The organism is Cohnella rhizosphaerae, assembly GCF_029525575.1.
Lineage (GTDB): Bacteria > Bacillota > Bacilli > Paenibacillales > Paenibacillaceae > Cohnella > Cohnella rhizosphaerae.
This window is the reverse complement of record NZ_JAPDIA010000008.1, coordinates 2,074,389-2,132,059: the sequence shown is the minus strand read 5'-3', so window position 1 is coordinate 2,132,059 and position 57,671 is coordinate 2,074,389. Positions and strand designations below refer to the sequence as shown.

The following is a 57,671-nucleotide window of genomic DNA, read 5'->3' as shown; positions in this document are numbered from 1 at the left end:
GAAATAGACGTGTGCAGGCTCGGAAAACAATTGTCCAGACCGGACAGGCGGCGATACTGCGTCTCGAAGCTCGGAAAAACGTCGAGCATCAGAAAACGAACGTCCGTTGCGGCGGACCACGCCTCGCGGACGGGCACGAACAGATAAAACGGAACCGCGATCAAGTAATTCAGCAGGAGAGCCGCGCAAAGGGCGTAGTAGAGCCTGTCGTTGCCGGCTCTGGCGTAAACGATCAACGAAGCGACCATAAAGCCTTGAAAAACGACGAGGTAGAAAAACGCGCAAACGAACGTGAGCGCGGGGGACTCCAGCGCCCGCTGCAACGCGCCTTGCCAGCTGCCTTCCCAGCCTGCAAGGGTACGGGTAAGGTCGGCGGGAACGGGCAGAGCCGCTTCCAGACGCAGCTCGAACTTGTTCAGTCCCATGATCAGGAGCAAACACATAAAAAAACATCAAGTGCCTGGGAGAGCGATACAGCTTCCGGACGAAAACGGCCGCGGAGGCGAAAGGCTGCCTTGCCGTGCCGTATCCGACGAGGAGCGCCACCGTCACGGCCGTAAGCGCAGATATGATTTTCATGCTGCCGAATACGATCAATGCGTTCGCTCCTTGCCGCTAGAAATGACTGTATCAGTATATCACAATTCCCATTTTTCTAACGGCCGCAGACGGCATTATTTTGCATCGCTCAAAATCTTACAACCGCCTTGTATTCGATCCGGAACCTGCGTTCACGCCGAGCATGCCCCCGAAGGCGCCCGCCAGCGCGGCGACCAAGCCGAGCAGCCCCATGCGGGAGTCGAAGCCGATGTCCTGGGACAAAAATCCGATAATGACGACCGCAAGCGCATATAACAAGCCGGTGACTGCGCCGATGTACCAGCCGCGTTTGCCCGATCGTTTGGCAGAAGTGAATCCGCCGGCCAGGCTCGCCGCCCCGTGAACGCCGAATACCCAGGACAGAAGCTTCGTCTCCGGCATGGAAGAGCTGTAGAGCAGGATCGAGAGCGCGAGCGTGCCCAGACCCAGCCAAATAAAAGCCCAGACGAAGCCTGCGACCAGCGGGGATGCGATGCGAATGCCGGATACGCGTACGGGATTCATACCGATGCACTCCTTTGAAATCAACCGATTTGTACCATTGTATGGGCTTGTACCCGCCGCTAGTACTCGCAAATGCCGATAATTTCCGAGTCCCCGTCCCGTATCGCGTGCAGGATGCGCGGTGAGACTACAACCGCAGGCCCGGCTCCGATATCCGGCAAGGGAGGAACAGCACTTGGAACTGACGGCGATCACGATTCGGACGCTGCTGATGTACTTATTCGTCTTCCTGATCCTGCGGCTGATGGGCAAACGCGAGATCGGAAAGCTCTCCGTGTTCGATCTCGTCATCTCGATCATGATCGCCGAGATCGCCGTCATCGCGATCGAAGCGCCGAGCCGGCCGCTTCTGTACGCCGCCGCGCCGATGGCCGTGCTCGTCGCCGTGCAATTGATCGTTTCCACGCTGACGTTGAAAAACCGCAGGCTTCGCCTATGGTTCGAAGGCAAGCCGAGCGTCATCATAAGCAAAGGGAACCTGAACTGGAAAGAAATGAAAAAGCAGCGTTACAGCCTTGACGATCTGATGATGCAGCTTCGGGAAAACAGGATCGACCACGTTGCCGACGTCGAGCTCGCGGTGCTCGAATCGTCAGGCAAACTGTCCGTCATCATGTCGGATAAACATAAACGCGAGTCGCCGCTGTCCGCGGAAGAAACGAAGCCGAAAATCCAATACGGTTTGCTTCCGCTCCCGCTGATTATGGACGGCCTCGTGCAAGACGACAGCCTCGAGCGGATCGGCAAAAACCGGTTCTGGCTAAGGCAAGAGCTGCGGCGGGAAGGCGTCAAAACGTTTAAGCAGGTGGCGTTCTGCACGCTGGACCATAAGGGGAGGCTATATATTAACCGAAGGACCTAGCGCGCGCTTTTATTTAAATAGACGGCCGAGGATCGGAATTCTGGCCGCGTCGTGCCTGTCCACGAGCTTCATGGCCATCAGCAGCAGCAAATAAACGACGAGCGACAGAAGACCTGCCGCGATCAGGTCCAGCCAGACGCCGGGCAGCCTGCCCGCATTCCAGATCCAGAGCGCGACCGCGCCCATGATCGTCATGGCCGCGCCGATCTTGAGGAAGTCGCCGGGCAGCAGACGGACGCCCGTCAAACGGACGACGCTGATCCAATGCAGCAGCGTGACCAGCGCCATGTTGGCGCCGATGGCGATGACGGCCCCCCCGAATGCCGAGCTCCGGCTTGGAAGCGAGCAGTACGATCAGGAGGAGCTTGACCAGCGCTCCCGCGAACGTGTTCGCCAGCGCCGTGCCCGGACGGTCCAGCGCCTGAAGCGCTGCCTGCAGCGGCGCCTGCATGTACAAAAAGACGGCTGCGGGCGCCAGCAGGCTGAGCAAGGCTCCTGGCTCCGGGTCTCCGTAAATGAGCCCGCAGATCGGTCGGCCGAACAACGCCATCAGTATGATGAAGGGGGGCGCCGGTGACGATGGCCAGCCGCATCGATTGGTGCAGGCGCTTCTGGATGGCGGGACGGTCGCCTCTGGCGGCCGCCTCCGACAGCGATGGTACGAGCGACGTCGCAAGCGAGAAGGTGAGGGAGCCGGGCAGCAGCAGAAGCGGTATGACCATGCCCTGCAGAATGCCGTACTGCGCGGTAGCCGCCGCCGTGGCGAGTCCTGCCGCGATGAGCGCGCGCGCCGTCAGGATCGATTCGAACAGATAGGACAAGGAGCCGATCAGCCTGCTGCCCGTGACGGGTACCGCGATTCGCAGCAGGGCGCGCGTTCGGCTTTCCTCGGCGGCGGCCGGCTGCGCGAGCTTGGCGATCGCTTCGGGCGCGGCTTTATCGGATGGAGAACCATCGGCTCTGCCGCGTCCCCGGGTTTCTCCCCGCAGATGCAGCCATAGCGCCGCAAGGCCTGCGAGCTCGCCCGCGCCCGTACCGATCATCGCGCCGGCCGCGGCCGCCTCCAGTCCCCATGGCAGAAACATAAAAGCGAGCGTCAGCGAGAGCGCGATCCGGACGATCGTCTCTACCGTCTGCGAGACCGCCGTCGGCAGCATATCCTGTTTGCCCTGGAAGTAGCCCCGCCAGATGGCGGACACGGCGACGAGCGGAATGACCGGGATAATCGCCAAAAACGCGGTGTGAACCCGGGGGTCGGTCATCAGGCTGGACGATATCCAGTCCGAGAGCGCAAAGCATAATCCGCATACGGTCAAGCTGGCCGACAGCGCGAGGGTCAGCGCCGTTCGCCGGATGCGGACGGCCTCCTCCGCGTCGCCGCGGGAGTCGGCGGCGGCCACGAGCTTCGCCACCGCCAGCGGCAGCCCGCCGGTGATAATCGTGAGTACGACGATAAAAAAAAGGGAAAACAAGCTGGACGAGTCCTACGCCTTCGGCCCCGATCAGGCGCGGCAGCGCGATCCGGGGCACGAAGCCGAGCAATCGGTTGAGGAGACCGGCGGCGAGCAGGATCATGGCTCCCTGGATAAAGGTTTGTTTGCGCGGCGACAAGGTTCATCCCATCCTTCGCTCTTCGGTTCGTCTACCTTACCAGCCTATGCGGGGGCTGTCCGCAATCATGACAAGCCTGTCGGGCGATGCGGCAGGAATTCGGCGCGAGACGGCGAAAGGTTTATTTACAGTTGACAGTTGCGCTAGGATGGAAAGCGGTGTAAAGAGAAAAGAAGACGGCAGACGGCAATGCAGCGGGCGCGAAGCGGGAAGGGAGAACGCCGATGACGGACGATATGCGCTTGGACGGCATGGACGAGGCCGAGTTGAACCGTACGATCAGGGAGCTCTGCGAGAGCAAGGCCGAGGAGTTTCGGATGATCGGCTACGAGCAGGCGACGGGGCCCGAGATCTGGGAGTGCGTAAGCGACAAATACCACAAAAAAGGGAACGCCGGCGCTTCATGCGATCGTCAACGACATCCTGTCGCTGAAGGTGACGAACTTTATGAACTATATTACGCTGAGCATCTATCGCGGAGAAAAAAGACGATAGATTCGGCAGACGGTTCGGGCGGCGTTCCAACGACCGGATACGCGCCAGGAGGCTCCCTTCGCGGGAGCCTTTTTCGCGCGGAACAGGGCTTTTCGACAAATTGACTTCGCTTTGAGCGCGTAGGTATAATAGGAACATTGAGAATCGAAAGGGGTCGGCAATACCATATGAACCGGATGCTCGCTTTCGTGCTCGTGGTTCTCGTTTCGTTCGGCGTTATCGCGGCTACCAGCCCGTATTTGCTGGACAAGACGAAGCTTGGGCTCGATCTGCAAGGCGGATTTGAGATTTTGTACGAAGCATCCCCCGCTCGCTGGAACGGGCGAAGTGACGAAGGATTCGCTGAACAAGACGGCCGAGAGCATCAAGAAGCGGATCGACGCGCGCGGCGTCGGCGAATCCGAAGTGACGCCGGAGGGCAAGAACCGGATCCGCGTCAAGATCGCCGGCGTCGCCGACGAGACGGAAGTCCGCAAGATGCTGCAAAAGCCGGCGGTTCTTACGTTCCGCAGCGCAGAAGGATGCGCCGCGGACGCAGGCTATTGCAAGGTAGAGCTGCAGGGGGACGACTTTAAAGAGGGCGCGGCGAAGGTCGAATACAATCAGCTGCGCGAACCGCTCGTCGCCATTCAGGTCAAAGACAAAAAAGAAATTCGAAGATATCTCGAGCAGGCTCCTGGGCAAAAAGCTCGCGATCTACCTGGACGAGGATCTGTTGTCCGATCCGACCGTTCAGGGCGTCTTCACCGACGGCACGGCCACCATCTCCGGCCAGCCGACGCCGGCCGACGCCAAGGCGCTGGCCGATACGATCAATCTCGGCGCGCTGCCGCTGAAGCTGACGGAGAAGTATACGCAAAGCGTAGGCGCGACGCTCGGCAAAAAGTCGCTTGAAGAGACGCTGCTCGCGGGCATCATCGCGTCCGTCGCCATTTTCGTATTTATGGTCGTGTTCTACCGGTTGCCGGGCGTTATCGCAGGCTTCTGTCTGCTCGTGTTCGTCTGGCTGCTGATCGCCGTCTTCTGGCTCATGGGCGCGACGCTGACGCTGCCCGGCATCGCCGCCTTCGTGCTCGGCATCGGCATCGCGGTCGACTCGAATATCATTACGGCCGAACGGATCAAGGACGAGATCCGCACGGGCAAGAGCATCGCGTCGTCGCTGCGGTCGGGCAACAAGAACAGCTTCCGCACGATCATCGACGCGCATATCACGAACATCATCGCCGGCGCCGTGCTTTACTTTATCGGCCAAGGCTCGGTCAAGGGCTTCGCGGTCGTGCTGCTCGCGTCGATCATCTGCAACATCGCGACCAACATCTTCCTGCCCCGCTACCTGATGCACCTGCTCGTGAAGAGCGGCAAGTTCAATAAGGTCGGCTACTATGGCGTAAAGGAGAGTGAAATCCGTGCGCTATAAGTTTCACGACATCGACTGGATTAAATGGAGCAAGCCGTTCTTCATCGCTTCGCTCGTCATCGTGCTGATCGGCATTTTGTCGCTCTCCATCCGGGGCTTGAACTACGGCATCGACTTTCAATCGGGCACGTCCGTGGACATCGCCATCACCAAGACGGTGAACGGCGACGAGGTCAAGACGTTCCTCGAGAAGGAAGAGCTCGGCGAGTATCACCTGACGACCGCGGCCGAGCGGCTCTCGATCCGGTTCAAGGCCGCGCTTACGGAAGACCAGCAGAGCAAGCTCGAATCGGACTTCAAGTCCAAGTTCGACGACAAGGCGTCGTTCGAGAAAAACATCGTCGACGTCGAGATCGCCAAGGAGCAGCAGACGAACGCCCTGCGCGGCATTCTGATCGCTTCGATCGGCATCATCATCTATATCGCGATCCGCTTCGAATGGCGGTACGCGATCTCGTCGGTCATCGCGCTGCTGTACGACGCGTTTATCGTCATTACGCTGTTCTCGATTTTCCATCTCGAAGTCAACCTGCCGTTTATCGTTGCCGTACTGACCATCATCGGCTATTCGATCAACGATACCGTCGTCATCTTCGACCGGATCCGGGAGAATATGCGCTTCGCAAAGGTGAAGTCCGAAGCCGATCTCGCCAAGGTCGTCAACGACAGCATCACCCAGACGCTGACCCGTTCGATCAATACGGTTATCACCGTCGCATTCGCCGCCGTCTGCCTATTCATTTTCGGCAGCGAATCGATTAAAATGTTCTCGCTCGCGATGATCTTCGGATTGATCAGCGGCGCCTATTCCTCCATCTTCATCGCCAGCCCGCTCTGGTTCTGGATGAAACGAAAAGCGAAGCCTGCCAAGCCCGTCAAGGCGCAGCCGGCGCCTTGACGGAATAAGGAATAGAGGTGTATCGATAAGATGACTCAAAAAAGGACCGGCAAAACGCTGCACGGCATCAAGGTATCCCTGCTCGGGTTGCTCGTACTGTCGGTCTTCAAGGGTCTCGCGGGTTGGTTCACGGGCAGTAAGGCGCTGATGGCGGACGCCTGCCATTCGGCGGCCGACTTCGCCGCCGCCGTCAATTCTTATCTGCGGCACCGCAGGGCCATCTCGCCTCGCGGCGCCGCCGAGCGGCAGCGCGAAGCGGTGGCGGCCGTCGTGTTCGCGGCGCTGCTGCTGCTCGCCGGCCTCGAGATGGCGATCTCCTCGCTGCGCGCGATCGCGTGGGGCGAGGATCGCGCGCCCGGCTGGGGCGCCGTCATCGTCATCGCGGCCGGCATGATCGCCCGCGAAGCGCTGATTCTGTACCGCCGCAGCTACGAGCACCGCATGGGGCTGCGTCCCGAAGCGTCCCGCACGGACCGTTCGGACGTGTTCGCGTCGCTGACCGCGCTGGTCGGCACGGCGGGCGCGATGACCGGACAGCTGCTGGACTTGCCCGTCCTGTACGTGCTCGATCCCGCCGCAGGACTCGTGATCGGCGTGTTCGTGCTCCGGATGGGCTACCGGCAGGCGGCTTCCGCCATCGGCGCGGTCGAACGCAGGCCAATGGACGAAGTGGACGCGCAGACCTTGCTTGAAGTGGTGCAGCGGGTCGACGGCGTCGTCGCCGTCGACGAGCTCAGAGCGAAGGAACACGGCCATTATGTGATCATAGACGTCCTTATCAGAGTGAATCCGCGCATATCGGTGCTGGACGGACACGACGTCGCCCAGCGCGTGCGAAGGCAGCTGACCAAGCGCTTCTTGCACGTATCGGACGCGAGCGTACGCGTCGAGCCGTACGATCCGGGTTATCCTTACAAATCGAATCACCAGGAAGAAGAAATGCCGACTTTAATTCAATAAATCGCTGTGGACTCCGCCGCACCAGGCGGAGTCCACAGTGCTGTAAGGCAGAAAGGAGCGGTTTAAAAGGTGAAATCCACCTATCGCTGGGTATTGGCGGAAGAAGACGGCGACGCGGCGGCGGCGCTCGGGGCGCAGTTGGGTTTGGCGCCGCTGGTCAGCCGCTTGCTCGTCTCGCGGGGGGTATCGGAATCCGGAAGACGCGGAGCGATTTTTGTATCCCGGGCTCCGCGATCTGCACGATCCCTACTTGCTGCTCGGCATGGACCGGGCAGTGGCACGGATCCGGCAGGCGATCGACGGCAGTGAACGCATACGCGTATACGGGGACTACGACGCCGACGGCGTCACCTCGACCGCGCTTATGCACAGGCTGCTCAGCCGGCTTGGCGCGGACTTCGATACATACATTCCGCATCGGAGCAAGGAAGGCTACGGGCTGAATCTGCCTGCGATCGACAAAGCGGCGGAAGCGGGCGTCAAGCTCATCGTCACGGTCGACAACGGCATCAGCGCCATCGAGCAGATCGCTTATGCGGCGACGCTCGGCATCGACGTCGTCGTGACCGATCACCATGAGCCGCCTGCCGTCCTGCCGAACGCGGCGGTCGCCATCGTCAATCCGAAGCAGCCCGGCTGCCCGTATCCGTTCAAGGAGCTCACCGGCTCGGCGGTCGCGTTCAAGCTGGCCCACGCGATGCTCGGCGAGCCTGACCTCGCGTTCGCCGACGTCGCCGCGATCGGCGTCGTCGCGGATTTGATGCCGCTGACGGGCGAAAACCGCGCGATCGTGAAGCTCGGGCTCGAGGAGATGAACGCGCGTCCGTCGCCCGGCATCAAGGCGCTGGCGCAAATCTCCGGCGCCGAGCCGGGACGGCTCACGAGCGGACGCGTCGCGTTCGGACTCGCGCCGCGGCTGAACGCGGGGGGCCGGCTGGCCGAAGCGGATACCGCGCTGCGCCTGCTCATCACCGCCGATCAGCGCGAAGCCGAGCTGCTGGCGGCGGAGCTGGACATGCTGAACCAGGAACGACAGCAGCTGGTGGAGGACACGCTGATTCAGGCCGACGCCGCATGGCAGGCGATCGCGGCCGCTCACGGCGGTACCGGACCCGCTGTCATCGTCGTCGCGGGGGGAGGGCTGGAACGCGGGCATCGCGGGTCTCGTCGCTTCGAAGCTCGTCGAGCGCTATTACAAGCCGACCGTCGTCCTGGCGGCGGACGCCGCCACGGGCCTGTGCAAAGGCTCGGCGCGCTCGATCGAAGGCTTCGACCTGCATGCGGCGCTAACGGCTTGCGCAGAGGAGCTCGAGCACTTCGGCGGCCACAAGGCGGCCGCCGGCATGACGATGCGCACCGAGCGCGTCGCCGCGCTGGGCGAGAAGCTGTCCGCGCTCGCGGATAGCTGGCTGACGGCAGACGATTGGGTCCCGCGCAAGAAGGCGGATCTCGTCTGCAGAGCTTCCGAGCTGACGCTCGAGGCCGCCGATCAGCTGCGCGCGCTCGAGCCGTGCGGCATCGGCAATCCCGCTCCCCGCTTCGTGCTGCGCGGCGCGGAGGTGATCGACGCCAAGGCGATGGGCAAAGACAGCCGGCATTTGCGGGTGGTGCTGGGCCAGGGCGGCCGCAAGCTGGAGGCCGTTTGCTTCGGCAGAGGCGCGGATTGCGGCGCCATGCTGGGCAGCGGCTCGGCCAATGTGCTGGGCGAGCTGTCGGTGAACGAGTGGAACGGGAGCAAACGCGTGCAGCTCATGCTGCAGGACTGGCAGCCGGCCGCGCTGCCCGTGCATGACCGGCGCCACGAGGCCGATTGGCGAAGCGCCTTGCGGACGCTGACGGCAGCGACCGGGGCCGCGAGCCTGCTCGCCGTCGCGGCGAGCGAGACGGCCTTGGCCGAGCTGCAAGCCGCCACCGGCGACGGGGCGGAGCTTATCGTCGCATCGTATGCTGAAGCGGCCGCGGCGGCGACGGGCGCGAAGACGCTGCGGCTCGCGCTGATCGACCTGCCCGAGGCGGGCGACGCCCTGGAGGGACTGCGCGGACTGCTTGCCGGCTGCGTCGTGGAGGAGATCCATCTTCTCTCGTCCGGCCGCGCTTCGTCCGGCTCGCGCAGCCGTCCGCAGGAGGGCGTGCGCATGCCGGGCCGGGAGCAGTTCGGCGAGGTGTACGGTCTGATGCGGCGCAAGGGGAGCTGGATCGAGACGCCCGACGGATTTTTGCGTCAGGTGGCGCAGCGGACTGGCCGGACGCTCGCCGATATCGTCATGATGCAGGACGTGTTCGAGGAACTCGGCTTCTTGCGGCGGAGCCGGGCGTCGGTCGAGATCGTCGCCCAGCCGCCGAAGCGCCAGCTGGAGGAGTCCGCCAGATACCGCAAGGCGCTGCTCCGCGCGGAGGCCGAGGCGCTGGCCGCGATGTCGCCCGCCGACTTGCGGAATTGGCTGCGCGCGCTCGCGGAAGGTAACGATGGCAAGCGGCTTCGATCAAGTGTATAATGCAAGCTGGCGAACTTGTTTTGAAGGAGCGAATGAGAATGGATTTTAAGCCATATATCCGCGTTATTCCCGATTTTCCCGTACCCGGGATCCGATTCAAGGATATAACGACCTTGCTTAACAACGGCGAGGTGTACCGCGCGGCGATCGACGAGCTCAAGGAGCGCGTGAAGGACTGGGAGATCGACATCGTGGCCGGCCCCGAGGCGCGCGGCTTCGTCATCGGCGCGCCGCTCGCGCTGGCGCTCGGCGTCGGCTTCGTGCCGATCCGCAAGTCGGGCAAGCTGCCCGGCGAGACGGTTGAGGCCGGCTACGATCTCGAATACGGCAAGGACACGCTGGCCGTGCATAAGGATGCGATCAAGCCTGGACAGCGCGTGCTGATCGCTGACGATCTGCTCGCCACGGGCGGGACGATCGCGACGACGATCAAGCTCGTCGAACAGCTTGGCGGCGAGATCGTCGGCGCTTCCTTCCTGATCGAGCTGAGCTATCTCGACGGACGGGACAAGCTGAAGGGCGCGCGCGTCGAATCGCTGGTCCAGTACTAACCGAATATCGCGGCGAATCGCGGCGCAGCTGCCGAGGCCGGACGTTCCGATAGCCGGAGCGTCCGGCTTTTGTTTCGACGGAGCTCCCTGAAGGACGTTCGCCGCGCTTCATTTTCAGCCGATCTTCAGCAGCGGTTCAGAGGCGCCTCAGCGCCCCCCGAGCATAATGGGAATATATGAATAGCGGGCCACGCAGAGGAGCGACAGCGCGATGAATCAAATTAAAGGCATCCGTATTCTCGCCGTAGACGACGAACCGAACATTTTGCAATTTTTGGAGCTGGGCCTGATCAACGAAGGCTTTGAAGTGCAGACCGCGCCAGACGGCATGACGGCGATCAACTTGGCCAAAAGCTTCAAGCCCCATGTCGCCATTTTGGACGTGATGATGCCCGGGATGGACGGTTTCGAGGCGTGCAAGCTGCTGAAGAAAACCGAAAACGTGGCGGTTATTATGCTGACGGCCAGGGACGAGGTGGACGATCGGGTCAAAGGGCTTTTGCTCGGCGCGGACGACTACATGGCCAAGCCGTTCAGCTTCGAGGAGCTATTGGCCCGCATTCATGCGCGGGTGCGCAACCAATTTCCCCTACTGTCCGGCCAGGCCGTGTTCGGTCCCATCAGCATCGACGACCGGCGCAAGGAGATCAGCCTGAGCGGGCGGGTGCTGGAGCTGTCGCCTACCGAATACGAACTGCTTAAATATATGGTCATCAACCACGGCATCGTGCTCAGCAAAGCGCTGATTCTCGACAAGGTATGGGGCTACGACTTCGGCGGCGACGAAAATATCGTGGAAGTGTACATTCGCTCGCTGCGCGAGAAGCTCGGCGACAAGGAGCACCAGCTGATCCGCACGCTGCGCGGCGCGGGCTACAGGATCGATCTGCCATGAGGCGGACGTCCGGCGGCGTCCCGCGCCCCCCAGCTGAAGGGCTCGCTTCGCCTCCAGCTGCTGTCGCGTTCGCTGCTCGTCCTGGCGGTGCTGCTGGTGCTCATCGGTTTGTTTCAATTCGTGCTCATGCGAAAGTTCACCTACGAGAACAAAGCCTCCGCGCTTCGAAGCCAGATCTTGTCGCTGCCGCCCGACATCTGGCGGGACCGTCAAGGTCATGGCGGCGGAGGCGCCGACCGCGCCATGAAGTCCGGGTTCGGCTTCGGCGCCGCCAAGCCGCCGGATAACGACGATAAGGACGCCGACGTCAGTAGGGACGGGGACGAAGGATTGACGGACGCCGTGAGCGAGATGCGAGGCCGTTACTACGTTCCGGATGCCACCGTCGTCTTGATCGGGACCGACCTGAGCTTCACGACGCTGTCCGAATGGACGGATCAGGCAGAACCGCCCCGGCTTTCCGACGAGGCGTACCGGGCGGCCATGAACGGCGAAGAAGGCGCCTCCGCGGGCGCGGACTACCGGATCGCGAAGGATGCCGAAGGCAACGAGCAGCTCGTGGTGCTTCGTTCGCTCGGCAAGGAAGGCCAAGGCTCCGGCGTCATCCAGATCAGCACGGGCACGAGAGAGCTCAAGGAGACGCTGAAAGGTCAACTGCTCCTGTTCGGCGGACTGTCGCTGCTGGCGCTGATCGCCGGGCTGCTCGCGTTGCTGCCCGTGCTTCGGCGCACGTTAACGCCGCTGTCCGACCTGGTCGACAGGGTCGAACGGATCGATGCCGGCAACCTGGACGAACCATTCCCCGCGATCGCGAAGCCGGTGGAGATCGGACGTTTGTCGGCATCCTTCAACGGGATGCTGGCGCGGCTAAACGATGCGTTCGAGACCGAGAAGGAAGCGAAGGAGCACATGCGACAGTTCGTGGCGGATGCCTCGCATGAGCTGCGGACCCCGCTGACCTCGATTCATGGCTTCCTGGAAGTGCTGCTGCGCGGCGCATCCGGCAATCCCGAGCAGCTCGAGCGCGCGCTTCGCAGCATGCACGGCGAGTCGGAGCGGCTTCGCAAGCTGGTCGGTGATCTGCTGACGCTGGCGAAGCTCGATCAGCGGAACGGCGTTCATGCCGTCCGCGGCGATCTGAGCGATACGCTTCGCGAGATGGAGCCGCAGCTGCGGATGCTGGCCGGGTCCCGCGAGGTGGCGTTCGCGCTGCCGGAAGGCATGTATGGCCTGTACGACCCGGACAAAATCAAGCAGGTCGTGCTCAATCTGTTTCACAATGCGGTTCAGCATACGGATGCGGAAGAAGGCGCGATCGCGATAGCGATCCGTCGCGCAGGCGGTTGGCTGCAGCTCGACGTCAAGGACAACGGCTCGGGCATCGATGCCGACCACCTGCCTTACGTATTCGATCGATTCTATCGAAGCGATTCGTCTCGTACGCGCAAATACGGGGGGGGCCGGATTAGGCTTGTCGATATCCAAGTCCATCGTCGACGCGCTCGGCGGCCGCATTCGGGCGTCGAGCGAACCGGGGGGAAGGAACCCTGTTCTCGATTGTATTGCCTGCGCCTGAACCGCTGGGGGACGTTCATGACTGACGCAGCGATCCGACCAGCGCGGCGATCTCCCCGATCGGCCGCCTGAACTCGGCTGCGCCGAGCTCGTAGGCGGCCTTCGGCATGCCGTAGACGACCGATGTCTGTTCGTCCTGGACGATCGTCCGCGCGCCTGCCTGCCGCATGGCGAGCAGGCCGCGCGCGCCGTCCTGTCCCATGCCGGTCAGCAAAATGCCGATCGATTCGGGTCCGGCGCACGCGGCGACGGAGCCGAACAGGATGTCGACGGACGGGATATGCCCGCTGACCTTCTCGCCCTTGCTGCAGTCTGCTTTGAGCCGGCCGCCGCTGCGGACGACCTTCAAGTGCCGATCGCCCGGCGCGACCAGCACGATCCCGCTTTTGATCTCGTCGCCCGTCTCCGCTTCGCGCGCTTCGAATCGGGTCGCCTGATTGAGCCTTTCGGCGAACATGCGGGAGAAGACGGGCGGAATGTGCTGCACGATCACGATGCCCGGCACGTTCGGCGGCAGCATCTGAAGCAGATAATAGATCGCCTCGGTGCCGCCGGTCGAAGCGCCGATCGCGATCAGTCCCGTCTGCCCGCCCGCTGCGGAAGCGGGCGGCGCCGCATACTGCCGCGCCAGCCGGGCGACGTTCCGGATGAACGATGCGACATGCTCCGGCGTCGGCGCCGCCGGCTTCAGCAGGAACGCCTTGGCGCCGGAGCGCAAAGCGCCTGCTTCGGCCTCTGGACGCGAGCTGATCGCGATCGCGGGGGATCGGATAACTCGGCAGCAGTTGCCCCAAAAAGGTAATTCCGTTCATTCGCGGCAGTTCGATATCGCATACCATAATGTGCGGGCGGTACTGCATCAAATGTTTTCGCGCCTCGAACGGATCGCCCGCGGGCGGCACCAGCTCGATATCGCCGAGGCTGCGGAGCCCCCTTGAGAGCGCTTCTCTGAACGAGGGCGAGTCGTCGACCAGCAGCACCCTGATTTTATCGATGGCGGTCATGGCTTTTCCTCCGTGTATCTTCTGATTCCGGCTTGCGGTATACGGACGGACTGACATAGGAGAAGCCGAGATCCTTGCGTCCGATCCCTTCGGAATGACCGATGAACAAATAGCCGCCCGGCGCCAGCGTCTCCCAAAATTTACGAAGCAGCTGGTTCCGGGCGCGCTCGTCGAAGTATATCATTACGTTGCGGCAAAAAATAATGTGAAAGGGACGGCTGAAAGGAAAACGCTGTTCCATCAGATTAAAGCGGCGGAACAGCACCTGAGCCCTCAGACTGTCCTGCACCCGTACCGTGTTGTCCGGCAACCGACGAAAATAAAGCCGCTTCCAGCTTTCCGGCAGCGGCCTCACGGCGTCCTGCGAGTATACGCCGAGAGCTGCCGTCTCGAGCGTGCGCGCCGAAATATCCGTCGCCAGCACGCGGCTGTCCCATTCGCCGGCCTGCGGGCCTAGAAAGTCCTGCAGCAGCATGGCGAGCGTATAGGGCTCCTCGCCGGTCGAACAGCCTGCGCTCCAAACGCGCAGATCGCGGTCGGCGATGCGCGGCATCCAGTAGGGCAGCGCGACGTCCCGCATAAAATCGAAGTGCGGCGTCTCCCGCATAAAAAACGTATGATTCGTGGATATATGATCGATCAGTTGGGACAGAAGGCGGCCCGAGCGATCGGCCGCCAACCGGGAGATATATTGATCGAAGCCGGCGGCGCCGTGCTGCTCGAGCAGACGGCCGAGCCGACTGACGAGCAGCGCCTTTTTCTCCCGCCTCAAATAGATACCCGCATGAAGACGAATCGTTTCGGCCAGCTTGTCGAATTCCTCATCCTGAATATGGTTGTCCATGCTCAATACTTGCCGAACTCCTTGTCGCTCAAGGAGAAGCTGTCCATGCCGGCAGCCACTTCGGCGAAGGCGTCGTCGGGCGAACGATAGCCAGGCTGCGGGCGCGCATCCGTTCGGGTCGCAGGCGACGCCGCGCTATAGCCGTCGGAGGCGCCATAGCCGTGCCGGCTGCGAATTCTGAATCGCGACACTTGCCCCCGCAGCATGTCGGCTTGTCCGGTCAGCTCCTCGCTCGCAGCCGCGCTCTCCTCCGACGTCGACGAGTTCGTCTGAATGACCTGGGACACCTGCAGCAAACCTTGATTGATTTGCGTAATGCCCGCCGCCTGCTCGCCGGATGCCTTGGAGATGCCTTCGACGAGCTGGGCGACCCGGTCTACGTCGCCGAGCATTTTCTCCAGCGCGTCCGCCGTATCGCCGGCGATTTTCATGCCGTTCTCGACATTGCGGATCGAGCCTTCGATCATGGCGGTCGTTTCCTTGGCCGCGCCTGCCGAGCGGGCCGCGAGATTGCGTACTTCCTCGGCGACGACGGCGAAGCCCTTGCCGTGCTGGCCTGCCCGCGCCGCTTCGACGGCGGCGTTCAGCGCCAGGATGTTCGTTTGGAACGCGATCTCGTCGATGACCTTGATAATTTTCGAGATGCTGCCCGAAGCTTCGTTGATATCGTCCATCGCGCGCAGCATCTCCCGCATACGGCCGTTGCCGTGGGCCGCGTTGCTGCGCGTCTGCTCGGCCAGATTGCTGGCAAGCACCGAATTGTCCGCGTTAAGTCTCGTTTGGCTCGAGATCTCTTCGAGCGATACGGTGAGCTGCTCGACGGAGCTCGCCTGCTCCGTCGAGCCCTGCGACAGCAGCAGGCTCGATTCGGACATCTGGCGGGCCCCCCGCGGCGACCTGATCGGAGGCGGCCTGAATGTTGGACACGACCTCGTTCAGATTGTCGTTCATCCGCCTGAATGCGGCGGCGAGCTGTCCGGTCTCGTCCTTGGACGACACGTCGATCTGCCGAGTCAGATCGCCGCTCGCGATCCGCTCGGCCGCATCGACCATTTTGCGGATCGGCTTGCCGATCATCGAGGAAATGAACAGGCCGAGCACGATTGCGACCGCCATGGCGACGACGACGACGAGCACCATCGTCGTAATCGTCGAACGGGTCGACGCGCTGTACGCGTCGGATTGCGCGACGCCCTCGTCCCGTCCGGCCTGAAACAGGCTTTTGATCTCGCCGTCCGTCTTCTGGGCCAAGCTTGCCGATTCGCCGAGCAACTTGATCGCGCCGGCGATGTCGTCTTTGGCTGCGAGCTCGACGATCCGGTCGCGCATTCCGTTGTACTGCTCGAGCGTGGACTTGAAGGCGTCATACCGTTCCTTCAAGGAAGCGGACGACAGACTTTTTTTGGAATCGCATGAACGATTCGTCCATGCTGGCGTCCAGCTCGCCGATCGTCTGCTTGAGCTGCGTGCGCTCGGCGTCGTCTTCCGTAATCAGCATGCTGCGCATCGTCGCGCGAATGTTGTGATAGTTCATGCCGGCTTCGCCCAGATCGCCGAGCGCGACGCCGTAATTTTCGTACAAATCGGTGTAATTGCGGTCGAGCCGATTCATGTTGGCGACTCCGATCAGGCCGACGACGCCGGCCAGCAACGCCAGCAGGATAAAGGAAGCGAGAAGCTTTTTGCCGATCTTCATATCGTAAAACCAGCGCATGACAACACCCCATAGTCGGTTATTGGTTAAGCCGTTCAAGATCCTCGTCGCCGATCAGCTTCAGCGCGTCGAGCAGCAGCTTCGTTCCGTCGCTCGCTTTGCCGATGCCGCTGATGAAGCGGGAAGACGGACGCCCCGTCTCAGGCGGGGGGAACGATGTCGGTCTCCGCGATGCTCAGCACTTCGGAGACGCTGTCGACGATGAGGCCGAGCGACAGCTCGCCGATATCGACGACGATAATGCAAGTTCGGTCCGTATATTCGCGCAGCGGCTTGCGGAAGCGAAGGCGTACGTCCATGACGGGTATGATTTTTCCCCGGAGATTGATGATGCCCCGCATATGCGCCGGCAGCTCCGGAATTTCCGTGATTTTTTGAATGCCGATAATTTCGGTCACATGGCGAATTTCGATCCCGTACATGTCTCCGCCGAGCGCAAACGTCAAATATTTGTTTTTCTGCGTATCTTCTTCTTGGCCGGCGTCCGCGCCGCTCTCGTTGATATTCGTCACGTCGTCCCTCCTTATGCGTTTCCCTCGATGACGGCCGCCAGGCGCTCTGCCTGGATGCGATCGTCGCCCGCCAGCCAGGCTCCGGTGTTCAATATCAGACTGATGCTGCCGTCGCCGAGGAGCGTACACCCCGATATTTTCCCGGATGTCAGATGCCTGGCGACCAGCGGCGGGAGCGGCTTGATGACGATCTGCTGCTGACCGAGCAGCTCGTCCGCTTCCAGGCAGACGGCCCGATCGCCTTGCTCGACCATGACCAGGATGCGGGCAGGACCGTCGTCTCTTTCGTCGACCTGCGCCGGACCGAGGCGCAGCACCGGCACGCAGCGGCCGCGCGACAACAGCATTCGCCCGCCGTCCGGACTATGAATGATCTGCTCCGGCGCGGGCCGGAACGATTCCCTGACCGAGACGGTCGGTATCGTATACCGCGTCAAGCCGGCCCGTAGATGCATCCCGTCGATGATCGCCAGGGTCAGCGGTATTTTGAGGGTAAATCGCGTGTAGCGTCCTTGCTCGCTGTCGACCGCGATGCTCCCGGATACCTGCGCGACATTGCGGGCGACGACGTCCATGCCGACCCCGCGGCCGCTGAATTCGGAGATCTGTTCGCGCGTCGTCAGCCCGGGCATAAAAATGAAGTTGTAAATTTCCGAATCGCTCGGCTCTCTCGCAACGTCGCGGAGCAGACCGGCCGCTTGCGCTTTTTCAAGCAGCCGCTGCCTGTCCAGGCCGCGGCCGTCGTCCTCTACGGTGAGCATGACGTCTCCGCCGATGCTTATCGCCCGAAGCCTGACGATGCCGGCCGGCGGCTTCCCGGCGGCCGCGCGCTCCTCCGGAAGCTCGATGCCGTGATCGATGCAGTTTCTCACCAGATGCATGAGCGGATCGGAGATTTGATCGATGACGAGCTTGTCCAGCTCGGTTTGCTCCCCGTCGATGATCATATCGGCCTGCTTGCCCAGCTTGGCGGTCATATCGCGCGCGACACGGTTCATCTTGCCGAACAGCGCGGCGATCGGCACCATGCGCAGCGAGAGCACCGAATCCTGAAGCTCTGTCGTAATCTTGCGCAACTGCGACTGGGCCTGTCGCAGCCGGCCGCTCCCTTCGGGATCCGCCGCCTCGCTCTGGCCGACGACCGATTCGGTGACGACCAGCTCGCCTACCAGGTCCACGAGGCGATCGAGCTTGGCGACGGGCACGCTGACGGTTTGCGAAGCGATCGGCTTCGGGGAGACGCCCGTTTTTTCCGCGGGAACCGCGGCTTGCGGATCGCGCGGAGCCGGCTCGCGGGACGTCGGCGCCTGCGGCGCCGGCGCTTGCGAGATGTCCGTCGGGGCGCTCCGTCCGCTTTCGCTCGCCTCCCGCGCATCCGCCCAGGAGATGAGCCGGGTCACATTCACGGACTCGATATATAAGTTGTTTTGTATATAGGTTACGATGGAAGAATAGTCCATATCGGACTCCAGCATGACCAATAGCCCGAGCGATTCGAGCACTTCGGAAGAGGAGGCGTCGTCAACGAGATTGTCCGGCGAGTGATCGATCCGAAGACAAACTTCGCGCAGTCTGGCAATCAACTGGTACGCCCGGACGGAGATCATCGGACAAGGGTCTGAAAATCGAACGAGGGCGCTGTAGCAATTCGCCTGCTTGCCCGAAGCGCCCGATTGAATTCGCATGCCGGCCGCTTCTTCGAGCAGCGCAGTCGGCTCGCCGGGGTGTCCGAGCCCTCGCTCGCGATGCGCCAGCTCGCTGCGGCAGTAATCGACCGTTCGCAGCACGAGATCCGCCAGCGGACGGCCGTTGCGCGGATCGTCGTGCCGTTTGCGCAAATCGTCGAACACATCCTCGAGCGCATGCGAGATATCCGCGATGCGACGATACTGCATCATCGCGGAGGAGCCCTTTAAGGTATGCAGGCTGCGGAAAAGGGCGGCGATGTCTTCGGGCGAGAAGCCGCCGGATTTTTCGCTGGCGAGCGCCAGCTCCTCGATTTGGCCGATCAACTGATACGCTTCAAGAAAATACATGTCGGTCAAGGCGTCGCTCGGTTCTTGCGGATTCATGGGCCAACCTTTCTGCGCGCGGCCGGGTTAAAGTTCTGGACCGAACCGTGCAGCGTATCTTCTTGGATGTCGAGCAGGGACAAGACCTTGCCGCGGATGACGGACGTATTGCGTCTCGTATTGCCGGTGATCAGCTCGGACAGCCTGCTCTCGGACAAGCCGTATTCGAGACAGAACTGCTTGCGCGTTAATTTACGCTCAGCGAGACGTTGGAGGATCGCCCACCCGAGTTCGGTAAATTGACGGGAGGAGGTCAAGCGTTCACCTCATTTCTTCATAAAAAAAGGAATCGTCTGCGATGTGGAGATATGTATAATTGCATCAAACCAATTCCTTTTGACTAAGACTTTGGAAGTAATGGTTATTCGCCATTATAATCGTATATTCGATTATATTCAATCAAATTTACGTAAATACGATTAAATACGACGATCCTGATTTTTTTTGGAATGATACGAAAGAACTAGTTCGGCGGGTATTGATTTATAAGTGAGTTGGTCGACGGAGGAGATCGTTCATGGATCAGTTGAAACGCAGATTGCGCGAGCTTCGCAAAGCGCTTGGCATGACGATGGCGGAGCTGGCGGGTTCCATCGCTGTTTCTCCCGGCAACGTCGGGGATTGGGAGAGCGAAAAGCGCAACTCCGTGCCGAGCGCCGGGGCGCTGATCGCGATCGGCAACGAGCTAGGCGTCTCACTCGATTGGCTGTTGCTCGGCATCGGCAGCCCTTTCCTGTCCAAGAAGCCGGGCATGTCGGAGGAAGGCGGCAGCGGGGAGAACGACGGCGCGTTGGGAAAAAATTTCCCATCGGAAAAAACCGGTATCCGGCCGGCCGTCGATGAGCTGCTGGAGACAGCGTCGCGGCTCGAGGCGGACGATTTGGCGCATGTGCAATACATCGTTCGCCGCCTGTGCGAGTCGACGCCAGACGCAGGCGGGCAGCGCAGGCCGCGGGACTGACGAACCCGCTTGAAGCCGGACAGCTCTTGCTTCCGCGCGCTGCCGTTCTGGAGAAGCCGTTTTTACTTGGCTTGCGTTAATCCGATGTTCATCTTAAATTCACGCAAGTCTGCTAGTCTCCTCTTATCGTACATAGGAGGTCGTCTAGGATGAGGAAGCGCGGAAAGTGGATCGCCTGGATCGTGATCGTCTGCCTGATCGCGGCCGGCGGCGGAGGCTATTGGTGGTATACGTCCAAGGATACGAAGGCGGCGACGAGCGGTCCGACCTTCACCCAATCCCGGGTAACCAAAGGAACAATCACCAAGAGCGTCTCCGGCAGCGGCGCGGTCGAAGTCAGCGAATCGGAGACGGTGAAGCCGTCCGTCGCCGCGACGGTGGAGAAGGTCAACGTAACCGAAGGACAGACGGTCAAAAAGGGAGCTGTGCTCGCAACGTTCGAGGGCGAGGACGTCAGTCTGTCCCTCAGCAAGTCCGAGCTAAGCCTGGAGCAGCTGCAGATGCAGCTGGAGCAAGCCCAGGAAAAGTGGAAGTCTCTGCAAATATCCGGCGCGGAGCAGGCCGATATCGAGTCGGCGGAGATGAGCATCAAAACGATTCAGCTAAATATCAAGCAGACGCAGCTGGATATGCAAGATACGAAGGAAAAAGCGAAAGCGCCGGATCCGCTCGTCGCCTCGATCGACGGTACGGTGACGGCCGTGAACGTGAAGGACGGCGACGCGGTGAACGGCCAGCTCGAAGCGTTCACGATCGTGAATTACGACAAGCTGGATATTCAGATCTCGGCGGACGAGCTCGATATCTCGCAGTTGAAGCTCGGACAAACCGCGAACATTACGATGGATGCGCTCAGCGGCCAGACGTTCACGGGCAAGGTGACGAAGATCGCCAAGGAAGGCACCTCCACGAACGGCGTCGCGACGTTCCCCGTCACGGTGAGCCTGGATAAAACGGATGGGGTCATGCCGGGCATGAACGGCAGCGTCGACGTCGTTATCGAGTCGAAGCAGGACGCGCTGCTCGTGTCGGTCGAAGCGGTGACGCAGATGGGGACGAGGTATTTCGTGCGCGTTCCGGCGGACGGTACGACGACGGGGCAAACGGCGCCCGGGCAAACGACAGGCGGCCAGGCAGCAGGCGGGCAAGCCGCAGAGGGTCGGACGCAAGGCGGCGATCAAGCCGCGGGAGGTCAGGCAGCGAGCGGTCAAGCGGCTGGGGGCCAAGCGGCAAGCGATCAGACGGCAGGCGGTCAGGCGACAGGCGGTCAGGCGGCAGGCGGCGAGAGGCCGGAAGGCATGCCTCAGGAAGGCGCGGCCCCGGGCGGCAATGCGGCTGGCGGAAACGCGGCGGGCTCGCAAGGCGGCTATGGCGGCCAGGGCAGACAAGGCGGCTACGGAGGCGCAGGACGTCAGGGCGGCTATGGCGCTGCTGGCGGCGGCTTCGCGAGAAGCGGCCAAGCTCAGACGGCTGCCGGCGCGGCAAGCGCGAACTTTACGCTTAAGGAGATTACCGTCGGCATCACGACGGATGCGCAAGTCGAAGTATTGACCGGGCTGACCGAAGGCCAGACGGTACTGATCCCGGTGACGGTATCGACGAACTCCGGCAACCAGCAGCAGACGGGATTCGGCATGGGCGGCGGCTTCCAAATGGGCGGCGGCGCGTTCCCTGCGGGCGGCGGCAACTTCGGGGGCGGCAACTTTGGCGGCGCAGGCGGCGGCAACCGCACCGGCGGTACCGGCGCCCGTGCAGGCACAGGCACTGCGGGAGGTCGATGACATGAGCATGTCCGCGCCCTCTCCACTGATCATCATGGAGGACGTATTCAAGAAGTACACGCTGGCCGGAGAGACGCTGAACGCGCTCGACGGCATTACGCTTACCGTCAACAAGGGCGACTTCATGGCGATCATCGGGCCGTCCGGCTCGGGCAAGTCGACGCTCATGAACGTGCTCGGCTGCCTCGACACGCCGACCAGCGGCAAATATACGCTGGACGGCGCGGAGATCGGCAAGCTCAGCGACAATAAGCTGGCGAGCATTCGCAACAACAAGATCGGCTTCATCTTTCAAAGCTTCCATCTACTCCCTCGTCTGCGGGCGATCGATAACGTCGAACTTCCGCTCGTATACCGCGGCATGTCCGGCCGCGAACGCCGGGCGCTCGCGAAGGAGGCGCTTGAGAAAGTAGGCCTTGGCGAGCGTATGTACCACGTCCCGAACCAGCTGTCGGGCGGTCAGCAGCAGCGCGTCGCCATCGCCAGGGCGCTCGCGGGACGGCCGCCGCTGCTGCTCGCGGACGAACCGACGGGCGCGCTCGACAGCAAGACGAGCCGGGATGTCATCGGGCTGCTCAAGGAGCTGAACGACGAAGGCAATACGATCGTGCTCATCACGCACGATCCGAAGGTCGCCGAGCAGGCGCAGCGCGTCGTGCGCATCCAGGACGGCAAGCTGACCGAAGAGAGGAGCGTCGCTTCATGAAGCTGAGCCAAGGCATCCGCATGGCTTGGGGGGAGCGTCCGCGCCCAGCCGCTTCGCACGCTGCTCACCGTGCTCGGCATTCTGATCGGGGTCGCGTCGGTGACGATCATGGTCGCGATCGGCAACGGCACCTCGGAGCAAGTCAAGAGCCAGCTTCAGGGCCTCGGCACGAACATGCTGACCGTGAACGTCGTCGGCCGCGGCGCGGTTACCAGCATCAAGCCTACCGACGTGCAGTCGCTGGCGGACGTTGACAACGTCGAGAGCTATGCGCCGAACATCAGCGGCAACGTGACCGCGAAGTCGGGCACGCTGACCTACTCCGCGTCCGTCAACGCGACGACTTCGGCCTTCGCCGACATACGCGATTACGAGGTCGCGCAAGGACGCTTCATCATGGACATCGACGATTCGTTCAAGCAGAAGGTGGCCGTCGTCGGATCCGAGGTCGCGACCGAGCTGAAGCTGAGCGACCCGGTCGGCAGCAAAATTTCGCTGAACGGCATTCCGTACAAGATCGTCGGCGTCCTCGCCTCGAAGGGCAGCACGACGAACGGTTCGAGCGACAACGTCGTCATCGTGCCGCTGTCCACGGCGCGCGTCGTGCTTCAGACCGACGCGATCCGCACGATCTACGTGCAGGTCGACAGCGAGAAGAACGTAGACAAGGTGCAGACGGCGCTCGAAAGCAATCTCAAATCCTTTTTCCGCAACGACGAAGACAGCTATAATGTATTTAACCAACAGGACCTGCTCGAGACGATCACGTCGGTATCGACTTCGGTGTCGACGCTGCTTACCTACGTGGCGGCCATCTCGCTGCTCGTCGGCGGCATCGGCGTCATGAACATGATGCTCGTCTCAGTCACGGAGCGCACGAGGGAGATCGGCATCCGCAAGTCGCTTGGAGCCAAGCAGCGCGACATTCTGTTCCAGTTTCTCGTAGAAGCTTCGATGATTGGCCTGCTAGGCGGCATCGCCGGGGTGGCGGTCGGGGCGAGCGGCTCCAAATTCGTCGGCAACATGATGGGTTCGCCCGCTTCGCCTTCCGTCGATATTATGGCGATTGCGGTCGTCTTTTCGATCGGCGTCGGCGTACTGTTCGGGTTCCTGCCGGCTCGACGGGCTTCCCGCCTCGATCCGGTCGAAGCGCTGCGGCAATAATCGAATCGATAGCCAGAATAAAAGGAGGCAGGCCGGTTGTCCGCGCACATTCTCGTCATCGAAGACGATCCTTACATCGGCGAGTTGATCGGCTTATACCTGAAGCGGGAAGGCTTCGGCTTCGACGTCGCCGGAGACGGGGAGGACGGCTGGGATCTGTATGCCTCCATGCCGCCCGATCTCGTCATTCTGGACCTCATGCTGCCCGGCCTGGACGGCTGGGCAGTCTGCCGCAAGATCCGCGCGGAGCGCGCGACGCCGATCATCATCCTGACGGGCAAGGGCGAGAGCTACGACAAGCTCAAGGGCTTCGAGCTCGGCGCGGACGATTACCTCGTGAAGCCGTTCGATCCGAAGGAACTGATGGCGCGCGTGCGCGCCGTACTCCGGCGCACGATGCCGGGATTCGCGCGCGAGCCGATCCGGATCCCCGACCTTACGATCGACCTGGACCGCTATATCGTCGAATGCTGCGGATCGGAGCTCACGCTGCCGCCGAAGGAGATGGAGCTGCTGCATCTGCTCGCTTCGATTCCCGGCCGAGTGTTCACCAGAGATCAGCTGCTGGACCGGATATGGGGCTACGAATTCGACGGCGATCCGCGCACGGTAGACGTGCACATCAAAAGAATCCGGGAGAAAATCGGCATGACGGCGCATTACCGGATCGAAACGATAAGGGGCGTCGGCTACAAATTCGAGGTGAGCGGCGCATGAGGCGGTACGGCGGCATTACCGTCAAGCTGCTGCTCGCCTTTTTTTGCCGTTTTGCTCATTTCCTTCGCCATCACGTTTTTTGTCTCCGACCGCCTCGTTCGGTCGCAGCTCCGGGATCGCAACGATCAGATGGAAGCGCGGCAGCTCGACGTGACGGCGGCGCTCGTGCGTAGCGCGTACAGGGAGCGGTGGAGCCGGGCGCAGCTGACGTCGGCGCTCCAGATGAGCGGCGGGCCGAACCGGACGATCGTGATCCTCAATAGCGCCGGGGGAGGTTGTGTTGCAGTCGGGCAATCCGAACGCCGGCGGGACCGTGGATATCGATCCGCAGGCGCTGAAGGAGACGCTGGGGGCCCGTGACAAGCGCTGGCGGCCCGGAGACGCGTCGGGGGGAGGCAAGGTTCGCATCGCGGCAGGGCCCGTCGGCGGCGACGCGAATTGGAATGCGCAGACGATTCTTGTCGTCTCGCAGGCGTTTCAGCAGGACTTCAACGTATTCAGCGGACTGTTCCGCAACATTATGATTACGATGCTCGTCGTCTCGACGGTCATGGTGCTCATCGTCTCGCGCAGCATGACGGCGAGACTCAGGCGCATGACGCAGGCGGCCGGGGACATCGCCAAAGGCAAGTTCGACATCCGGCTGCCGGACCGCCATCGCGACGAGATCGGGGAATTGGCCACGTCGCTCAACCGGATGTCCGCCGAGCTGGGCAGTCTCGACCGGATGCGCAGAGAGTTTCTCGCCAACGTGTCGCACGATCTCAGGTCTCCGCTCACCTCGATCGGCGGCTTCGTCGAGGCGATGCTGGACGGCGCCGTGCCGCCGGACAAAGAAATGCATTACCTGGGACTCGTCCGCGAGCAGACCCAGCGGATGAACCGGCTCGTGAACGATCTGCTCGACGTGGCGCGCATGGAAGCGGGGCAGCTTGCGATCTCCCCCGTGCCATACAATCTCAGCAGCTGGATCCGCGGCCTGCTCGCCCGCATGTCCCCCGACGCCGAACGCAGGGGGATCAAGCTCGAGCTGATCGGCGACGCGGAGGATCTGTGGGTGCGGGCGGATCCCGACCGGATCGACCAGGCGCTCGCGAACTTGGTGCTGAACGCGATCCAGTTTTCGCCGAACGGCCGGACCGTGCAGGTCGAGGCGATTCGCGACGGCGAACGTGCGCTTATTAGCGTAAGGGACCGCGGCGTCGGCATCCCCGGCGAAGAGCTCGATAAAATCTGGCAGCGTTTCTATAAATCCGACAAAGCCCGATCCGCGCGAACGGGCAGCGGCCTGGGCCTTGCCATCGTCCAATTCGTGCTCGAGAAGCACGGTACCTCGGCCTCCGTCGACAGCGTCGAAGGGGCAGGCACCGTGTTCAAGTTCTCGCTGCCGCTGGCGGAGCAGCCGTCCTATTCGCCCCATTCGACCCGCGACGGCGTCTGACGGCATTCGCCGGCTGTTGACGGTTCCCTCCGCCAAGAGGCATAATGGAAGGAATACCTCACGATTCGCGGCGGCCCGCGTTTTTTTTTGCGCAGGCCCGGAGCGGAAAGGAACATGGCATGGGCATGGAGCAGCTGCTTGAAAAAGCGTCGACATACATGAAAGAACAGGACTTAGAGCGCATCCGGGAGGCCTACGAATACGCCGACGAGGCGCACCGGGGGCAGCTGCGCAAATCGGGCGAGCCTTATATTCTCCACCCCTTGGCGGTCGCGGAGATCATGGTGCAGATGCAGATGGACGTCGTCACCGTCGAAGCGGCGCTCCTGCACGACGTCGTCGAAGACACGACCGTGACGGTCGAGGACGTGCGCGGCATATTCGGCGAGACGATCGCGGGTCTCGTGGACGGTCTCACGAAGCTGGAGAAGATTCAGTTCCGCTCCAAGGAAGAACAGCAGAACGAGAATTACCGCAAGATGTTCGTCGCGATGGCCAACGACATCCGCGTCATCCTCATCAAGCTTGCGGATCGCCTGCACAATATGCGGACGCTGAAGTTTCAGTCCGAGGAGAGCCAGCGGCGCATCGCGCACGAGACGATGGAGATCTATTGCCCCATCGCGCACCGGCTCGGGATGAGCGCCATCAAGTGGGAGATGGAGGATATCGCGCTGCGATACCTCAACCCGCAGCAATATTACCGGATCGCCAACCTGATGAAGAAAAAGCGGACGGAGCGCGAGCAGTACATCTCCGAACTTGTCGACAAGATCCGCGAGAAGCTCGAGGAAATGGGCATCCAGGGCGATATCTCGGGCCGCCCCAAGCACATTTACAGCATCTACAAGAAGATGACGGAGCGCGGCAAGCAGTTTAACGAGATCTACGACCTGCTGGCGATCCGCATTCTCGTAGACAATGTCAAGGACTGCTACGCGACGCTGGGCATCATCCATACGCTCTGGAAGCCGATGCCCGGCCGCTTCAAGGATTATATCGCGATGCCCAAGGCGAACATGTACCAGTCGCTCCATACGACGGTCGTGGGTCCGACGGGCGAGCCGACCGAGGTGCAGATCCGAACCTGGGACATGCACCGCACGAGCGAATACGGGATCGCCGCCCACTGGGCGTACAAGGAAGGCAAGGATTCCGGCAACGTGGCGGGCAGCTTCGGCGACAAGATGAACTGGTTCCGCGAGATCATCGAGCTGCAGCAGGAGACGCGGGACGCGGCTGAATTCATGGAGTCGCTGAAGATGGACTTCTTCACCGACCTGGTATTCGTGTTCACGCCCAAAGGCGAAGTATACGAGCTGCCGGCCGGCGCCGTGCCGCTGGACTTCGCGTACCGCATTCATACGGAGGTCGGCAACCGGACGATCGGCGCCAAGGTCAACGGCCGGATCGTCCCGCTCGATCATAAGCTCAAGACCGGCGACATCGTCGAGATTCTTACCTCCAAGCATTCGTACGGCCCGAGCCAGGATTGGCTCAAGGTCGCGCAGTCCTCCCATGCCCGCGCCAAGATTCGGGCCTGGTTCAAAAAGGAAAAGCGCGAGGAAAACGTCGCGAAGGGCCGGGACGCCATCGAGCGCGAGCTGAAGCGTCTGGGACTCGAGCCTTCCGAGTGGATGACCGACGACAAACTGCTCGAGGCCGCCCGCAAGTTCACGTTTAACGATACCGACGATATGATGTCCGCGATCGGCTTCAGCGGCATCACGGCCGCGCAGGTCGTTACCCGCCTGACCGAAAAGCTGCGCAGGGAAGCCGAGGAAGCCCAGCAGATCCAGCTGACGAGCGAGGTCAAGGAAGTCCGCGCGCCTTCGGCCGCGGCGAACCGGCCGCGCACGTCGAGCGGCGTGCGCGTCAAAGGCGTCGACAATCTGCTCGTCCGCTTCGCGCGCTGCTGCAACCCGGTGCCGGGCGACCCGATTATCGGCTATATTACCCGCGGGCGTGGCGTATCCGTCCATCGTTCGGACTGTCAGAACCTGCCGACGGCCGCCGAAGGCGAAGAGGCGCAGCGCGTCATCGAGGTCGAGTGGTGCGAGGAGGTCGAGGCGAGCTATAGCGTCGAGATCGAGATTCTCGGTCACGACCGCAGGGGGCTGCTCAACGAGGTGCTGCAGACCGTGTCGGAGAGCAAGACCAATATCGCAGCCGTCTCGGGCCGGTCGGACCGCAACAAGGTCGCGATCATGCACCTGACGATTCTGATCCGCAACAAGGAGCATCTCCAGAACGTAGTGGACAAGATCAAGCGGATCAAGGACATCTTCTCCGTGCAGCGTCTCATGCAATAGCGGAGGCAACCCATAATAACGATCATTGCGGCGGCCGATGCGGTCGCCGTTTATGCGTAAAAGGAGCGATTGAACGATGAAAGTCGTCTTGCAGCGCGTGTCCGGAGCCCGCGTCGATATCGAAGGGAAAACGGTCGGGCAGATCGGAGCGGGACTGCTCTTGCTCGTCGGCGTCGGCCACGAGGATACAGAACGGGACGCCGTTTGGCTGGCGGACAAGATCGCGGGGCTGCGCATTTTCGAGGACGAAGGGGGGCAAGATGAATTTGTCGGTGAAGGAGACGGGGGGCGCGATCTTGTCCGTCTCGCAGTTCACGCTGTTCGGGGATACCCGCAAGGGGAGACGCCCGAACTTCATGGGCGCTGCGAGGCCGAAGGCGGCTTCCGCGCTATACGACCGCTTTAACGAGCTGCTGCGCGATGCCGGCTTGACCGTCGAGACCGGATCGTTCGGCGCGATGATGGAAGTGACGCTGACGAACGACGGTCCGGTGACGCTGATTCTCGATACGAAGGAATGACGTTTCTGCGGAAAAGGGGACCGGTTAATGCGGACGCGCGTCGGCGGAGACTGAATGGAAACGGAAACCTGGGGCAACACTACGTATCGTTACTCTTTTGATCATGGAAAGGAGCCGATCGTATGCGCCAGTCTCCGAAGGAAGCGCGGATGGACCGGGCGGGCAGGACGCTGCCGGGCGCGGATCGACGCGAAGCGCAGTCGTTGATGGGCGAGGAGTTCGCGGCGGAGCTCGCGCCCCGGGAAACGTCCGCGGACGGCGGCCTTCGGCCTCGCCTTCCGAAGCGCGGATGACGCCCGGTTCGCGCCGGTTCGAAAGAGCGTTTGCCGCAGGCCGGGTTATCGCGCGCGGCGCATCGATCTGCGCGCATGGACGGCCCGGACTCGCGCATTTGTAACAAACCCGTAATGTTACCTTCATCCGCCCTTAATGAATTCCGACTAATATAGTTGGTGACCCCCCTTTTTCTATAAAGCAACAAACTTAAGCCCGCTCGGATCCCGAGCGGGCTCTTTCTTTCTCGATGAAAGTGCGGCGGCGCTATTGCTTGGCGAACATTTGCTTCTTCAGCTCCGCGTTGCGCTGCTTGAACACGTCGTTATGCGAGGAGACCATGCCTTGGGCGTGCGCGTCCGGCGCGATATATTGCTTCGCCTTGTTGACGGCGTTGGCCGCGTCCTGGAAGGCGCCCGCGATCAAATGGAGCTTGCCGTCGTGCGCCAGGATATCGCCGGCCGCATAGAGCCCGGGTACGGACGTCTCGCTCATCGGCGTGCCGTCGATGCCCCAATCCGGTCTCATCTTGACGTCGACGTCGCTCTTGTCGAGCATATCGCTGTCGCGCTCGTAGCCGTGATTGATGATGACTTCGTCGACCGGAAGCTCGACCGTAGTCGCGTCTTCCACGTTCTTCAGCAGGACGCTGCGGATCGCGTCGTGATCGTCCGAAGCGATCAGCTTGTCGATCGCCGTGTTCAGCAGGCAGACGACGGTGCCGCTGTTCAGCTTCGTAATCTCGGCTTCGTGGCCCTTCAAGGTTTCTTTGCGGTAGGTCAGGTATACCTTGGAAGCGATGGGCTCCAGCTCGTTCGCCCAATCGATCGCCGTATTGCCGCCGCCCGAGATGAGCACGACCTTGTCTTTGAAACGGGAGAGGGACTTGACGGTATAATGGAGATTGGAAACTTCGAACCGGTCCGCTCCGTCGATGTTCAGCTTGGTCGGCTTCAGGATGCCGCCGCCGACGGCCAGTATGACGGTCCTCGAATAGTGCTTGTCGCCCGAATGCGTGCACAGGACGAACAGACCGTCCTCGTTTTTGGAGATGGACGTGACCTTCTCTCCCAGGACGACTTCGGGTCTGAAAGTAAGGCCCTGCTGAATCAGCTGCTTGACGAGCTGTTCGCCGGTCACCGGCGTGAGGCCGCCGACGTCCCAAATCATTTTCTCCGGATAGACGTTGACTTTGCCTCCGAGTATCGGTTGGTACTCGATCAGCTTCGTCTTCATTTCGCGGAGGCCGCTATAAAATGCGGAGTACAGCCCGGCCGGGCCTCCGCCGATGATGGTGACGTCGAATACGTTCGGTTGCATAAGCGATCGATCGCTCCTTTAGGGTCGCGTATTGAGCCGGGCTGCAGGCAGTCCGCAGGACTCTTTTCCTTTATGGTACCATATTCTCATGAGAATGAGAATCGTTATTGATCAATTGCGCTCACAATCTTTTCGAATGGAGGCCATTACTTGACACGTCGGCCCGCCGAAGGGTAAAATGAAACTCAATTGTATCAAGCCATGGATTCCATGACGGGAACAAGTACTCCGGACCCACTTCTCCAGAGAGGATCGCCTACAGGCTGCGAGCGATCCGCCGATGACCGGACGAACGACATCTCCGAGAACCTCCCGCGAACGGGCGGAAGAGCCGAATGCGCTTATGCGCGTGCGCCGGCATTCCGCGATCAGTAGCGAGCAGGCGTCGGCCGGGCGTTAACCGGTTTTGAGAGCGATCGCGATCGTTTCCGCATCCTTGCGGCAGCGCGCGTTCGAACGACGGGTGGTACCGCGGGAGCATATTGTAGCTCTCGTCCCGGATGGCGCAGCGATGCGCCGTCCGGGACGAGAGCTTTTTTTTGACGAATTCGAGAGGGTGGTGCAGCAATGGCATTCCAGAAGCCGCCGGGCACGCAGGACTTCCTGCCGGGCGCGTCCGAGCAATGGCAATACGTCGAGCGGACCGCGCGGGACGTCGCCAGAAAGTACCGGTTCAGAGAGATCCGTACGCCCGTATTCGAAGCGACCGAGCTGTTCCAGCGCGGCGTCGGCGAGACGACGGACATCGTGGAGAAGGAGATGTACACGTTCGTCGACAAGGGCGACCGCAGCATGACGCTGCGTCCGGAAGGCACCGCTGGCGTCGTCCGCGCGTATGTGGAAAACAAGCTGTACGGCGAACCCGAGCTGTCCAAGCTCTACTATATCGGGCCGATGTTCCGGTACGAGCGGGCGCAGGCCGGCCGTTACCGGCAGTTTCACCAGTTCGGGGTGGAGGCGATCGGGTCCGAAGATCCGGCGCTCGACGCCGAGGTCGTGGCGCTCGGCTATTCCTTCTATAAGGAAGTGGGCCTGACCGGCGTGACCGTGGACATCAACTCGGTCGGCACGCCCGAGGTGCGCGCGGCCTACCGGGAGACGCTGCTCGGCTTCCTCCGTCCGATCAAGGATACGCTCTGCAAGGACTGCCAGTCGCGCATGGAGCGCAATCCGCTCCGCGTGCTCGACTGCAAGGTGGACCAGGACAAGTTCGAAGGCGCGCCTTCGATTCTGGACAGTCTCGACGAGGCTTGCAGCACGCACTTCGCGCGCGTACGGCAATATCTGGACGATATGGGCGTCCCGTACCGGGTGAATCCGCGTCTCGTGAGGGGCCTGGACTACTACACGCACACGGCGTTCGAGTACAAGGCGCAGGGCATCGGCGCGATCGACACGATTGGCGGCGGGGGCCGCTACAACGGCCTCGTCTCGCAGATCGGCGGCGAGGATCGTCCGGGCGTCGGTCTGGGGATCGGACTCGAGCGCACGGTCATGCTGCTCGAGAGCCAGAACGCGAAGCCTGACTTCGGACCCGCCGTCGACGTATTCGTGATCGCGCTCGGCGAACGGGCGGAGCGGGAGACGCCGGGACTGCTCTACCGGCTGCGCGAAGCCGGCCTGTCGGCCGACAAGGACTACCAGGGCCGCAAGACGAAGACGCTTTTCAAAGCCGCAGATCGCATCGGCGCGCGCTTTGCTGCCGTCATCGGGGACGACGAGCTCGCCCGCGGCGAGGTCGGGCTTAAAAACTTGAAGACGCAAGAACAGCGCCAGGTGCCGATTGCGGCGATCGCCGAGGCTGTACGCCAATGGAACGAACACGACGAAGAGGGGTTAGCGCAATGACGATGCTAAAAACGTTTGACGCAGGCAAGCTGACGAAGGGACACGTAGGACAAACGGTCGTGCTGAACGGATGGGTGCAGGGCTGGCGCGACTTCGGCGGCATTCTGTTCATCGACCTCCGCGACCGCAGCGGGATCGTGCAGATCGTATTCAACCCCGAGTTTTCGGGCGACGCGCTGGAGCTCGGCGGACGCGCGCGCAACGAATACGTGCTCGCGGTGAAGGGCAAGGTCGTCGAACGCGATCCCGAGACGGTGAACGCGAACCTCGCGACCGGCGAGATCGAAGTGCAGGTGACCGAAGTCGAGATCATGAACAGCGCCAAGACGCCGCCGTTCCCGATCGAGGACGGCGTCGAGGTGGACGAATCGCTGCGCCTGAAGTACCGTTACCTTGACCTTCGCCGCCCGGAGATGCAGCGCACGCTGTACCTGCGCTCGAAGGCGACCAAAGTGTTCCGCGACTTCCTCGACGAGCACGGCTTCCTCGACGTCGAGACGCCGATTCTGACGAAGAGCACGCCAGAAGGCGCGCGCGATTACCTTGTGCCGAGCCGCGTTCATCCGGGCGAGTTTTTCGCCCTGCCGCAGTCGCCGCAGCTGTTCAAGCAGCTGCTCATGATCGGCGGCATCGAGCGCTACTACCAGGTCGCGCGCTGCTTCCGCGACGAGGATCTTCGCGCCGACCGCCAGCCGGAGTTCACCCAGGTCGACATCGAGACGTCGTTCCTGTCGCAGGACCAGCTGCTCGGCATGATGGAAGAGCTGATGGCGCGCCTGTTCCGCGAGACGATCGGCGCCGAGATCGAGACGCCGTTCCAGCGGCTTACCTACCATGACGCGATTCACAAGTACGGCTCCGACAAGCCGGATCTGCGCTTCGGACTCGAGATCGAGGACGTCACCGACATCGTCAAGACGAGCGACGTCAAGGTGTTCGCATCGGTCGCGGCAGGCGGCGGCGTCGTCAAGGCGCTGAACGCCAAGGGATGCGCGAGCTGGAGCCGCAAGGAGCTCGACGACCTGCAGCCGTTCGCCGCGCGCTACGGCGGCAAGGGCATCGCCTGGATCACCGTCAAGGACGGCGAATGGAAGGGACCGATCGTCAAGTTCTTCAAGCCTGAAGAGATCGCCGCGCTCACCGAACGTCTCGGCGTCGAAGACGGCGACCTGCTCTGCTTCTCCGCGGACAAGCTGAAGACCGCAGCCGATGTCATGGGCAACCTTCGCCTGAAGGTCGGCCGCGATCTGGGGCTGATCGACAACGCCAAGTTCAAGTTCCTGTGGGTCGTCGACTTCCCGCTGCTCGGCTGGGACGAAGAGGGCAAGCGCTTTGTCGCAGAGCATCACCCGTTCACCCGTCCGCGCGACGAAGACGTCGCGCTGTTCGACACCGATCCGGGCGCGATTCGCGCGCAGGCGTACGACATCGTCCTGAACGGCTATGAGGTCGGCGGCGGCTCGATGCGGATCTACCGCCGCGAAGTGCAGGAAAAGATGTTCGCCGCGCTCGGCTTCACGCTCGAGGAAGCGAAGGAGCGCTTCGGCTTCTTCCTCGACGCGTTCGACTACGGCACGCCTCCGCACGGCGGCATCGCCTTCGGCCTCGATCGCCTGATCATGCTGCTGACGGGCCGCACGAACCTGCGCGAGACGATCGCCTTCCCGAAGACGGCGAGCGCGACGGATCTGCTCACGGACGCGCCTTCCGGCGTCGAGCAAAAGCAACTCGAGGACTTGCATATCCGCCTGTCCGCGAAGGCGCTCGCCGCCCAGGCGAAGGCCGCCGCACCTGCGGGGCAGTCCGACGCCGATGCCGTCGCGGAGCCGGCCGCCGTCAAGGAATAAGCGGAGCCTAACGCCCAAGGAGGAGCGATCCAATGCTGCACCAGTTCTCGCGCACGGAGCTAGCCATCGGACCCGAGGGACTCGAGACGCTCAAGGGAAGCACGGTCGCCGTGCTCGGGATCGGGGGCGTCGGCGGCATCGCCGCCGAGGCGCTCGCCCGGTCCGGCATCGGGCGCATCATTCTGATCGACAAGGACGTCGTGGACATCACCAACGTCAACCGGCAGATTCACGCGCTCACGACGACGGTCGGTCAGCCGAAGGCCGAGCTGATGCGAGACCGCATCAAGCTGATCAACCCGGAATGCGACGCGATCGCGCTGAAGATGTTTTACACGGAGGAGACGTACGAAGAGCTGTTTAAATATCCGCTCGACTACGTGGTCGACGCCTCCGATACGATTTCTTACAAAATTCATCTGATCAAGCAGTGCCTGGAGCGCCGCATCCCGGTCATCTCGAGCATGGGCGCGGCGAACAAGACGGATCCGAGCCGATTTCAGGTCGCGGACATCTCCAAGACGGCGGTCGATCCGATCGCGCGCGTCATCCGCACGAAGCTCCGCAAAGAGGGCATCAAAAAAAGGCGTCAAGGTCGTCTTTTCAACTGAAGATCCGATCAAGCCCCGGGAAGACGTGACCCAGCGCATCGTCCCGGATACGGCGCCGAAGGAAATCCGCAAAGCGCAGCAGCCGCCGTCGAGCAATGCCTTCGTGCCGCCGGTCGCGGGGCTCATTATGGTGAGCGTCGTCTTCAGAGAACTGGTGGAGGCTGGCCGGAAAAAGGAGTAGACGCCTGAATCTCCAGTCTGTCGGAACCGAGCTGCGAAAAGCGAATGAGCGACAAAGCCTTCCCGGAAGTCTCCAAGGAGCCTCCGCGGAAGGCTTTGCGCTTTTTTGGCGGCGCGTTCGTACAAGGCGAAAACATATTGCGCGGATCGCGCCCAAATTGTGCCATTGTCCCTGTCACTCCGCAGCTGTCCTTCATACACTGGATCATCCTTGTCGTATGGAGGTGTAGCGTCATGAGCATTCAATCTTCCGCTGACGGGAAAAACGTGCTGCTCGCATCCGGCTGCCGCAAGCCGCATCCCAAAAAGCGTCGCAGGCCCCCTCAAAAATGCCGCTGCAAACCGCGCCGCAGGCATCCCGACGAGCACCGGAGCCATCACCGGAGCCATCACCGCAGCCATCATTATACGAGCGCTGGCGCGGGGGCGGTTCGTCCGGAGCCGATCGAACCGGCCGGCGATGGGCTCGGCGGCCTTGGCGGGCTTGGGGGCATCGGCGGGTTAGGCGGTCTTGAAGGCGGACTCGGATGGGGCGAGGCGTCCGGACTTGGTTCGCTTGGCGGCATCGGCGGCGGACCGGGACCGGATCACGACGGCGATCATCGCTCGTATACCGGCTCTCATTCGCACCGCACCGCTGCGACGGCATCCGCCAAACGCAGACGGAAACCGCGTTAACTCCAGGCTATAATCGATCTTCTTTAAGTTTTCGCAAGCCGCCATCGTTTTCGGATGGCGGTTTTCTTTTACTGGAAAACGCGCTTGAAAAACGGAGCAGTCACGTTCGCCCGCTGCCCGAATAGGCTATCCATATTCCAGAGGGCGAGCGGCCCGAAGCGGAGGCGAGGCTTGTGCCCTTACCCGTCAGAATGCTGCGCATCTCGGATCGGCAATTGTCCGACATGGAACACAACCTATGGAGCGGGCGCTTCTCGTCCGCGACGATCGAGGGCTGGGGCGCAGGCGCGGCGTCCGTCGGCGTCCGCTACAGGGGAGGACATACGAGGGCATATCCGAAACGGTCGTTCGAGGTCGTCTCGTCCAAAGGAACGCGCCATTACAATGCGGAACTCGACGATCCTTCGATGATTCGCAATGCGCTGTCCTTTTGGTTTTTGGAACGCATCGGGGTGCCCAGCCCTTCCGCTCGTCACGTGCTCCTTGCGCTCAACGGCGCGCCGCTCGGCGTATATTTGGAGATCGAGGCGGTGGACGCGGACTTTTTCCGCAGAAGGGGGCTGCGCGCATCAAGCCTGTTCTACGCGGTCAACGACCGCGCCGACTTCAGGGCGGCTCCGCGCGCGTCGCTGCTGGACGGCTACGAGTACCGCTTCGGCGGTCGCGCCGAGCGGGAGCGGCTGCGCGGGTTCATCGCCGGTCTTCACCGGCGGAGGACGCCGGCGCAGGCTTCTGCCTATCTGGCGTCCCGCCTCGATATCGACAATTACCTGCGGTGGCTCGCCGGCGCCGTCCTCACGGGCAATTATGACGGCTTCGACCAGAACTACGCGATCTTCGGGAACAGATCCTCGGGCCGTTGGTCGATGGCGCCTTGGGATTACGAGGGGACATGGGGACGCAATTGCTTCGGAAAGCCGGTCGGCGCGGACCTCGTGGAGATCGAAGGCTACAACGCCCTGACGCGAAAGCTGTTGAGCGAGAAGGCATACAGGAAGCGCTATAAAAAGCTGATTCGAGCCTTGCTCGGAACCGCGTTCACGGAACGTTCGATCATGCCCCGCGCCGAGAAGCTGCATCGGGATATCGCTCCGTACATGCGAGCGGAACGCCTTGCGAGAGGCGCATACGCCGGTTTTTTCGATGAACTGCAGACGATTCGGCAGTACATTCGCGACAGGCGCGCCGTTTTGTACAGGGACTTGAAGCGATTATAAACTTAACGGCGCTGCCGAAGAGAACGCCAGTTCCCTTGTCTCTTCCGGTCCCGAGTCCCATCTGATAAAATGTAGAGATGGAGAAAGGCGGGAATGCGATGGATTTGTTCAGCTATGCAGATGAAAAGCGACCTGCCGCCAGGCTGCTCGCCGATCGGATGCGGCCGGAGTCGCTTGACGAATATATCGGTCAGGAGCATATCGTTGGACCGGGCAAGCTGCTGCGCAGAGCGATCGAAGGCGATGCGGTCACGTCGATTTTGCTGTTCGGGCCCCCCGGGTTCGGGGAAGACGACGCTCGCGCACATCATCTCGAAGCGCACGGAGGGCGACTTCGTCCGGCTCAACGCGGTTGACGCGTCCGTCAAGGACGTGCGCGAGGTGATCGAACAGGCGGAGCGCAACAAAAGCATGTACGGGCGCAAGACGATCCTGTTTCTCGACGAGGTGCATCGCTTTAACAGCGCGCGGCAGGACGCCTTGCTGCCGGCCGTCGAGAAGGGCATCATCGTGTTCATCGGGGCGACGACGGAAAATCCGTACCATTCGGTCAACGGCGCCCTATTGTCGCGCTCGACGTTGTTCCGGCTGGAGGCGTTGACCAAGGCGCATTCGCTGGAGGCCATGCGGCGGGCGATCGCCGATCCGGTCAAGGGCCTGGCCTTTATGAAGCTGCACGTCGACGAGGAGGCGCTGGACCATATTGCGTCGATGGCGAACGGCGACATCAGGCGGGCGCTTACGGCGCTGGAGCTGGCGGCGGTCACGACGCCTTCCGAGCCCGACGGCTCCGTTCGGGTAACGCTCGAGGTCGCGGAGGAGTCGATCCGCCAGCCGACGATCCAGGCGGACGAGTCGACGCAGTACGACGTGCTCTCCGCTTTTCACAAGAGCGTGCGCGGATCGAGCGATGCGGCGCTGTACTGGTTTTTGTATGCGGTCGAACGGCTTGGCATGGATCCGATGACGTTCTTGCGCCGCCTGACGGTCGCCTGCAGCGAGGATATCGGATTGGCCAATCCGCAGGCGATGGTGCAGGCGGTCAGCGCGATGGAGGCGTATCACCGGATCGGCTGGCCCGAATCGAAGTACATCGTCGCCCAGGCGATCCTGTTCGCGGTCGAGAGCCCGAAGTCGAATGCATTGGCGGTGACGATCGGCAAGATCGAAGCGTCGTTCGAGCAGACCAAATCGGCGGAGGTGCCGATGCATCTGCGCGACGGTCATTACGGCGGAGCCAAGAAGCTTGGGCATGTCGGCTACAAGTATCCGCACGATTTTCCCGGGCACTATGTCGAGCAGCAATATTTGCCGGATAAGCTAAAAAGCAAGACGTTCTACGAGGCGACCGAGCAGGGGATGGAGGAACGGATCCGTACGAACCAAATGCGCCGCAGAAAGGCCGAACGGACCTGACAAAGCTTGCCGCATCGCCAAATCGGGACAAGCCGACAAGCCTGATCCGCGTCCAAACGGCCAGGATTCGGGATATGAGGCCTTTAAGGGGCATTCAAGCCGCATAGGAGCGGATTCAAGGCCGGTCGGACCGCTTCTTCTCCCGTTTTCGGCCCGATGCTGCGTTTGACGCGGCAGCCGAACATCGACTAAGCTTAGATTATTAATCGGAACGTTTCGTCGTTGTCTTTGTTTTTTGAATTTAAAGGAGGTGCACCTGTTCTCCGTTAGGGGGGCAGGGACAATTTGGACGGTGACCCTTTTCCGGTTGCGGTGAATTTAATCTTAATCCTCGTTTTGGTGTTCTTGAACGGCTTTTTCGTCGCGGCCGAGTTCGCGATGGTCAAGGTCCGCGGCTCCCGCATCGATACGCTCGTGCAAGAGGGGAACACCCGCGCACGCTTCGCTTCGCATTTGACCTCACATTTGGACGCTTATCTGTCCGCGTGCCAGCTCGGCATCACCTTGGCCTCTCTCGGTCTCGGCTGGATCGGCGAACCGGCGATCGCCGACGTGATCGAGCCGCTATTCGGAACGGTAGGACTGCCCGAATCCTGGATCCATCCGATTTCCTTCGTCATCGCGTTTACGCTGATTACCGTGCTTCATATCGTGCTCGGCGAGCTTGCGCCCAAGACGCTGGCGATCCGCCAGGCGGAGAAAATTACGCTTTGGACCGCAGCCCCGCTCATCTTTTTCGCGCGTATCATGAATCCGTTCATCTGGCTGCTCAACGGCATGGCGGGTGGTCTGCTTCGCCTGTTCGGCATCGCGCCGGCGTCCGAATCTTCGTCCGCCCATACGGAAGAAGAGATCCGCATCCTCATGAAGGAAAGTCACGAGAGCGGCATCATCGACAAGACCGAGCTTGCGCTGATGGACAATATTTTCGACTTTGCGGATACGAACGCACGGGAGATCATGATACCCCGCACGGAGATGGTATGCTTGTACGCGAACCATCCGTTCGAAGTGAACAAAGCTACCGCGCTTAAGGAAATGCATACCCGCTATCCGCTATGCGACGACGACAAAGACGATATTATCGGTTTTATTCACATTAAGGACCTCCTTAAGCTGCCCGACAACGCCGTGCACGATATCCGCGAGCTGGTCCGTCCGATGACGACGGTGCCGGAGAGCATGCCGATCAGCACGCTGCTCAAGATGATGCAAAAGCGCAAAACCCAGATCGCGATTCTTATCGACGAATATGGCGGTACGTCAGGTCTCGTCACGCTTGAGGATATCATGGAGGAGCTTGTCGGCGAGATTCAGGACGAATTCGACGAGGAACGGCCAGAGATGGAGCGGATCGACGAGTACACGTATTCGGTGAGCGGTCTCGTCCTGATCGACGAGATCAACTCGGAGTTCGGCCTCGATATTCCGTCGGACGACTACGATACGATCGGCGGATGGATGTACTCCCGTATCGAGATCCCTCCGCGCAAATATCAGACGGTCGAGATCGAGTCCGGCTACCGCTTCGTCGTGACGGAGATCGACAACCTTCGGGTGTCGCGAATCTCGATCATTCGTCCGGAGGCCTACGAAGGCCATTCGCCGCTGCAGGCTTCGGGTTAAGGGGAATAAATAAAGCCGGTCGCAAAGCATGCGCCGTTCGCACCCATGCGGGTGCGGGCGGCTTTTTCGCGTGAATTCGGCGTTCAGAAAGGGGAAGGGTTCACAATGGCGGAACAATCGCGGAGCGTTTCGGTGACGCCGCACGACGAAGCGTTTAAAAAAACTGCTGCAGACGTTTTTCGAAGAATTTATAGCCTTGTTTTTCCCGGAGGTTCATCAAAAAAATCGATTATTCGAAAGCAAAGCTCTTAATGCAAGAACAGCTGGTCGACATCGTTGGACAGGATGCCCGTACGCTCGACTTGCTTCTTGAAGCGCAGCTTTTAAATGAGGCATTTTACGTTCTGATTCATTTTGAGCCTCAATCTTATCGGGACGATCGATTCGCGGAGCGAATGTTTATTTACTTTAGCCGCCTTTACGAACGTTATCGGAAAACGCACAAACGTATAATACCCATCGCTGTATTTACGGCGGACGCGAGACGAATGGAGTCCGATCGTCTTTTCATGCCGCTGCCCGGTTACGACGAAGATGTGTTGCAGTTTAAGTTTTTGAAAGTCGAGCTCAAAAGGAAAAATTGGAGAGATTTTGCGGACTCTGAAAATCCCGTCGCCGCTGCGCTGCTCGCTAAAATGGGATATAATCGGAAAGAGAAGCGAGCGCTTCGGTTTGCTTATTTGCGCATGCTGTTAAAGCTTAAAGATAAATTGGACCCGGCCCGCTTGGCGTTGATCATGTCCGTAGCCGACTTGTATTACGAACCGCAACCCAAAGAGGATGAAGAGATCTTGCTTGAATTAATACATGCCGTCCCCGGAGAGGAGGAGTTTATTATGGAGCTTATGCCGGCCTGGAAGCGTTGGGGGTTTGAAGAAGGCATCGAACAAGGCATCGAGCAAGGCATCGAGCAAGGAAAAGAAAGATGGAAGCTGGAGGAACGCCGGGAGGTCGTGTGCAAGCTACTAAGCAAAGGAATGACGCCGGAATCCGTCGCGAGCTTGCTCGATTTGCCGCTGGCAGAGGTAGAGCGTCTTAACGGCGACGATTAAAGCGTCGAGGAAATGGTGGAAGAAGCCGCCCCTCTATCGGAGGGCGGCTATTTTCGTACCTCTGTTTAATTATTCTTCACGCCCACGAGCTTTATACGCCTATGCTTCCGGTCTCCGCCAATGCACGAACATAAAGCCCGCTGCCGCGATCAGGGCGGAGACGGCGCCTGTTTGGAACACGGTGGCGAGTCCGTACGCGTCGAATAGCGCGCCTCCGACCGTGCCCGCGATCAGGCCGGCAAATCCCGTCCACACGACGCTGAACAGCGCTTGTCCGGACGAACGGTAGGCATCGCTGACGATCGACTGCATGTACCGCAGCGCCGTGATGTAGTAGATGCCGAAGGTCACGCTGTGCATCGCCTGCACGGCGATAAAGCCAGCCGGCACGTGAATGACGCTGATGAGCGCAAGCCTGACCGCGTACAGCAGACTCGCGATCGCGAGCAGCGGCAGTTCCTTGAAGCGGTTGCCGTAGCGGGCGAGCAAGAAGAAGACGGGAATCTCGCTGGCGGCAGAAGCGAGCCAGGCGTACCCGATCAGGTCGTCGCTCGCGCCCAGATCTCGCATCGCCACGCCGAGGAAGCCTTCGTTCATCCGGTGAGCGATCGATACGAACGCGACGAGCATGAAAAAGATCAAGGTATCGCGACGCTTGACGATGTCGACCAAGCCGCCGAATCGAAATTTGCCGACTTTGGACTGGAAATCCGCAAGGCCGAGCGAAATGAGCAGCGAACCGCATACGGTGCCGAGGGCGAGCCAAAGCGTCCAGTCGGAGCCGGTTTGCTTCAGCAAATACCCAAAGGCAAGGGAGCACACCGCAAAGCCGAGCGATCCGAACATGCGGATCGAGGCGAAGCTGCGGTTCATCGTACTCGCGGCCAGCAGAGACATGCTGTCCATCATCGCGTTGACCGGCGTCTGGAAGAGGTACATGAGCGCCATGAGCAGCGAGATGTGCACGAACTCTTTTTGCGCCAGCAGCAGGGCGAGCGCGACGATCTGGCCGATAAAGATCAGGTTCAGCACGCGGCGAAGGCCCTGGGTCTTATCGCTGACGATGCCGGCCAGCAGATTGGCGAAAATGGACATCATCGGCCCGACCGAATAGACGGCGCCGATCTGCAGCTTCGTAAATCCGAGATCGTAAAAGTATAGGGGGAAAAACGTCGCGATCAGCGTCTGCGTGGCGTAGTTGACAAAATGAAGGCTTCGCAGAACGCCGATTTGAGAAGAAAAAAATTTCGGTCGGTTCATCTGGCTGTATCCTCTCCCGGCATAGCCGCTAGCGTATCTAAATTTTCGGTTCTCGTCGCGCGTTTGAACAACCAATAGAGCAAGCCGAGCTCGGCGATCATGCCGCCCGACTGGGCGAGCGCGCCGAGAATGCCCGTCCGACCGGGCAACGTTATCGTGAGCGCGACGATGAGCGCCGTCGTCACGACTGCATTCCCCGTCTGCGAACCGAACATCAGCTTCGTCTGGCCTTTGGACAAGATGATGCCGTTCAGCGTGTCGAGCCATGGGAAGATCAGCACGAACGGAATGAAGCCGCGCAGCGCGATCATGCTCTCGTCGAGCAGCCGGCCTTCGACGCCGAGGAGATGCGCCAGCATCCAATCGCCGGCCGGCGTGAACGCGAATGCGGACAGCAGCATGGCCGGGATAAAGCCGATGAGCAGCACGAATCGCCGGACCTGCCCCGGGTCGGTTCGATAAAACTGGAGCGCGATCTGGTGGAAATAGGTAAAGAAGCCGAGACACAGGTTGGTCAGGCTGCCCGCCACGGCGAACGAAGAGATCGACAGCGTGCCGCGATCCGTATTGCCCAGCAAAGCGTTCAGGATGGGGGGCACCCACACGACGATGAACGAGGAAAAGAGGAGCGGATTGTAAAAACGCAAGATTTGCCTGGGGCTCTGCACCTCGCAATCCGGCGATCGCGACGGCAGCTTGCGCGCGAGGTTCCTGCCTTCAAGCCAACTGACGAACGCTTCGATCATCATGCCGAACACGAAGATGACCGCGCCTTGCATCGAGCTTGTCACGCCGATATGCTGGATGTATTGCGCCATCAGGAACATGCCGCCGAGACGGAATACCATGCCGATGGTCAGCCAGCGCGTTTTCATTTTATAAATGATGATCCCTTGATAAAGGCAGCGAATGCCCGAGAAGATGCTGAGGAACATCAGGACGTGGTAGACGCCTACCGCCGCGTCCGCGACGTCGCGCTCCGCGCCGTAGGCGCCCGCGAACACGAGCGTGCCGACGGGCGTGTAGCCGATCGTCGCGCCGAAGGCGAGCGATGCGCCGAAGACGATAAAAGCGACTTTAAGAATCGCTTGATACGATACGCGGTCCCGCACGAGAGCGGAGCAGGTCTCGCGGAACAGGATGGCCGGCCGTTCGCTGACCGTCAGGAGGCTCATGGCCGTCGCGTAGCCGGCGATGACGAGCTCGGGATCGTCGGCGCGCGCCAGCGTGCCGTTGATAATGACATGCGACAGATTGATCAATACGGCGGAAACGCCGAGCGGTATGAAAAATAAAAAGAGCGTTCGCAGCGATACGCGGTCAGGATGTTCAGGCAAAGCGGTCATCTCCCATTCAAGCTACTCGGATATTATAGCAGTGTTGAAGAGCCAGCGGGCCGTTTTCAACACTTTTTCACTGGATTTACCCCATCCGAAATGATAAATTATTAAAGGATGCAAGGCAGGCTGGATGTGGTGATTCAAGTGTCGGCTTACGAGACATGGTTAAAAGCCCAGTTCGCGGCGGACAGCCGGCTCGGGATCCCGCTGCCGCGCTTTAGCGTGCCGTGGGAAGAGATGAACGCCCTTGAACGGGCAGGCGTCGTCGAGCGATGGGAAGCTGATCCGGGGGCGAATACCCGACGCGATCACGGCGCGCGAAGCCGAGATTCGGCGCCTGCTGGACGGATTGTTCGAGGAAGAGGACTTCGTACGCTGCTGTTCGCTTAACGAAGAGATCGCCGAAGCAGCAAGCGCGATTCACGACTTGCAGATTTGGTATCGCACGCAGCAGGATCTTGAAGAAGAATACATCGAGCGGCACGGTTAACGGACCGCGAGGATGCATGGAGGTACCGCGTGAGGGATGAACGATGGCTGGCGCGGACGTCTCCGCGCGGCCCGATCTCGCTGATGGTCCGCGTTTACAGGTATATTTTGCCCGAAGTGAAAATCGCGTTGGACGGATGGAAGGACCGGGCGAACGCCATACCCGATCCCGAGCTGCGCAGGCAGGCATTGGCCAGCATCGCCTCCAAGAAGTTTCATTGCCAGGGCGGAGCCGTATACGCAGCGGCGAATCTTGGCAAGAGGGACGTGCTCATCCCTCTTATCGTCGCGCTGCAGACGATCAGCGATTACTTGGACAATTTATGCGACAGGAGCACTTCGCTCGACCCCGAGGACTTCAGGCTGCTTCACGAGAGCATGCTGGACGCCGTGACGCCCGGGGCGCCGATTCGCAATTATTACGCGCTGCGCCGGGAACAGGACGACGGGGGGTATCTGGCCGCGCTCGTCGAGCGCTGCCAGGCATGCGCGGCGTCGCTGCCGGCGTACGACTCCGTTCAGGCGCAGGTAAGAGAGCTTGTCTCCTTGTACGGGGATTTGCAAGTGTACAAGCATATCGCGCACGACCGGCGGGAAGAAGCGCTGCTATCGTGGTGGGCGGATCATGAGAAACGCCATCCGGGGCTCCTCTGGAACGAGTTCGCGGCGGCTACCGGCTCCACGCTCGGGATGTTCATGTTGTTCCTCGCGGCGAGCGAAGACGAGCGGACGCCCGGCATGGGCCGCGAGATCGCGGAGTGTTATTTTCCCTCGATCAACGGCCTTCATATCTTGCTCGATTATCTCATCGACCAGGCCGAGGACGAGCAGGGCGGCGATCTTAATTTTTGCAGCTACTACGACGATCAGGCGCAATTGAACGAACGGCTTGCTGCGCATGGTCAGAAGCGCGCGCGCTTCGGCGGACCGGCTGCCGGCGTCGAGCTTTCACCGGATGATCGTCGAAGGTCTCGTCGCGCTGTACCTGTCCGATCCGAAAGTCAAGGGACAGCGCCGCGTTCGGCAGACGGCGAAGCAATTGATGAAGGGCAGTCCTTGGACACGGTTGTTTTTCTGGCTCAACAGCCATCTCATACGCAAAGCGATGTAACAGCAAAGGGGAAGAAGACGATGGGAGCAGTTCAAAAAAATCGCAGTACTGACGAGCGGTGGAGATTCTCAAGGGATGAACGCGGCCGTTCGGGCCGTCGTCCGCAGCGCGCTGTTCCGTGGGCTTGAGGTATACGGCGTTCAACGCGGTTACCAGGGACTTTTGAACGAGGATCTGCGTCAGATGGACTTGCGGAGCGTCGGCGACATCATCCAGCGCGGCGGCACGATTCTGCAGACCGCGCGCTGCAAGGAATTTCTGACGCCCGAAGGCCAGCAGCGCGGCGCCGACGTGCTGCGCAAGCACGGCATCGACGGCTTGGTCGTCATCGGCGGCGACGGCTCTTACCAAGGCGCCAACAAGCTAAGCAAGCTGGGCATCAAGACGATGGGGTTGCCCGGCACGATCGACAACGACATTCCGTTCACGGACTTCACGATCGGCTTCGACACCGCGACCAGCATCGTGGTCGACGCGATCAACAAGCTGCGCGACACGATGACCTCGCACGAGCGCTCGTCTGTCGTCGAGGTCATGGGCCGTCACTGCGGCGACATCGCGCTCTACGCCGGCCTTGCTAGCGGCGCCGAGTCGATTCTCGTGCCGGAAGTATCGTTCGATATTCGCGAGATCTCCCAGCGCATGCGGGAGAACTTCCAGAACGGCAAGCGCCACAGTATCGTCATCGTCGCCGAGGGCGTGTGCGGGGGCGACGAGATCGCCCGCCAGATTACCGAGCACAGCGGCATCGAGCCTCGCGTGACGGTGCTCGGGCATATCCAGCGCGGCGGTTCGCCGACGCACAACGACCGGATTCTGGCGAGCCGGCTCGGCGACTTTGCCGTCGAGCGGCTTGAAGCCGGAGATTCCGCGAAGGCATGCGGCATCGTTAAGGGGCAGCTCGTGACGACCGATATCGATACCGTCGTTTCGACCAAAAAATCGTTCGACATGGACCTCTACAATTTGGCCATCCGTCTCGCGCAATAAGCGAGCGCGCGAAAAAGACCCTCTCGGCATTTATGTCCGAGAGGGTCTTTGCGTTCATCGAATCTAGGATGGCGGTAAGCGCTCGATGCGATATCGCTAATATTGCACGCCTGGCGTATAACGGTTGGTTGCGTTCCAAAGCAGGTATTCGTCGACGCCGCTGTCATGCAGCGCCTTGATCTGAGCCTCTACCTCCGTCGCGCCGTACTTGATGTAATGCCCGCTGCCGAGCCAGCTGGCCGTGAAGTCCTGGATCCAGGGCCGAATGACCGGCTGGGTTTCCGCAAGAGGCGCAAGTTTTTTGTTCGTATCGACCATCGCGCCTTTGATCGTGGCGTAGGGCGCTTTGTCCGGATCCTTCTGCTTGAACCAGCCGGTACTGTAGTGGCTCGGGTAGATCATCGGGCTGATGACGTCGACGTTGGACGAGATCTTGACGAAGTCTTGACCGATGCCTTCGGCTGCCGGCACGGAGGCGGCGTAACCGAAAATGTCGACCGATACGCGAACGCCCAGCGGTTCCAGCTGTTCCTTGGCGTACTTGACGAAGCCGGATACGACGTCCGTGCGGGATTCGTCGTTTTTCGTGAATTTGAGGCCGTCCGCCTTTTTCTCGAAGCCTTCGGGGAACCGCACGTAGTCGAACTGAATCTCCTTGAATCCGAGCTTGGCGGCTTCCTTCGCGACGGCGACGTTGTAGTCCCAGACCTCTTTGCGGTACGGATTCACGAAGCTGTCTTTTTTTCCGTTTTGCCAGACCGTACCGTTCGCCGTGACGAACGACAGCTCGGGATGCTTCTTGGCCAGCACCGAGTCCTTGAAGACGACGATCCGGGCGATCGGATACACCTCGTGTTTCTTAAGAGTCTCCATCAGAGCGGCGATATCCTTGATAAACCGCATCGGCGTGCCCAGCTTCTGCAACTCGGGGTTGTCGGTCTTGTAAGTAATGTAGCCGAGATCGTCCTTGATATCGATGACCATGGCGTTGAGCGCCGTCTTGTCGAGCAAGCCGAGCAGCGTCGAGAGCCGTTCTCCGCCGGCGCTGTAGGCGGTGACGTAGACGCCCTTTACCTTCGGGGCATCGGGCTGAGGATCTTTGTGCGGTTGAACGGTCCCATCGCCGCCTGAAGCGCCGCCCGCCGGCGTCGGAGTCGGCTTGGGCGTTCCCGAGGCGACCGCGCCTCCGCTTGTTTGCGACTTTTCCAGGTTGCTCCATGCCATTTGCAATACGTTGCCTAAAACATTTCCGGTTTTCGCGCTGTGCTGCGCTGGTCCCCATGCCGACTGCAGAGCCAGCAGCAGTGTCAATAATACATTCATTTCGTTCTCTCCCCGCTCGCTCTTCCCAAACTGTAACCCGATTATAAACGAGTTCAAACAGTGGATACAGAGGTATTTTGTAGAATATTACCGGAAGGCCGAGAGGACCCGGGAACTAGATCCGAGGCTTGACGAATATCGGGCATGGACAAATGTGTCAACGGTTCGCCATCGCGTGCATATAGTGGTATGATCTAAGGGTATGCTTCCGTCGCGCTTCGTATAGCCGCGGGGCCGGCGGCTATTTTTGCCACGTCGCCTTCCTGCTTGAGATCGGGATTTTGCGTTAAAATAAAGACTTCGTTCCCGTTTTTTTACGATTCCTTGGGACGATGGTTGGAGCGATTGCAGCGTTTGCATACGGACGGCCTGCCGGAAAGCTCGGTCATTCAGGCCGATCGCTGGAGTTTGAAGGCCGTTTTGTGTTATAATGATCTGTATATTTTTTTTGGCAGAGCCGTTAGTTGATGGACCGGCACCGTTAGTTGATGGCCCCATAACAGAAGGAGTATGAAACTAATTTGAGTAAATTTACGGATTTTGGTTTGGAAAGTGATGTCCTGCAAGCAATTTCCCAGCTCGGATACGAAGACGCTACGCCGATTCAGAGCCAGGCGATCCCGGTTGCCCTCAGCGGCCGCGACATGATCGGCCAGGCGCAGACGGGGACGGGCAAGACGGCCGCCTTCGGCATTCCGCTGGTCAGCAAGATTCAGGCTTCCGAAGACCGCATCGTGACGCTCGTCATGACGCCGACGCGCGAGCTTGCCATTCAGGTGGCCGAAGAGATCGAAAAGCTCGGCCGTTTCAAGGGACTTCGCTCCCTCGCGATCTACGGCGGTCAAGATATCGGACGCCAGATTCGCGGCCTGAGACGCAAACCCCAGATTATTATCGGCACGCCGGGCCGTTTGCTTGACCATATCAACCGCAAGACGATCAAGCTGGAGGACGTTCAGACCGTCGTACTTGACGAAGCCGACGAAATGCTCGACATGGGCTTCATGGAAGATATTCAATCGATTCTTAGCCTCGTGCCGGCCGAGCGCCAGACGCTGCTCTTCTCCGCCACGATGCCTGCCAACATTCAACGGCTGGCTCAGCAGTTCCTTCGCACGCCCGAACATATCTCGGTTATTCCGAAGACGTCTACGACGGCCAGCTCCATCCAACAATTCTATGTCGAAGTACAAGAGCGCATGAAGTTCGACGCGCTGTGCCGCCTGCTCGACATGGAGCCGCCGGAGCTCGCGATCGTATTCGGACGCACCAAGCGCCGCGTTGCCGAGCTTTCCGAAGCGCTGATGAAGCGCGGCTATGCCGCCGACGGCCTGCACGGCGACCTGTCGCAGAACCAGCGCGACGCGGTCATGCGCAAGTTCCGCGACGGCAGCATCGCCGTTCTGGTTGCGACGGATGTCGCGGCGCGCGGGCTCGACGTTTCCGGCGTCACGCACGTCATTAACTTCGACCTGCCGCAGGATCCGGAGAGCTACACGCACCGTATCGGCCGTACCGGCCGTGCCGGCAAGGAAGGCACTTCCTGGTCGTTCGTTACGTATCGCGAGATGGAACACCTGCACTTCATCGAGCGCGTCACGCGCTTCCGCATCGCCAAGAAGGCGCTGCCTACCGTCGCCGAGGCGGTCGAAGGCAAGCAGCGCGTCATCGCCGACCGGCTTATCGAAGCCGTGAGCGCGGAGGACGCTGATCTCGATTCCTTCAAGGGCATCGCGACCGAATTGCTTGAGCGTCATGACTCCGTCGAACTGCTGTCCGCGGCCATCAAGCTGCTGGCCGGCGACAAGAACGACGTAGCCGTAGAGCTCACGCCGGAAGACCCGATCCGTTCGAAGAAGCGCAAGTTCGGCGATCGCGGCGGCAGCGGCGGCGGCTACGGCGGCCAGCGCCGCAGCGGCTACGGCAGCGGCGGTCAAGGCGGACGCAGCAGCGGCGGCTATGGCGGCAGCGGCGGCTATAGCGGCCAGGGCGGCAGCGGCCGAAGCGGCAGCGGCGGCGGATATGGCAACCGCAAGCCTTACAGCGGCGATTCCCGCCGCGAGGACAGCTACCGCGACGGCGGCCGTCAAGGCGGCAGTCGTCGGGAAGATTCCCGCGGCAGCCGGAGCGAGGATTTCGTTAATATCTAACACCCTATTAATTTGAAGGGCAAGGTGCGCGGGCGGTGCGATCCGCATGCGCACCTTGCTGTATATCAGGGAGGCGTTTCTCGTGGAAATGCGCGGCATGATGGGCGGGTTTTACAAAATTTCCGAATGGATCATGCGCCTGTCCGTTACGAATGTGCTATGGGTGTTGACCTCGCTGCCGGTATGGTTTTTCCTCGTTTTCGGCGTCTTGAGAGCGTCTACAACGGACGAGCTGGTCACCATGCTCATTCCGATGGCGGTACTGATGCCCTTCACGTGGTTTCCGTCGACCTCCGCCATGTTTTCGGTCGCCCGCAAGTGGGTGATGGGGGACACGGACGTCCCGTTATTGAAGACCTTTTTCCGCAGCTACAAACAGAACTACTTGCAGGCCATGCTGGGCGGTTTGCTGTATTCGCTGCTGTTCGTCATCCTGATCGTCGACTATCAGGTGTATTTGAAAAAGTTCGAGAACCTCGGCGTGCTTTCGATCCTGTTCCTCGCGCTGATGGTGCTGCTTCTCGTTTCGTTGTTCCAGTTTTTCTCGCTGCTTTCGCATTTCCACATGAAGACGATCCAACTGCTTAAAAACGCCGTCGTTCTGACGATCGGCAAGCCGTTAAGGTCGCTGTCCACTGCGGTGGGCAGTGCGGTCATCGTATTCATCAGCTTCAGATACACGTTTTTGATTCCGTTCTTCATGGGTAGCCTCATCGCCGTGTTCGCCTTTTACAACTTCTATTTGACCATTCAGAAGATGCAGGCGATGGCGAACAAAGAAGAGGATCCGCTTCCGATCGAGGAGTCGCCTACCCGTGACGAGGACATGCCCAAGGTTTAGCTCCGGCACGATGGCGCCCGTTGGTTAATGATCCCAACAGTCGCGCCGAAGTTTACTTTTCTCGGCAGCCTGTATATAATGGGTATCAATCCTGCCTTGCACGTTACGGCGACACATGTTTTGAACCAATGCTGTTTCCTCAGGGAGCTCTATATCGCCCTGCGGATGACACGCCCCCGAAAGGGGTAGTCAGCATGCAGCGCTGCGGGCACCCACCTGCGAGAGCGGGTTCAGAAACAAGCGCGTCGGACGGCAAAGGCGGGTTTTCCGTTATTTGGCTTTAATCCCCGGGACGGGCATGGTATGATTAGCTTTAGCGCAGGTCACCCGGAGGGAGAGAGTGGAATTTGCTGAAGAGAGTACTCGTCGGATTGATACGCAGCCAAGAACACACTGGCGACAAGGCGAAGGATCCGAAGCTGAAATCCCATTACTACCGATTGTCGAAGGACAGGGCGTTCGAGGAAGTCGCTTCCGTCCTGAAGAAAATGCAGGGCTATAAGGTGCTTCACGAAGTGCCCAACATCGGGGAACTCGTGCTTGAAAAGAAAACGATGGCCGGCCGCACGATGGACATCACCATCCAGATCGTTGGTACGGGTCCAGGGAACTCCGCCGTGGACATTTACTCCGCTTCCCGAGGTTCGCTCGGCGATCTCGGCGCCAATTACCGCGTGATCCAGGAGATCTACGGGGTTCTGGACAAGAAGCTATCCAATTACAAAAATTGAGGTTTGCAAATATAGATGAATGCGCAATTCAAAGAAGCGAGGTACAGGCTTGGGCCTTGCCTCGCTTCTGTGCGCCGTACAGCATGCTTCGGTATTAGAGCAGTGCGCGAACTGCAGCTACGGCAGCGTCGTAGTCCGGATGCTCGGTCATTTCCTTCAGCACTTCGACATAGACGATCTTGTCGCTGGCGTCCAGCACGAAGATCGAACGCATGTCGAGGGCGAATTCCTTGATGAGGACGCCGTAGGCTTTGCCAAAGCTGTTGTCCTTGTAATCCGACAGCAGAACGACGCGGTCGATGCCGGCGGCGCCGCACCAGCGAGCTTGGGCGAAGGGGAGGTCGGCGCTGACGGTGAGCACCTGGACTTGTTCGCCGAGCTTGGCTGCTTCTTCGTTAAACCTTCTCGTCTGGGCGTCGCATACGCCCGTATCGATCGAAGGGACGACGCTGATCAACTTGATTTTACCTGCATAATCTTTGAGCGATACGGTCTCGACGAGGCTCTTGCTCAGTTGAAAGTCAGGCGCCTGATCGCCGGCTTGAAGCTCGGGACCGACCAGCGTAATGGGGTTGCCTTTGAACGTTGCTGCTTGATTCCGTTCTTGCGTCATGGAAAGTAGGCCTCCTTCGGCGAATGGACTTGACGTAACCCATTATAAATGTCGGAATTGCCGTTGTCCAATGAGGAGCGGCGGCCAGACGAAGGAGCGATGCTTTTTGATTTTTGTCCGATACGAAAGCTTTAAGCAATACTTGCGCCTATATCCGGTCAATTCGGCGATCATCGCTGTCAATCTGATCATGTTCGTCGTCATGCTGTTTAACGGCGATCCGACGCGAAGCGATACGCTGCTCAAATACGGCGCATTGACCAGCTTGCCGGGATACGATCAGAATTGGCGATTCGTGACCGCGCTTTTCCTGCATGCCGGACTTGCGCATCTGGCGATGAACCTGTTTGCGATATTCGTATTTGCGGCTCCGTTGGAGCGTTTGTTCGGGCATTCTAAATATGCGTTTTTTTACTTGATTTCCGGCGTGCTCGGCAATGTGTTCGCAGCCGCTTTCTCGGGGCCGGAATGGATCGCCGTAGGGGCTTCGACTTCGATTTACGCCTTGTACGGGGCATACTTCTTTATCGCCATATTCCAGCGGTACGCGCTTGATCAGGGTTCCAGATCGACGATTATCGGCATTCTTGTCATCGGGCTCGTCATGTCCTTTATCATTCCGGGCATCGGCTACTTGGCTCATATAGGCGGGCTGCTGGCGGGATTCGTTTTGTACGGTTTGATGGGCAGCCGCTTTTTGAATCGATAAGGCAAAGGGAAGGGGCTCTAATCGTGGAGCTTAGGCAATTGCAATACTTTGTCCAGGTCGCGCGTCTGCAGCACGTGACGAAGGCGTCGGAAGAGCTGCACGTGGCTCAATCGGCGGTGAGCCGTCAGATTCACCGGTTGGAAGAGGAGCTGGGCGTGCGGCTGTTTATGCAGCGGGGACGCAACGTGCAGCTGACTCCGGTAGGACAGCTTTTCCTCAAACGCGTGACGAGCGTGCTGCAGGACCTGGATCGCGCCGTGAACGAGATTCACGAGTTCATGGATCCCGAGCTCGGAGAAATCAGATTGGGCTTCCCGCACAGTCTGGGCACGCAGCTCATACCGCAGGTGATCGCCTGCTTCCGTAAGCTGCATCCCGGCGTCAAGTTCAGGTTCCGGCAGGGCATGTATCCATCCCTGATCCGCGACGTCGTGGAGGGGGGGAGATCGACCTGGCTTTTATATCGCCGTTTCCCGAGCGGCATGAACAGGTGACGGGAGAGGTCATTCTGACGGAAGATTTATATGCGATCCTGCCCCAAAGTCATCCGCTGGCCGGAGAGGCGTCGATTCATCTGGCCGAGTTGAAGGACGATACGTTTGTCTTGTTCAGCAACGGATATTCTTTGCGCCCGCTCGTATGGGACGCTTGTCGTCTCGCCGGCTTCGTGCCGACGATCGGCTTCGAAGGCGAAGAGACCGATACGATTCGCGGATTGGTTGCTGCGGGCATGGGCGTGAGTTTGCTTCCTGAAATGGCCCTTTACCAGACCGGAACGATGATGCCGGCGGTCGTGAAGATTCGTGAGCCGCGCGTCACGCGGACGATCGGCCTGATCAGGCGCTCTGGCGAGAAGCCGCAGGCTGTTGTGAAGCTGTTCCATGCTTTTCTGGTCGATTATTTCAGCGATCATTACAAGCCGATGTGAAATTTGGAAATAAAAAAGAGGACCGGCGCTGGCCGGTCCTCTTTTTTCGTAGTCATTGAGATGTCCGTGTCGATGAGCTGTCATCAAGCTATCAGTCGCGACTGCTTGTATAGATCAGAACCAGGCGAATCAGCTCGAGGAGCGACATGAGCGCTGCGGCCACGTAAGTGAGCGCCGCCGCGTTCAATACTTTGCCTACGCCGCGTTCTTCGTCTCTGGCGATGAAGCCTTCGGCGACCATCACTTGGCGCGCCCGGTTGCTTGCGTTGAACTCGACGGGCAGCGTCACCAGTTGAAAAGCGACTGCCGCGGAGAAGAAAATGACGCCGAGTCCGATCAGGTTCGTCGCGGAAAAGATAATGCCGGCGATGAACAGGAACGGCGCAAGGCCGGAGGCGAAACGGACGAGCGGGAACATTCGGTGGCGCAGGACGAGCGCCGGATAATGCTGCTGATGCTGAATCGCATGGCCGACCTCGTGGCACGCGACGGACACGGCGGCGATGGAGCTTTCGTAATAAACGGGCTCGGAGAGCCTCACGACCCGATGCACGGGATCGTAGTGGTCCGACAGCGTGCCTTGTACAGGCTCAATCGGTACATCGTGCAGACCGTTGCGGTCGAGCATCCGGCGAGCCGCTTCGTAGCCGGTAAGTCCGGTGGACGTGCGGACCTCGGCCCACTTGTTAAATGTTCCTTTGACGCGGAACTGCGCCCAAAGAGAAAGAAGGAATGCGGGAATGATCAACACGTACATCCAATTCGCGTTCATATGCAACGACCTCCGTGGCGTATATTCTTATTGAATCGTACGAAACGCGAGGCTACATAAAATTTCCCTTGTTCAGAAGAAGAAGAAGCGCTTCGATGACCGCGGCGGTCTGGGGCGTGATCGTCTTGAAGAGACGCTTGGCCTGACCGGGCTTCAACTGCTCCAGCACCGGTTCGAGCTCCTTCACTTCCCGTTCCAGCAGGGAGAGGTGAGTGGACAGGTCGGCGATCTTGCGGTTGACCTGCTCGCTCGGCGAAACGCGGTTTAAAGCCGTGAACATCTCCTTGATTTCTTCAAGGGAATACTTTTGAGCCTTCAATTGTTCAATACGTTTGATTCGATCGAGCGTTTCATCATTATATAGGCGATAATTGCCGTCCGAGCGCTTGGCGGCGGAAAGAAGGCCCAATCCGGTGTAATAGTCGATGGTTCGCGGACTGACGCCGGACAATCGGGACAGTTCTCCGATCCGGTACAACTGGCGAGGCGGTTCCGCGGCTCCGTGTCGCATGAGCTTATCCCCTTCCTTGAGATCGATATGCGTTTATCATACCCAATCCCAAACCATACAGTCAAACGTTATGCTTGTGACGAATTTATGTAGGCATTTATGTGGGCCGGATGAAACGGAGTCCTATTGATAGAAATAGTGACATTGGCTTTAGAATAGGATGCTTTTTTATGAAGTGTTAACAAAAGCGCTCATGTCAGGTAATTCATAAGCCGTCGTTGGCATATGAAGCGTAAATTACGTATATTCCTGAACATTCAGCTTCTAATTTAGAGATTATGTCAGATATTTTAAGGAAAGTCCGAACTTTTATCTGATTTTCTTATTGTCAAATCGGGATCTTCTAACTATAATGACATTAAGGCTTTCTTAAAATGTTATGAAACATTACATGTCGGGGAGTGGTCGTATTGTTGAAGAAAAGTTTGCTCGGTCTTGGCGCATTGCTGCTGTTGTTCCCAACGATGGCGTTCGCGGCGGACGGTGATCCGTCTGCGGCGACGCTGAATATGGGACTTAACGCCCTGTGGATTCTGGTCGCCGCAATTCTCGTTTTACTCATGCAAGGCGGGTTCATCCTGCTGGAGACCGGCTCTACCCGCATGAAAAACGCCGGCCACGTGGCAGGCAAAACGATCTTTACGGTCGGTCTCGCTTCTCTGGTATACTGGGCGGTAGGCTACGGCATCGCGTTCGGCGGCGATGCGAGCGAGGGACTCAACAAGTTCATGGGTATCGGCAATTTCTTCTTCGATCCTTCGATTCTGGCTGGCGAAGGCGATTCGTACCCAAGTACCATCTTCTTCGTATTCCAGCTGGCGTTCGCGGCCGTATCGCTCTCGATCGCATGGGGCGGCTTCGCGGAGCGCGCCAAGCTGTCCGTTTACCTCATCTTCACGATTATTTTCACCGCAGTCATCTACCCGATCATCGCCCACTGGATCTGGGGCGGCGGCTGGTTGGCCGCAGACGGCGCGCAGGACTATGCAGGTTCCACCGTCGTCCACTTGACCGGCGCGATGGCCGCGTTCGCGGCGACCATCCTGCTCAAGCCGCGGATCGGCAAGTTCAACAAGGACGGCTCTGCGAATGAAATTCTCGGTCATAACCAAGTATTTACGTCCCTGTCCGTATTGCTGCTGTGGGTCGGCTGGTTCGGCTTCAACGCAGGAAGCGCGGTCTCCGTCGGCGAAGGATTCTTCGGCTACGTCGCCTTCACGACACAGCTCGGCGCTGCCGGCGGCGCGGTATCGGCGCTGCTGATCTCCTGGCTGGTAAAGGGCAAGGCAGACATTCCGACGATGTTGAACGGTGCGTTGGCCGGTCTGGTCGCCATCACCGCGTCTTGCGCTTTCGTTGAACCTTGGGCGGCGGTCGTCATCGGTCTGATCGCGGGCGTCCTCGTTTTCCTCAGTGCGCAGTTCTTCGAAAAGATTCGCGTCGACGACCCGATCTCCGCGATGTCCGTGCATGGCGCGGCAGGCGTTTGGGGCACGCTGGCCAACGGCCTGTTCGCCACGCAAAAGCTCGTCGACCAAGTCGGCGTCGGCAAAGCAGGCTTGTTCTACGGCGGCGGCGGCGAACAGCTGTGGGTGCAGTTCCTTTCCGTCGTCGTATGCGGCGCCTTCGCGTTCGCTGCATCGTTTATCGTCCTGTGGGTCATCAAGCAAGTGAGCGGTCTCCGCGTAACCGAAGAGCAAGAGATCATCGGTCTCGATCTCAGCGAGCATGGCACGTACGGTTATCCGGAAGCGCTGAAGCGCGCAGGTACGAACACGACTTCGCTTTAATCGGCGTTCATGGCAGTTCATCAATATTAGCAACGGCGTCCCGACAGGAGGTAGGACCGCATTGTCCCAGATAGACGTGGTACAGCGGTTGCTTGAAATTAACGGCGCGGGCACGCTTCATCAATTGCGGACGATCCGGGAGCAGGTGCAGGAGCGCGTCAGCGCGCTCCTGCACGAAGCGTCTCCCGTCGTCCCGATCGTTAAAGCGCTGAACGAGCTGCACGACGCTTTGATCCGCCGGGTACTGGCGCTGGCGGAGCAGGATACGGCACGGATGGGGCTCGTCACCCCGCCCGTGCCGTATGCCTATTTTTTGTTCGGCAGCGGCGGAAGGGGGAGAGCAGACGCTTGCCAGCGACCAGGACAGCGGGCTGGTCTACGGCGATTGCGCCGATCCCGAAGAAGCCGAGCTTGCCGAGGCCTACTTCGGCGCGCTAGGCGCCAGAATCGTCGCTTCGCTGTTCGAGATCGGTTATCCGCCGTGCGAAGGCAACGTGATCGTATCGAACCCCGAATGGTGCCTTCCGATCTCGGCTTGGGAAGAGAAAGTCGACCGTTGGTTCGCGGAGCCCAGCTGGGAGAACGTTCGCTACTTGCTCATTCTTGCGGATGCGCGGCAGCTTGCCGGCGACCCCGAGCTTGGCCGCAGATGGAAAAGCCGATACGTCGGCGATTTGATGTCGCATGCAGATATCGCCAGGCGGATGCTCGAAAATACGCTTCGGCATAAGGTGCTGATCGGCGTATTCGGCCAGCTATTCGTAGAAAATTACGGGGAAGATGCCGGTAGTCTTGACGTCAAATACGGCGCATACATCCCGATGGTCAATATTTTCCGCTTGCTCGCGATGCGCGCCGATATTTCGGCGACGAGCACGCTCGGCCGCATCCAGGCGCTGAAGGAAATCGGCACGCTAAACGAAGAGACGGCACATGAAGCTGCATGGGCGTTCGAGGTGTTCCTGCGCCTTCGGCTGCTCGCTTCCGATCGGGACGACGGCGGACAATGGTCAGGCAGCGGCAAGCTTAGATCGGCCGCATTGAACAAAGAAGATAAAGCTCCGCTCAAGAAAGCGCTGCGGATCAGCAGACGGCTGCAGCGCCAATTGGAGAAGGAGATGCAACGCCGCTTCGGCGGGAGGTGAACGGCATGAAGGAGCCCAAGAGTCCGATGGGCCGCATGTGGCATTTATACAAGACGGGCGGCATCACGCCTGCGATCGCATCGATGCTGGGTTCTTCGAATGCGCAGCAGATGGCGTTCATCCGGCAGGTGTCGCGCGACCAGCGCAAGGAATCCGCGCTGGATACGCCATTGTCCGAGATGGACGCCGTCGTGTTCGACCTGGAGACGACGGGTTTCAATCCGTATAACGGAGACGAGATTCTCTCCATAGGCGGGGTGCTGATCAAAGGGGGCGAGCTTGAAG

50 protein-coding genes, 1 other RNA gene and 10 pseudogenes (2 of these 61 cut by a window edge) are annotated in these 57,671 nt (G+C 60.3%); 41 read left to right on the top strand and 20 right to left on the bottom strand.

Annotation, left to right across the window (positions count from 1 at the left end):
* Positions 1 to 443, bottom strand: partial view of a phosphatase PAP2 family protein gene (locus OMP40_RS33575; RefSeq protein ID WP_277537780.1) — the 5' portion only. 274 nt of this gene lie to the left of the window's left edge; the window shows 443 of its 717 coding nt (coding positions 1–443); it begins with the start codon at positions 441 to 443; the stop codon falls past the left edge of the window.
* A 253-nt stretch (positions 444 to 696) separates the two neighbouring features.
* On the bottom strand, positions 697 to 1,104 hold the full coding sequence (locus tag OMP40_RS33570) for a TIGR04086 family membrane protein (RefSeq protein ID WP_277537778.1): 408 nt from the start codon (positions 1,102 to 1,104) through the stop codon (positions 697 to 699).
* A gap of 175 nt (positions 1,105 to 1,279) precedes the next feature.
* Between OMP40_RS33570 and OMP40_RS33565 the strand changes: the two genes are divergently transcribed.
* A complete protein-coding gene (locus OMP40_RS33565) occupies positions 1,280 to 1,966 on the top strand; it encodes a DUF421 domain-containing protein (RefSeq protein WP_277537776.1) in 687 nt (228 codons plus the stop codon).
* 9 nt (positions 1,967 to 1,975) lie between these two features.
* Here the strand turns inward: OMP40_RS33565 and OMP40_RS40810 are convergent, their stop codons facing one another.
* Complete coding sequence (locus OMP40_RS40810; protein WP_338131309.1) at positions 1,976 to 2,254, bottom strand: hypothetical protein; 279 nt, start codon at positions 2,252 to 2,254, stop codon at positions 1,976 to 1,978.
* Entirely contained in the window at positions 2,209 to 3,438 is a 1,230-nt protein-coding gene (locus tag OMP40_RS43240; protein ID WP_459076930.1) for an oligosaccharide flippase family protein, read from the bottom strand. Before OMP40_RS43240 ends, OMP40_RS40810 begins: the two co-directional genes overlap by 46 nt.
* 363 nt (positions 3,439 to 3,801) lie before the next feature.
* Here OMP40_RS43240 and OMP40_RS40795 point away from each other — a divergent pair, with 363 nt between their 5' ends.
* The 10 genes and pseudogenes from OMP40_RS40795 (at position 3,802) to OMP40_RS33510 (ending at position 12,938) form a co-directional block, all read left to right on the top strand.
* A complete protein-coding gene (locus tag OMP40_RS40795; RefSeq protein ID WP_338131308.1) occupies positions 3,802 to 4,176 on the top strand; it encodes a post-transcriptional regulator in 375 nt (124 codons plus the stop codon).
* A 63-nt stretch (positions 4,177 to 4,239) separates the two neighbouring features.
* A pseudogene (gene secD / locus OMP40_RS33545) lies at positions 4,240 to 5,492 on the top strand (protein translocase subunit SecD).
* Positions 5,482 to 6,390 carry a protein translocase subunit SecF gene (gene secF / locus OMP40_RS33540; RefSeq protein WP_277537773.1) on the top strand — a complete coding sequence of 303 codons (909 nt, stop codon included), beginning with the start codon at positions 5,482 to 5,484 and terminating at the stop codon, positions 6,388 to 6,390. The pseudogene secD and the gene secF overlap by 11 nt, the downstream one beginning before the upstream one ends.
* A gap of 30 nt (positions 6,391 to 6,420) precedes the next feature.
* Complete coding sequence (locus OMP40_RS33535; protein ID WP_277537771.1) at positions 6,421 to 7,350, top strand: cation diffusion facilitator family transporter; 930 nt, start codon at positions 6,421 to 6,423, stop codon at positions 7,348 to 7,350.
* Between the two features lie 262 nt (positions 7,351 to 7,612).
* Positions 7,613 to 8,083: pseudogene (locus tag OMP40_RS42690) on the top strand (DHH family phosphoesterase); the annotation flags it as partial.
* A gap of 382 nt (positions 8,084 to 8,465) precedes the next feature.
* A pseudogene (locus OMP40_RS42685) lies at positions 8,466 to 8,684 on the top strand (DHHA1 domain-containing protein); the annotation flags it as partial.
* Positions 8,685 to 8,693: 9 nt separating this feature from the next.
* Entirely contained in the window at positions 8,694 to 9,845 is a 1,152-nt protein-coding gene (locus tag OMP40_RS33525) for a single-stranded-DNA-specific exonuclease C-terminal domain-containing protein (RefSeq protein ID WP_277537767.1), read from the top strand.
* 38 nt (positions 9,846 to 9,883) lie between these two features.
* On the top strand, positions 9,884 to 10,396 hold the full coding sequence (locus tag OMP40_RS33520; protein WP_277537765.1) for an adenine phosphoribosyltransferase: 513 nt from the start codon (positions 9,884 to 9,886) through the stop codon (positions 10,394 to 10,396).
* Between the two features lie 211 nt (positions 10,397 to 10,607).
* A complete protein-coding gene (locus tag OMP40_RS33515; RefSeq protein WP_277537763.1) occupies positions 10,608 to 11,291 on the top strand; it encodes a response regulator transcription factor in 684 nt (227 codons plus the stop codon).
* A 96-nt stretch (positions 11,292 to 11,387) separates the two neighbouring features.
* Positions 11,388 to 12,938, top strand: a complete 1,551-nt coding sequence (locus OMP40_RS33510; protein ID WP_459076929.1) for a sensor histidine kinase — start codon at positions 11,388 to 11,390, stop codon at positions 12,936 to 12,938.
* Here OMP40_RS33510 and OMP40_RS33505 read toward each other — a convergent pair.
* The 9 genes and pseudogenes from OMP40_RS33505 to OMP40_RS33470 form a co-directional block, all read right to left on the bottom strand.
* Positions 12,883 to 13,584, bottom strand: a complete 702-nt coding sequence (locus OMP40_RS33505) for a CheB methylesterase domain-containing protein (protein WP_277537761.1) — start codon at positions 13,582 to 13,584, stop codon at positions 12,883 to 12,885. The genes OMP40_RS33510 and OMP40_RS33505 overlap by 56 nt on opposite strands.
* 124 nt (positions 13,585 to 13,708) lie before the next feature.
* A pseudogene (locus OMP40_RS42680) lies at positions 13,709 to 13,870 on the bottom strand (response regulator); the annotation flags it as partial.
* Positions 13,854 to 14,714 (bottom strand): CheR family methyltransferase, encoded by an 861-nt coding sequence (locus OMP40_RS33500; RefSeq protein WP_277538200.1) that lies wholly within the window; start codon positions 14,712 to 14,714, stop codon positions 13,854 to 13,856. The pseudogene OMP40_RS42680 and the gene OMP40_RS33500, both read right to left, overlap by 17 nt.
* Positions 14,715 to 14,716: 2 nt before the next feature.
* The gene (locus tag OMP40_RS33495; protein WP_277537759.1) at positions 14,717 to 15,589 is read right to left on the bottom strand and encodes a methyl-accepting chemotaxis protein; all 873 of its coding nucleotides are present in this window, start codon (positions 15,587 to 15,589) and stop codon (positions 14,717 to 14,719) included.
* On the bottom strand, positions 15,483 to 16,094 hold the full coding sequence (locus tag OMP40_RS33490) for a HAMP domain-containing protein (RefSeq protein ID WP_277537758.1): 612 nt from the start codon (positions 16,092 to 16,094) through the stop codon (positions 15,483 to 15,485). The genes OMP40_RS33495 and OMP40_RS33490 overlap by 107 nt, the downstream gene beginning before the upstream one ends.
* Positions 16,078 to 16,428: an MCP four helix bundle domain-containing protein gene (locus tag OMP40_RS33485; protein WP_277537757.1), complete on the bottom strand. Its 351-nt coding sequence runs from the start codon at positions 16,426 to 16,428 to the stop codon at positions 16,078 to 16,080. Before OMP40_RS33485 ends, OMP40_RS33490 begins: the two co-directional genes overlap by 17 nt.
* 140 nt (positions 16,429 to 16,568) lie before the next feature.
* Positions 16,569 to 16,940, bottom strand: coding sequence for a chemotaxis protein CheW (locus OMP40_RS33480; RefSeq protein WP_277537755.1), 372 nt, complete (start codon positions 16,938 to 16,940; stop codon positions 16,569 to 16,571).
* Positions 16,941 to 16,951: 11 nt separating this feature from the next.
* Entirely contained in the window at positions 16,952 to 19,012 is a 2,061-nt protein-coding gene (locus OMP40_RS33475; RefSeq protein WP_277537753.1) for a chemotaxis protein CheA, read from the bottom strand.
* Entirely contained in the window at positions 19,009 to 19,269 is a 261-nt protein-coding gene (locus tag OMP40_RS33470) for a hypothetical protein (RefSeq protein WP_277537751.1), read from the bottom strand. The genes OMP40_RS33475 and OMP40_RS33470 overlap by 4 nt, the downstream gene beginning before the upstream one ends.
* 260 nt (positions 19,270 to 19,529) lie before the next feature.
* Here OMP40_RS33470 and OMP40_RS33465 point away from each other — a divergent pair, with 260 nt between their 5' ends.
* The 9 genes and pseudogenes from OMP40_RS33465 (at position 19,530) to OMP40_RS33425 (ending at position 28,908) form a co-directional block, all read left to right on the top strand.
* Positions 19,530 to 19,973, top strand: a complete 444-nt coding sequence (locus OMP40_RS33465) for a transcriptional regulator (protein ID WP_277537750.1) — start codon at positions 19,530 to 19,532, stop codon at positions 19,971 to 19,973.
* 149 nt (positions 19,974 to 20,122) lie between these two features.
* Positions 20,123 to 21,754, top strand: coding sequence for an efflux RND transporter periplasmic adaptor subunit (locus tag OMP40_RS33460; protein WP_277537747.1), 1,632 nt, complete (start codon positions 20,123 to 20,125; stop codon positions 21,752 to 21,754).
* A 7-nt stretch (positions 21,755 to 21,761) separates the two neighbouring features.
* Positions 21,762 to 22,460 (top strand): ABC transporter ATP-binding protein, encoded by a 699-nt coding sequence (locus OMP40_RS33455; RefSeq protein ID WP_277538199.1) that lies wholly within the window; start codon positions 21,762 to 21,764, stop codon positions 22,458 to 22,460.
* 69 nt (positions 22,461 to 22,529) lie between these two features.
* A complete protein-coding gene (locus OMP40_RS33450; protein ID WP_277537745.1) occupies positions 22,530 to 23,624 on the top strand; it encodes an ABC transporter permease in 1,095 nt (364 codons plus the stop codon).
* A gap of 36 nt (positions 23,625 to 23,660) precedes the next feature.
* Positions 23,661 to 24,341, top strand: coding sequence for a response regulator transcription factor (locus OMP40_RS33445; protein WP_277537744.1), 681 nt, complete (start codon positions 23,661 to 23,663; stop codon positions 24,339 to 24,341).
* A gap of 277 nt (positions 24,342 to 24,618) precedes the next feature.
* Positions 24,619 to 25,782 (top strand): sensor histidine kinase, encoded by a 1,164-nt coding sequence (locus OMP40_RS33440; protein WP_277537742.1) that lies wholly within the window; start codon positions 24,619 to 24,621, stop codon positions 25,780 to 25,782.
* Between the two features lie 119 nt (positions 25,783 to 25,901).
* Positions 25,902 to 28,094, top strand: coding sequence for a RelA/SpoT family protein (locus OMP40_RS33435; RefSeq protein WP_277537740.1), 2,193 nt, complete (start codon positions 25,902 to 25,904; stop codon positions 28,092 to 28,094).
* A 76-nt stretch (positions 28,095 to 28,170) separates the two neighbouring features.
* Positions 28,171 to 28,615, top strand: a pseudogene (dtd, locus tag OMP40_RS33430) (D-aminoacyl-tRNA deacylase).
* Positions 28,616 to 28,737: 122 nt separating this feature from the next.
* A complete protein-coding gene (locus tag OMP40_RS33425; protein WP_277537738.1) occupies positions 28,738 to 28,908 on the top strand; it encodes a hypothetical protein in 171 nt (56 codons plus the stop codon).
* Between the two features lie 247 nt (positions 28,909 to 29,155).
* On the opposite strand, the gene OMP40_RS33420 is transcribed toward OMP40_RS33425, so the two are convergent.
* Complete coding sequence (locus OMP40_RS33420; RefSeq protein WP_277537737.1) at positions 29,156 to 30,208, bottom strand: NAD(P)/FAD-dependent oxidoreductase; 1,053 nt, start codon at positions 30,206 to 30,208, stop codon at positions 29,156 to 29,158.
* 567 nt (positions 30,209 to 30,775) lie between these two features.
* On the opposite strand from OMP40_RS33420, the gene hisS reads away from it, so the two are divergent.
* The 8 genes and pseudogenes from hisS (at position 30,776) to OMP40_RS33380 (ending at position 40,683) form a co-directional block, all read left to right on the top strand.
* Entirely contained in the window at positions 30,776 to 32,056 is a 1,281-nt protein-coding gene (gene hisS, locus OMP40_RS33415) for a histidine--tRNA ligase (protein WP_277537735.1), read from the top strand.
* Between the two features lie 2 nt (positions 32,057 to 32,058).
* A complete protein-coding gene (aspS, locus tag OMP40_RS33410; RefSeq protein WP_277538198.1) occupies positions 32,059 to 33,903 on the top strand; it encodes an aspartate--tRNA ligase in 1,845 nt (614 codons plus the stop codon).
* A gap of 32 nt (positions 33,904 to 33,935) precedes the next feature.
* Positions 33,936 to 34,695: pseudogene (locus OMP40_RS33405) on the top strand (tRNA threonylcarbamoyladenosine dehydratase).
* 233 nt (positions 34,696 to 34,928) lie between these two features.
* Positions 34,929 to 35,372, top strand: coding sequence for a hypothetical protein (locus OMP40_RS33400; RefSeq protein ID WP_277537733.1), 444 nt, complete (start codon positions 34,929 to 34,931; stop codon positions 35,370 to 35,372).
* Positions 35,373 to 35,545: 173 nt separating this feature from the next.
* Positions 35,546 to 36,589, top strand: a complete 1,044-nt coding sequence (locus OMP40_RS33395; protein WP_277537731.1) for a CotH kinase family protein — start codon at positions 35,546 to 35,548, stop codon at positions 36,587 to 36,589.
* A gap of 98 nt (positions 36,590 to 36,687) precedes the next feature.
* A pseudogene (locus tag OMP40_RS33390) lies at positions 36,688 to 38,005 on the top strand (replication-associated recombination protein A).
* Between the two features lie 285 nt (positions 38,006 to 38,290).
* Positions 38,291 to 39,631, top strand: coding sequence for a hemolysin family protein (locus OMP40_RS33385; RefSeq protein ID WP_277537730.1), 1,341 nt, complete (start codon positions 38,291 to 38,293; stop codon positions 39,629 to 39,631).
* Between the two features lie 251 nt (positions 39,632 to 39,882).
* Positions 39,883 to 40,683 (top strand): Rpn family recombination-promoting nuclease/putative transposase, encoded by an 801-nt coding sequence (locus tag OMP40_RS33380; protein ID WP_277537728.1) that lies wholly within the window; start codon positions 39,883 to 39,885, stop codon positions 40,681 to 40,683.
* A 99-nt stretch (positions 40,684 to 40,782) separates the two neighbouring features.
* Here the strand turns inward: OMP40_RS33380 and OMP40_RS33375 are convergent, their stop codons facing one another.
* Both OMP40_RS33375 and OMP40_RS33370 read right to left on the bottom strand, forming a co-directional pair.
* A complete protein-coding gene (locus OMP40_RS33375; protein WP_277537726.1) occupies positions 40,783 to 41,943 on the bottom strand; it encodes an MFS transporter in 1,161 nt (386 codons plus the stop codon).
* On the bottom strand, positions 41,940 to 43,280 hold the full coding sequence (locus tag OMP40_RS33370; RefSeq protein WP_420872070.1) for a multi antimicrobial extrusion protein MatE: 1,341 nt from the start codon (positions 43,278 to 43,280) through the stop codon (positions 41,940 to 41,942). Before OMP40_RS33370 ends, OMP40_RS33375 begins: the two co-directional genes overlap by 4 nt.
* 250 nt (positions 43,281 to 43,530) lie before the next feature.
* Here OMP40_RS33370 and OMP40_RS33365 point away from each other — a divergent pair, with 250 nt between their 5' ends.
* The 3 genes and pseudogenes from OMP40_RS33365 to pfkA all read left to right on the top strand — a co-directional run bounded on the left by OMP40_RS33365 (position 43,531) and on the right by pfkA (position 45,873).
* Positions 43,531 to 43,773: a hypothetical protein gene (locus tag OMP40_RS33365; protein ID WP_277537721.1), complete on the top strand. Its 243-nt coding sequence runs from the start codon at positions 43,531 to 43,533 to the stop codon at positions 43,771 to 43,773.
* A gap of 83 nt (positions 43,774 to 43,856) precedes the next feature.
* Positions 43,857 to 44,883, top strand: a pseudogene (locus OMP40_RS33360) (tetraprenyl-beta-curcumene synthase family protein).
* A gap of 75 nt (positions 44,884 to 44,958) precedes the next feature.
* Positions 44,959 to 45,873, top strand: a complete 915-nt coding sequence (pfkA, locus tag OMP40_RS33355; RefSeq protein ID WP_277537719.1) for a 6-phosphofructokinase — start codon at positions 44,959 to 44,961, stop codon at positions 45,871 to 45,873.
* Between the two features lie 96 nt (positions 45,874 to 45,969).
* On the opposite strand, the gene OMP40_RS33350 is transcribed toward pfkA, so the two are convergent.
* Positions 45,970 to 47,196, bottom strand: a complete 1,227-nt coding sequence (locus OMP40_RS33350) for a putative glycoside hydrolase (protein WP_277537717.1) — start codon at positions 47,194 to 47,196, stop codon at positions 45,970 to 45,972.
* A gap of 521 nt (positions 47,197 to 47,717) precedes the next feature.
* Here OMP40_RS33350 and OMP40_RS33345 point away from each other — a divergent pair.
* The 4 genes from OMP40_RS33345 (at position 47,718) to OMP40_RS33330 (ending at position 50,918) form a co-directional block, all read left to right on the top strand.
* On the top strand, positions 47,718 to 49,346 hold the full coding sequence (locus OMP40_RS33345; protein ID WP_277537715.1) for a DEAD/DEAH box helicase: 1,629 nt from the start codon (positions 47,718 to 47,720) through the stop codon (positions 49,344 to 49,346).
* Between the two features lie 46 nt (positions 49,347 to 49,392).
* Positions 49,393 to 50,187 (top strand): YesL family protein, encoded by a 795-nt coding sequence (locus tag OMP40_RS33340; RefSeq protein ID WP_277537713.1) that lies wholly within the window; start codon positions 49,393 to 49,395, stop codon positions 50,185 to 50,187.
* Between the two features lie 85 nt (positions 50,188 to 50,272).
* Positions 50,273 to 50,456, top strand: a non-coding RNA gene (gene ssrS, locus OMP40_RS33335) — 6S RNA.
* Positions 50,457 to 50,534: 78 nt separating this feature from the next.
* Positions 50,535 to 50,918, top strand: coding sequence for a DUF1499 domain-containing protein (locus OMP40_RS33330; RefSeq protein WP_090115646.1), 384 nt, complete (start codon positions 50,535 to 50,537; stop codon positions 50,916 to 50,918).
* 94 nt (positions 50,919 to 51,012) lie between these two features.
* Here OMP40_RS33330 and tpx read toward each other — a convergent pair whose 3' ends face one another.
* Positions 51,013 to 51,531, bottom strand: coding sequence for a thiol peroxidase (gene tpx, locus OMP40_RS33325; RefSeq protein WP_277537710.1), 519 nt, complete (start codon positions 51,529 to 51,531; stop codon positions 51,013 to 51,015).
* 106 nt (positions 51,532 to 51,637) lie between these two features.
* On the opposite strand from tpx, the gene OMP40_RS33320 reads away from it, so the two are divergent.
* On the top strand, positions 51,638 to 52,240 hold the full coding sequence (locus OMP40_RS33320) for a rhomboid family intramembrane serine protease (protein WP_277537708.1): 603 nt from the start codon (positions 51,638 to 51,640) through the stop codon (positions 52,238 to 52,240).
* A 23-nt stretch (positions 52,241 to 52,263) separates the two neighbouring features.
* Positions 52,264 to 53,168, top strand: a pseudogene (locus OMP40_RS33315) (LysR family transcriptional regulator).
* A 91-nt stretch (positions 53,169 to 53,259) separates the two neighbouring features.
* Here the strand turns inward: OMP40_RS33315 and OMP40_RS33310 are convergent.
* Complete coding sequence (locus OMP40_RS33310; protein WP_217593885.1) at positions 53,260 to 53,940, bottom strand: zinc metallopeptidase; 681 nt, start codon at positions 53,938 to 53,940, stop codon at positions 53,260 to 53,262.
* 52 nt (positions 53,941 to 53,992) lie between these two features.
* Positions 53,993 to 54,451 carry a MerR family transcriptional regulator gene (locus OMP40_RS33305; protein ID WP_277537706.1) on the bottom strand — a complete coding sequence of 153 codons (459 nt, stop codon included), beginning with the start codon at positions 54,449 to 54,451 and terminating at the stop codon, positions 53,993 to 53,995.
* A 410-nt stretch (positions 54,452 to 54,861) separates the two neighbouring features.
* Here OMP40_RS33305 and OMP40_RS33300 point away from each other — a divergent pair, with 410 nt between their 5' ends.
* The 4 genes and pseudogenes from OMP40_RS33300 to OMP40_RS33285 form a co-directional block, all read left to right on the top strand.
* Positions 54,862 to 56,241: an ammonium transporter gene (locus tag OMP40_RS33300; RefSeq protein ID WP_277537704.1), complete on the top strand. Its 1,380-nt coding sequence runs from the start codon at positions 54,862 to 54,864 to the stop codon at positions 56,239 to 56,241.
* Positions 56,242 to 56,317: 76 nt separating this feature from the next.
* A pseudogene (locus tag OMP40_RS33295) lies at positions 56,318 to 56,518 on the top strand (DUF294 nucleotidyltransferase-like domain-containing protein); the annotation flags it as partial.
* A 25-nt stretch (positions 56,519 to 56,543) separates the two neighbouring features.
* The gene (locus tag OMP40_RS33290) at positions 56,544 to 57,386 is read left to right on the top strand and encodes a putative nucleotidyltransferase substrate binding domain-containing protein (RefSeq protein ID WP_277537702.1); all 843 of its coding nucleotides are present in this window, start codon (positions 56,544 to 56,546) and stop codon (positions 57,384 to 57,386) included.
* A 5-nt stretch (positions 57,387 to 57,391) separates the two neighbouring features.
* Positions 57,392 to 57,671 carry the beginning of an exonuclease domain-containing protein gene (locus tag OMP40_RS33285; protein ID WP_277537699.1) on the top strand. 458 nt of this gene lie beyond the right edge of the window, so the window shows 280 of its 738 coding nt (coding positions 1–280); its start codon is at positions 57,392 to 57,394; its stop codon lies beyond the right edge, outside the window.

What these genes read in the sequence shown, in the direction of transcription:
- OMP40_RS33465 (WP_277537750.1), top strand. Translation starts at nt 19,530, where the DNA reads ATGGATCAGTTGAAACGCAGATTGCGCGAGCTTCGCAAAGCGCTTGGC.
- OMP40_RS33420 (WP_277537737.1), bottom strand. Translation starts at nt 30,208, where the DNA reads ATGCAACCGAACGTATTCGACGTCACCATCATCGGCGGAGGCCCGGCC.
- OMP40_RS33310 (WP_217593885.1), bottom strand. Translation starts at nt 53,940, where the DNA reads ATGAACGCGAATTGGATGTACGTGTTGATCATTCCCGCATTCCTTCTT.
- OMP40_RS33500 (WP_277538200.1), bottom strand. Translation starts at nt 14,714, where the DNA reads ATGGACAACCATATTCAGGATGAGGAATTCGACAAGCTGGCCGAAACG.
- OMP40_RS33340 (WP_277537713.1), top strand. Translation starts at nt 49,393, where the DNA reads ATGCGCACCTTGCTGTATATCAGGGAGGCGTTTCTCGTGGAAATGCGC.
- pfkA (WP_277537719.1), top strand. Translation starts at nt 44,959, where the DNA reads ATGAACGCGGCCGTTCGGGCCGTCGTCCGCAGCGCGCTGTTCCGTGGG.
- OMP40_RS33495 (WP_277537759.1), bottom strand. Translation starts at nt 15,589, where the DNA reads ATGTCCGAATCGAGCCTGCTGCTGTCGCAGGGCTCGACGGAGCAGGCG.
- OMP40_RS33425 (WP_277537738.1), top strand. Translation starts at nt 28,738, where the DNA reads ATGCGCCAGTCTCCGAAGGAAGCGCGGATGGACCGGGCGGGCAGGACG.
- aspS (WP_277538198.1), top strand. Translation starts at nt 32,059, where the DNA reads ATGCTAAAAACGTTTGACGCAGGCAAGCTGACGAAGGGACACGTAGGA.
- OMP40_RS33535 (WP_277537771.1), top strand. Translation starts at nt 6,421, where the DNA reads ATGACTCAAAAAAGGACCGGCAAAACGCTGCACGGCATCAAGGTATCC.
- OMP40_RS33515 (WP_277537763.1), top strand. Translation starts at nt 10,608, where the DNA reads ATGAATCAAATTAAAGGCATCCGTATTCTCGCCGTAGACGACGAACCG.
- OMP40_RS33400 (WP_277537733.1), top strand. Translation starts at nt 34,929, where the DNA reads ATGAGCATTCAATCTTCCGCTGACGGGAAAAACGTGCTGCTCGCATCC.
- OMP40_RS40810 (WP_338131309.1), bottom strand. Translation starts at nt 2,254, where the DNA reads ATGGCGCTGGTCACGCTGCTGCATTGGATCAGCGTCGTCCGTTTGACG.
- OMP40_RS33520 (WP_277537765.1), top strand. Translation starts at nt 9,884, where the DNA reads ATGGATTTTAAGCCATATATCCGCGTTATTCCCGATTTTCCCGTACCC.
- OMP40_RS33435 (WP_277537740.1), top strand. Translation starts at nt 25,902, where the DNA reads ATGGGCATGGAGCAGCTGCTTGAAAAAGCGTCGACATACATGAAAGAA.
- OMP40_RS33380 (WP_277537728.1), top strand. Translation starts at nt 39,883, where the DNA reads ATGCAAGAACAGCTGGTCGACATCGTTGGACAGGATGCCCGTACGCTC.
- OMP40_RS33375 (WP_277537726.1), bottom strand. Translation starts at nt 41,943, where the DNA reads ATGAACCGACCGAAATTTTTTTCTTCTCAAATCGGCGTTCTGCGAAGC.
- OMP40_RS33290 (WP_277537702.1), top strand. Translation starts at nt 56,544, where the DNA reads ATGCCTATTTTTTGTTCGGCAGCGGCGGAAGGGGGAGAGCAGACGCTT.
- OMP40_RS33570 (WP_277537778.1), bottom strand. Translation starts at nt 1,104, where the DNA reads ATGAATCCCGTACGCGTATCCGGCATTCGCATCGCATCCCCGCTGGTC.
- OMP40_RS33350 (WP_277537717.1), bottom strand. Translation starts at nt 47,196, where the DNA reads ATGAATGTATTATTGACACTGCTGCTGGCTCTGCAGTCGGCATGGGGA.
- tpx (WP_277537710.1), bottom strand. Translation starts at nt 51,531, where the DNA reads ATGACGCAAGAACGGAATCAAGCAGCAACGTTCAAAGGCAACCCCATT.
- OMP40_RS33305 (WP_277537706.1), bottom strand. Translation starts at nt 54,451, where the DNA reads ATGCGACACGGAGCCGCGGAACCGCCTCGCCAGTTGTACCGGATCGGA.
- hisS (WP_277537735.1), top strand. Translation starts at nt 30,776, where the DNA reads ATGGCATTCCAGAAGCCGCCGGGCACGCAGGACTTCCTGCCGGGCGCG.
- OMP40_RS33525 (WP_277537767.1), top strand. Translation starts at nt 8,694, where the DNA reads ATGACGATGCGCACCGAGCGCGTCGCCGCGCTGGGCGAGAAGCTGTCC.
- OMP40_RS40795 (WP_338131308.1), top strand. Translation starts at nt 3,802, where the DNA reads ATGACGGACGATATGCGCTTGGACGGCATGGACGAGGCCGAGTTGAAC.
- OMP40_RS33455 (WP_277538199.1), top strand. Translation starts at nt 21,762, where the DNA reads ATGTCCGCGCCCTCTCCACTGATCATCATGGAGGACGTATTCAAGAAG.
- OMP40_RS33485 (WP_277537757.1), bottom strand. Translation starts at nt 16,428, where the DNA reads ATGCGCTGGTTTTACGATATGAAGATCGGCAAAAAGCTTCTCGCTTCC.
- OMP40_RS33460 (WP_277537747.1), top strand. Translation starts at nt 20,123, where the DNA reads ATGAGGAAGCGCGGAAAGTGGATCGCCTGGATCGTGATCGTCTGCCTG.
- OMP40_RS33475 (WP_277537753.1), bottom strand. Translation starts at nt 19,012, where the DNA reads ATGAATCCGCAAGAACCGAGCGACGCCTTGACCGACATGTATTTTCTT.